The sequence below is a fragment of the Agromyces sp. NPDC058126 genome (genome assembly GCF_042884595.1).
Taxonomy (GTDB): Bacteria; Actinomycetota; Actinomycetes; order Actinomycetales; family Microbacteriaceae; genus Agromyces.
Genome location: NZ_JBHVTS010000003.1, coordinates 621593 through 678702, shown reverse-complemented (window position 1 = coordinate 678702; position 57110 = coordinate 621593). Strand labels below are relative to the sequence as shown.

The window sequence follows — 57110 nt, the reverse complement described above, 5'->3', positions numbered from 1 at the left end:
CGGCATCTTCGGGCCCGGCATCCTCGGCTACGAGGCGTACGACCCGTACCCCGCGAACGACGGCAAGGGCGACCCCGAGAAGGCCAAGCAGCTGCTCGCCAAAGCCGGCTTCCCCGACGGCATCACCCTCAAGCTGCCGTACCGCAACGTCGGCACGCAACCCGACATCGCGCAGACCGTGCAGGCCAGCCTCGAACGCGCCGGCATCACCGTCGAGCTCACGCCGGTGCCGCCGACCGACTACTACGCGAACTTCATGACCAACCCCGAGAACGCGACCTCGGGCGCCTGGGACATCGCGCTCGTCGGATGGTCGCCCGACTGGCAGGGCGGTGCCGCGCGCAGCGTCTTCCAGCCGCAGTTCGTGTTCGACGGCACGCCGCAGACCTACAACTACGTCGACTACGACAGTGACGCCGCGAACGCCCTCGCCGAGCAGGCGCTCGCCGCCGCCACCCCCGAGGAGGCCGGTGCCCTCTGGCACCAGGTCGACGAGGCCGTCATGGCCGACTCGCCGATGGTGAGCATCGCCTACCGGCTCAAGCCGAACTACCACTCGGCGCGCGTCGGCGGTTTCGTCGAGTACGCGCAGAGCCAGAACGGGGACTGGACCAACGTCTGGCTGAACGGCTGACGCAGGTCACGAGTCATCCATGAACCGTGGGGCGGCCGGCCGCGAGGCCGGTCGCCCGCTCGGAGGAAAGGACCACGCAATGGCGCTTCTCGAGGTCTCGAATCTCGTCGTCGACATCCCCACCGAGGACGGCACCGTGCATGCCGTGCAGGACGTCTCCTTCGCCGTGCACGAGGGCGAGTTCTTCGGCATCGTCGGCGAGTCGGGATCGGGCAAATCCGTGATGGTGCAGTCGATCATGGGGCTCGTCGCCGGTGCGCGCACGAGCGGCACGGTCGACTTCCGCGGCCGCGACCTGCTCGCCCTCGACGACGAGGCGATGCGCTCGGTGCGCGGCCGTGAGATCGGCATGATCTTCCAGGACCCGCTCTCGAGCCTGCATCCGCAGTACACCGTCGGCTGGCAGATCGTCGAGCAGATCCGCGCCCACGAGAAGATCTCGCACCAGGCCGCGAAGGCACGGGCGATCGAGCTGCTCGAACGCGTCCGCATCCCCGACGCCGCGGCGAGGTTCGACGCCTACCCCCACCAGTTCTCGGGCGGGATGCGCCAGCGCGTGATGATCGCGATGGCGCTCTCGCTGGGGCCCGCGCTCATCATCGCCGACGAGCCGACCACGGCGCTCGACTCCACCGTGCAGGCGCAGATCCTCGACCTGCTCGACGAGATGCGCCGCGAGTTCGGGGCGACGGTCGTGATGATCAGCCACGACCTCGGGGTGCTCGCCCGGGTCGCCGACCGGGTGATGGTGATGTACGCCGGCCGCCGCATGGAGCTCGGCCGGAGCGCGAGCGTGCTCGGCTCGCCTGCGCACCCATACACCGCCGGACTCCTCCGCTCCTCCTCGTTCAACCGCGAGCCGGGCACCCCGCTCGTGCCGATCGGCGGCCGGCCGCCGAGCCTGCTCGCGCCGCCCGCGGGCTGCGCGTTCGCCGCCCGATGCCCCGACGCGATGTCGATCTGCTCGGAGCGCCCGCCGCTCCGCCGCTACGACGACGGCACCGAGGTCGCGTGCTGGCTCGAGGGCGAACCCGGCGAACCGCCGGCGCCCGAACCGCCGCCCGCGGTCGAGGCCCGCTCCGACGACCCCGCCGCCGACGCCTCGATCGTCCGCGTCGAGTCGCTGCAGCTCGCGTTCCCCCAGCGCCGCGGCCCCGCCCGGGTCGTGCTCGACGACATCACGCTCGAGGTGCGTCGCGGCGAGACCCTCGGACTGGTGGGCGAGTCGGGCTGCGGCAAGACGACGCTCGCCCGCGCGATCGCGGGGCTCGTCGCGCCGACCTCGGGCAGCGTGACCTTCGACGGCCACGAGCTCTCGACGCTCGGCCGACGCGAGTGGCGCTCGCTCCGGCGCCGGGTGCAGGTGGTGTTCCAGGACCCGTTCGGCTCGCTCAACCCGCGACGCCGGGTCGGCTCGATCATCGGCGATCCGTTCCGGATCCACGGGCTCGCCTCCGGTGCCGAGCGCCGCGCCGAGGTGCAGGAGCTCATGGAGCTCGTCGGCCTCAATCCCGAGCACTACAACCGCTTCCCCTCGCAGTTCTCGGGCGGCCAGCGCCAGCGCATCGGCATCGCCCGGGCGATCGCGCTGAAGCCCGAGCTCGTGATCCTCGACGAGCCCGTCTCGGCGCTCGACGTCTCGATCCAGGCGCAGGTGCTGAACCTCCTCGACGAGCTGCAGCGCACCCTCGGACTCACCTACCTGTTCATCTCGCACGACCTGTCGGTCGTGCGCCATGTCTGCGACCGCATCGCGGTGATGGAAGGCGGACGCATCATCGAACTCGACGACGCGGATCGGCTCTACCGCGACCCGCAGCAGCCGTTCACGAAGCGCCTGCTCGCGGCGGCCGCGCCCGAGATCCCGCACACGCCGGCCCGGCGGAAGCTCGTGCGCGCCGCGCGGCCCAGGGAGGCCGGCCCCGCGCCGGTGCTCCTGCCGGAACCCGCGATCGGAGGGACCCGCCGATGAGCACCTCGACCTCCAAGCCTCCCGCCCCCCGGCTCGCGACGCCGAAGACCGCCGCGATCGCGGCGCGCAACGCCGCCGACGTGCAGCTGCGCGGCTCGTGGTCGCTGACGTTCGCGCGGCTGCGCCGCGACCCGGCGAGCATCGCCTCGATCGCGGTCATCCTGCTCATCGTCGCCTTCGCGCTCGGTGCGCCCCTCGTCGCCGCCTGGACGGGCCACGGCCCGACCGAGCAGTTCCGCGAGACCGGGCTCAGCCCCTCCGGCATCCCGGTCGGCCCGTCCGCCGAGTTCCTGTTCGGCGCCGACCAGCTCGGCCGCGACGTGCTCGTCCGGCTCGCGTACGGGGCGCAGGTGTCGCTGCTCGTCGGCGTCGTCGCCTCGATCGCCGCCTCGCTCATCGGGGTCGTGGTCGGCGTCGTCGCGGGCTTCTTCGGCGGCACCGTCGACACGGTCCTCAGCCGCATCACCGATCTCGTGATGAGCGTGCCGTTCCTGCTCTGCGCGATCGCGCTCGTCGCGGTGCTCGGGCCGAGCCTGCCGCTGTCGATCGCCGTGATCGTGTTCTTCAGCTGGACGGGTCTCGCACGGGTCATCCGGGGGCAGGTCATCGCGCTCCGCCACCGCGAGTTCGTCGAGGCGGCGCGCTCGCTCGGCGCCGGCCGCGTGTCGATCATGTTCCGCGACATCCTGCCGAACCTCGTCGTGCCGATCATCGTCTACACGACGCTCATGATCCCGTCGGCGATCGTGTTCGAGGCGACGCTCTCGTTCCTCGGCCTCGGCATCGTGCCGCCGACGCCGAGTTGGGGCAACATGCTCGCCGACGCGGCGAACGGGTCGCTCTACCTCATCGCGTGGTGGATGGTCGTGGTGCCCGGCGGCGCCCTGCTCGCCCTCACGCTCGCATTCAATCTGCTCGGCGACGGCCTGCGCGATGCGCTCGACCCCGCCGCATCGAAGGGGGGCAAGGGCGCATGACCCGCTTCATCCTCTCGCGCGTCGGCTTCGGCCTGCTCGTGCTGTTCCTGCTCAGCGTGTTCGTGTTCGTGCTCTTCTACGTCTCGCCGTCGGACCCCGCCCGCATCATCGCGGGCGACAAGGCGACCGAGGAGCTCATGGCGCAGATCCGCGTGAAGCTGGGGCTCGACCAGCCGATCTACGTCCAGTACCTGAACTTCATCGGCAACCTGCTCCGCGGCGACATCGGCTTCTCGTACCGCTCGGGCCTGCCGGTCTCCGACCTGCTGTACGCGCGCATTCCGGTCACGATGTCGCTCGTCTTCGGCGCGGTCGTGCTGTGGCTCGCGATCGGCATCCCGATCGGCATCGCCTCGGCGAAGCACCCGGGGAGCCTCCGCGACCGGCTCGGGCAGGGCTTCGCGATCGTCGGCATCAGCTTCCCGACGTTCGTGCTCGGCATGATGGCGCTGTTCCTGCTGTACTTCCTGCCGACGAAGGCCGGGGTCACCCTGTTCCCGCCCGGCGGGTACGTGCCGTTCGCGCAGGATCCGCTCGGCTGGGCGTGGCACCTCATCCTGCCGTGGACGACGCTCGCGCTCGTCGTCGCGGCGGTGTACGCCCGGCTCACGCGCGGCCAGATGCTCGAGGTGCTCGGCCAGGACTACATCCGAACGGCGCGGGCGAAGGGCCTCACGGAGCGCCGGATCACGTACACGCACGCGTTCCGCAGTGCGATGCCGCCGCTCGTCACGCAGCTCGGCATCGACATCGGCCTCATGCTCGGCGGTGTGATCGTCATCGAGCAGGTCTTCGGCCTGCTCGGGGTCGGCAGCCTGGCCGTGACGAGCGTCGCGATGCAGGACCGCCCCGTGGTGATCGCGATCGTGCTGCTCGGCGGCGTCTTCGTCGTCGTGGCGAACCTCGTCGTCGACCTGCTCTACGCCGTGCTCGACTCGCGCGTGCGGACGGCCGCACGATGAGCGGCGCCGGCTACCTCGTCGGTCGGGACGTCCTCGCCCGCGAGCTGTGGACCGACGTCCCGCTCGACTGGGACGACCCCGACGGCGAGACCATCCGGGTGTTCTCGCGGGAGCTCGTCGACGCCCGCCGGGCGCACGAGCGACTGCCGCTCCTCGTCTACCTGCAGGGCGGGCCGGGCGGCAAGTCGCCCCGGCCGACCGGTCGCGACGGCTTCCTCGCGGCCGCGCTCGAGCGGTTCCGTGTGGTGCTGCCCGACCAGCGGGGCACGGGGCGTTCCACGCCGCTCGAGGGCGAGGCCTTCGCCCTCCTCGACGCCGCCGAGCAGGCCCGCCGGCTCGCGCTGCACCGCGCCGACTCGATCGTGCGCGACCTCGAGGCCGTGCGGGCGACCCACTACGGCGGCGAGCGCTGGTGGACGCTCGGCCAGAGCTACGGCGGATTCCTGACGCTCCACTACCTCTCGGTCGCCCCGGAGGCGATCGTCGCCGCGGCGATCGCCGGGGGACTGCCGTCGCTCGACCCCTCGGCCGAGCAGGTCTACGCGCGCACCTTCCCGCGCGTGCGAGCGAAGAACGCGGCCTTCGACCGGCGCTTCCCGCACCTGGCCGAACGCATCGGCCGGGTCGCCGACCACCTCGAGGCCCACGATGTGCGCCTCCCCGACGGCGACCGGCTCACCGTGCGGCGCCTCCAGACGCTCGGCTTCGACTTCGGCATGGCGGTCGGGTTCGACCGCGTGCACTGGGTGTTCGACGAAGCCTGGGCGGATGCCTCGGAGACGCGCCTGTCGACGACCTTCCTCGCCGAGGTGCAGCGGCTCACCGGCTTCGAGCGCAACCCGCTGTTCATCGCGCTGCAGGAGAGCATCTACGGCGAGGGGCCGACCGCGTGGGCGGCGGAGCGCGCCCGGGCGGCCCATCCCGACTTCGATCCCGCCGCGCGGCCGCTGCGCTTCACCGGTGAGATGGTGTTCCAGTGGATGTTCGAGGAGATCCGGGCGCTGCGCGGCTTCCGCGCCGGCGTCGAGCGGCTCGCCGGGTCGCGGGTGCCGATCGCGCTCTACGACGCGCCGCGCCTCGCCGCGAACGAGGTGCCCGTCCAGGCGGCCGTCTACCACGACGACATGTACGTGGATGCCGGGCTCTCGCTCGAGACGACCGCACGCGTCGGCGCCCTCGAGACGTGGATCACCAATGAGTTCGAGCACGACGGCCTGCACCAGGGCGATGTCGCCGAGCGACTGTTCACCGCCCTCGAGGTCCGACTCGGCATGGCACCAGTACCGTATGGCCCGCGCACCGCGGGCCGGGAGGAGACCCGATGACCACCAATGACACCCCCGACGCCGTCGCCGAACTCGTCGCGCCCGCCGCGGTGGCGCCCGCGCGATCGATGCCGCAGGCGGCCGAGCCCGATCCCCGCATGCCGCGGCTCGCCGAGGCCCCCGGCTTCAGCGAATGGATGCTCCAGGGCTGGGGCGAGGCCGATCGCACGCCGGTCGTCCCGTCGGGCGCCGCCGAGGCCGGCGCGCGGCACCGGGGCCGGCTGGGGGAGGCGTTGCCGGGCCGCGTGCTCGCCGTCGCCGCGGGCCGGGCGCCCATGCGGGTGAACGACAACGCGTACGAGTTCCGCGCCGACAGCGACTTCCTCTGGCTCGTCGGCGCCGCGATCGAGGATGCGGTGCTCGTGCTCGCCCCGGTCGCCGGCGGCCACGAGGCGACGCTCTACCTGCCGGCACCCTTCCGTCCGGGCGACGCCGGATTCTTCGCGGATCCGCTCCGCGGCGAACTCTGGGTCGGCCCGATGCCCGGTCTCCGCGAGTACGCCGACGCGCTCGGCGTGCGCACCCGGCGCCTCGAGGAGCTCGAGCTGCCCGCCGACGCCCTGCTGGCCGGCACCCCCGCCGCATCGGGCCCGGCCGCCGCGCTCGGCACCCGCCCCCGCTCGTCCGAGCTCGACCGGGTGCTCGCCGAGCTCCGCATGATCAAGGACGAGTGGGAGCTCGCGGAGCTGCGCGCGGCCGTCGACACGACGGTCGACGGGTTCGCCGCGACCGCGCTCGAGATCCCGCAGGCGGTGCGCCGCGGGGGAGAGCGCTGGCTGCAGGGCACCTTCGACCGGCACGCGCGTACCTTCGGCGCCGGGGTGGGCTACGCCTCGATCGTCGGCTCCGGCGCGCACGCACCCGTCCTGCACTGGGTTCGTGCGGAGGGCGAGGTCGACCCCGAGGCCCTGCTCCTGCTCGACCTCGGCGTCGAGCGCCGCTCGGGCTACACCGCCGACGTCACGCGGACCCTGCCCGCGTCGGGACGCTTCTCGACGGCGCAGCGCGAGGTCCACGACCTCGTCGAGCGCTCGCACCGGGCGGGCCTCGCGGCCGTCGGGCCGGGTCGCGACTGGGCCGACTTCCACACCGCCTGCATGGCGGTGCTCGCGACGGGGCTCGCCGACTGGGGGCTCCTGCCGGTCTCGGTCGACGAGGCGCTCTCGCCCGGGGGGCAGCAGCATCGCCGCTACATCGTGTGCGGGGTCGGGCACCACCTCGGCATCGACGTGCACGACTGCTCGACGGCGAGCCACGCCGCCTACCAGGGGGCGAAGATGCGCCCCGGCATGGTCCTCACCGTCGAGCCCGGGCTCTACTTCCACGCGTTCGACGAGACGCTCCCGCCCGAGCTCCGCGGCCTCGGGGTGCGCCTCGAGGACGACCTGGTGGTCACCGGCGAGGGCAGCGAGGTGCTCTCGGCCGGGCTGCCCATCGACGCCGACGGCATCGAGCGCTGGATGGCGGGGCTGCGCTGACGCGCCGACGCGGCGCCGGTTCGCGGGAGACCGCCGAATCTGGCAGAATAGGGGGTTGGATCGCCGCCCGACCCTCTATCAGGCCGTGGTCCGACCATTTTCGAGCTTCCGCCGGGTGTGCACCCCACGCTCCAGGCGATCGGTTCAACCTTTCTACACATTCAGGAGAATCGTGGCTGTCAAGATCCGTCTCAAGCGTCTCGGCAAGATCCGTGCGCCGTACTACCGCATCGTCGTCGCCGACTCGCGCACCAAGCGCGACGGTCGTGTGATCGAGGAGATCGGCAAGTACCACCCCACCGAGCAGCCCTCGTTCATCGAGGTCGACTCGGAGCGTGCCCAGTACTGGCTTTCCGTCGGCGCACAGCCGACCGAGCAGGTCGCCGCCATCCTCAAGCTCACGGGCGACTGGGGCAAGTTCAAGGGCGACGCGAACGCCGTCTCGACCGTGCAGACGAAGGCCGCCAAGGTCGAGTTCGTCGCCGACGAGAAGAAGAAGCCGGTGCTGAAGCCCAAGGCCGAGAAGCCGGCACCCAAGGCCGAAGAGGCCCCCGCCGAGGCAGAGGCCGAGGCTGCGGAGACCGCGACGGACGAGGCGTAAGCCTTGCTCCAGTCCGCGCTCGAACACCTCGTCAAGGGGATCGTCGATCACCCTGACGACGTGAGGGTCGTCTCCGCGTCGAGCGCACGTGGCGAGGTCCTCGAGGTTCACGTGAACCCCGAGGACCTCGGTCGCGTCATCGGACGCGCCGGCCGCACGGCCAAGGCGCTCCGCACGCTCGTGACCGCGCTGGCCGATGGCCGCCGTGTGCGTGTCGACGTCGTCGACACCGACGACTGACGTGGCCGACGCACCGGGTACGCAGCTCCGGGTCGGGCGCCTGACGAAGGCGCACGGCCTGAAGGGCGCCATCAAGCTCGAGCTCTACACCGACGACCCCGAGCGTCGCTTCGTCCCCGGCGCCGTGTTCTCGCTGCAGGTCCCGAAGGACTCGCCGTGGCACGGCAAGCACCTGACGCTCCGCGAGGTGCGCTGGTACAACGGGCAGCCCGTCGGGTTCTTCGAGGGCGTCGACGACCGCACCGCGGCCGAGACGCTGCTGAAGGCCATCCTCTGGGTCGACCAGGTCGACGACGAGGATCCTGAAGACGACGCCTGGTACGACCACCAGCTCATCGGTCTCGCCGTGCTCCGCGAAGGTGAGCGGATCGGCGAGGTCGTGCACGTCGAGCATCTTCCCGCACAAGACCTGCTGATCGTCCGCGTCGACCAGGAGCGGCCCGGCGGTCGCGACGTCATGGTGCCGTTCGTCTCGGCGATCGTGCCCGAGGTCGACCTCGCCGCAGGCACCCTCACGGTCACCCCGCCGGCCGGGCTCTTCGAAGAGCTCGCCGAGAGCGGGTCGGCCGATGACGAGGCCTCGCCCGCCGGCGACGGCGACGCAGCCGCCGAATAGGCCGCCGATGCGCGTCGACATCGTCACGATCTTCCCCGAGTTCTTCTCGGTGCTCGACCTGTCGCTCCTCGGCAAGGCGCGCGAGTCCGGGCTCCTCGAGGTGACCGCGCACGACCTGCGCGACTTCACGCACGACCGGCACCGCACCGTCGACGACACGCCGTACGGCGGAGGTGCGGGCATGGTCATGAAGCCCGAGCCGTGGGGCGAGGCCCTCGACTCGATCGTCGGCGGCGAGGCATCCGATGCACTGCTCATCGTGCCCTCGCCCGCGGGCGAACCGTTCACGCAGGCCATCGCCCGCGAGCTCGCCGAGGAGCAGCACCTCGTCTTCGCCTGCGGGCGCTACGAGGGCATCGACCAGCGCGTCGTCGACCACTACTCGACACGCATGCGCGTGCGGCTCATCTCGCTCGGCGACTACGTGCTGAACGGCGGCGAGGTCGCCGTCATGGCGATGATCGAGGCGGCGGGGCGGCTCGTCCCCGGCGTCGTCGGCAACCCCGAGTCGCTCGTCGAGGAGTCGCACGAGAACGGTCTGCTCGAGTACCCGAGCTACACCAAGCCCGCCGAGTGGCGCGGCCTCGAGGTGCCTCCGGTGCTCCGCTCCGGCAACCACGGCGCGGTCGCCGCGTGGCGGCACGAGCAGCAGCTCGAGCGCACCCGTCGCGTGCGACCCGAGCTGCTCGCGGAGGGGCTCGACGGCACGAACGCGTGAGCCGTTCTTCACGCGCCCGAAACATCGGGCTCGCCGCCCCGTAACACCCGCTTCATACCGTCGAAGCGGCGGGCACCACCGATTCCCCGCCGGAGAGCGCGGGTCGGAGCATGGTCGTCACGAGTGCAGTGCCCGGCCCGCCCGATGGCGACCCGGCGGCCGCGCCGCTCCGTCTCGTCGCGGTGACGCACGGTGCGCCCTCCCGGGCCAACCGGGAGGCGATCATGCGCCTCGTCGACGGGGTCGCCTCGGCCAGGCCCGAGCTCGACGTCGCCATCAGCTTCGTCGACGCCCGCGACGGCGACCTCGCCGTCGACCTCGTGAGCGGTGACGGCCGGGCACCGGTGATCGTGCCGCTCGTGCTGTCGGCGGGCTTCCACGTGCGCACCGGGCTCTCCCTCGGGCTCGAGCGGATCGGGGCGGATGCCGGACTGGCCGAGGCGCTCGGTCCCGACGACCGCATCGTCGAGGTGCTCGCGGGCCGACTCGCGCGCGCGGGCCTCGAGCGCGACGACGCCGTCGTGCTCGCCGCCGCCGGGTCGAACGACCCGCGCGCCGTCCGGGAGTGCTTCGAGACCGCGCGGCGGCTCGGGCTCAAGCTGGGACGATCGGTCACGGTCGGGTTCATCGCCGCAGCGATCCCGCGCCTGCCCGACGCGATCGAGATGATCCGGGAGGTCCACCCGGGGGAGCGCATCGCGGTCGCCCCGTATCTGCTCGCGCCGGGTGCCTTCTCCGACGCGGCTGCCGCGTCGGGGGCCGAACTCGTGGCCGACCCGCTGCTCCTGCCCGGAGAGCCCGCTCCGGCCGAGCTCGTCGCGCTCGTGCTCGACCGTTACCGCGATGCCGAGGCCGAGCGCCGCGTCGCGGTGTAGACCCAGCGCGGCCGGCGCGTGCCGACCGTCGCGGCCGGCGCCGACCGTCGCGGCCGCGGTGGTCAGCCGGCGAGACTCGGCGCGTCGTCGGGTTCGTCCGCGGAGGCGGCGACGCCGGCTGCTGCGGCGACCCGCGCGAGCACCTCGCCGATCCGCCCCTTGCAGCCGCCGCAGCCGGTGCCGGCACGCGTGTCGCGGCCGACGCACTCGACCGTCGTGCTGCCGCACGCCGCCGAGGCCTCGATGCGTTCGACCGTGACGCCGTTGCACCAGCAGACCGTCGCGGCGGGAGCGAACGCATCGCCCGAGGCGGCGGGATCGTCGTCGGGTCCGTCGAAGCGGAGCAGGAGCGAGCGGTCGGCCGGGAGCTCGCCCCGGCGCTCGAAGAGCAGGGTCAGTTCGGCCGCGGTGCGGGGCATCCCGACGCTCGCGAACGCCGTGAGCACGCCGCCCTCGGTCACCATCTTCACGTAGCGGTGGTGCTCGGGGTCGGCCCACTGGGCCACCCGGCGCTGCGGGTGCCCGGGGTCCTCGTCCCACGGTTCGGCCCCGACGTCGCCGACGGCGACGACGTCGAGGTGTTCGGCCTTCAGCATGACGATCGGCTCGCGTTCGGCCGGCGGCGCAGCGCGTTCGTCGCGCGGCGCGCGGTCGGCGGCCCCGAGCATCGAATCGGTGGACGCCGCGTCGCGGGCCTCGGCCGCGAAGCTCGCTGCGAGCCAGTCGGCCTGCCGCCAGCCCGGTCCGATGAGGCCCGACGGTGCGCCCGGCAGAGTGCGCTCGTGCGCGTTCTCCTCGGTGCGCTCCACGATCTGCGCGCAGTCGCCGATGGCGAAGACGGCGGGGTCGCTCCAGGAGGCGAGCCAGGGGTGCACGACGATGCCGGCTGCCGTGCGGAGCCCGGCGAGCGTGGCGAGCTCGGTGCGGGCGCTGACGCCGCACGAGAGCACGAGCAGGTCGCCGCGGAGCTGCTTGCCGTCGGCCGTGACGAGCTGGTCGAAGCGCCGGGTGCCGTCGTCCTCGTCGCGGAAGCCGACCGCCTCGGCGCGCGAGTTCGCGACGACGGTGACGCCCGTGCGCCGGAGCGCGGCGCGGAGCACGTGCCCCGCACCGCGGTCGAGATTGCGGGGCATCGGGTGCGGGCCATGGTGCACGACGCAGACCTCCGCCCCGGCGTGCGCGGCCGCGAGCGCGAGTTCGAGTCCGAGCACCCCCGCGCCGAGCACGATGATCCTGTGGCGCGCCCGAATCGCGGTGAGCACCCGCTCGGCGTCGGTGAGGTCGCGCAGCGCGGTGATGCCCGTCGGCAGTTCGTCGTCGCGGCCGACGAGCGCGTCGGCGTACTTCTCGAGGGAGACGAGGTCGCGCCGATGGCGCTCGACGCCGTCGAGGGTCGGCACGTTCGCGCGGGCGCCCGTCGCGAGCACGAGACGGTCGTAGTCGAGGCGTTCACCCGTGTCGAGCTCGACGGTGCGGGCGTCGCGGTCGATCGCGCGGGCGGCGATGCCGAGCAGCATCCTGACGCCTGCGGCCTCCGCGGCCGCGCGATCGCCGACGAGCATCGACTCGAGCTCGGTGCCGCCGACGGCGTACTCGGCGACGAGCACGCGGTTGTACGCCTCGACGGGTTCGCCGCCGACGACGGTCAGCTCGAGCGAACCGTCGGCGACGGCCGGCAGCAGCTCCTCGACGAACCGGGCGCCGACGGGTCCGTAGCCGAGGAGGACGATGCGCTGCGGGGTGGTCATGTCGAGGCTCCGGCTTCTGCGAGACGGGCTGCGGGGCGCAGGCGCACGCGATTCGTCTTGAACTCGGGCATGGCCGACACGGGGTCGATGAGGTCGCTCGTGAGCAGGTTCGCCGCGCGGTCGTCGCCGAAGTGGAACGGCAGGAACACGGTCTCGACTCGCATCTCGGTCGTGAGTCGGGCGCGGCAGGTGACGCGCCCGCGACCGTTCGCGAGCTCGACGACCTCGCCGTCGGCGATGCCCAGGCGCTCGGCGGTCGCCGGGTGGATCGACGCCCGCAGCTCGGGCTGGGCGGCGAGCAGCTCGGGCACGAGCCTCGTCTGCGCCCCGCTCTGGTAGTGCTCGAGCAGGCGACCCGTCACGAGGGTGAGTTCGTCGGGCGCGGGGCCCTCGAGCGCGGCCGGCCGCACCGAGACCGCCACGAGCCGGGCGAGCCCGTCGGCGTGGGCGAAGCGCTCGGCGAAGAGGCGCGGCGTGCCGGCGCTGCCGCGCGGATACGGCCAGTACGCGACCTCGCCGCGGTCGAGCATCGCGTAGTCGATGCCCGAGTAGTCGGCGGGTCCGCCCTCCGACGCGAGCCGCAACTCCTCGAAGACGCGCTCGGGCTCGGTGTCGAAGGTCGCCGCGCAGCCGAGCCTCCGGGCGAGCTCGGCGAGCACCCAGAGTTCGTCGCGCGTGCCCTCAGGTGGGTCGATCGCCCGACGCCGCCGCAGCACGCGTCCCTCGAGCGAGGTCATCGTGCCCTCCTCCTCGGCCCACTGCCGCACCGGCAGCACGACGTCCGCGAGCGCCGCGGTCTCCGAGCGCACGAAGTCGCACACCACGAGGAGGTCGAGGGCGGCGATCCCCGCGCGCACCGCGGCGACGTTCGGCGAGGAGACGACGAGGTTCGAGCCGTGCACGAGGAGCGCCCGCACCCCGCCGTCGCGGCCGAGCGACTGCAGCAGCTCGACCGCGGGCAGCCCGGGGCCCGGGATCGCCTCGGGCTCCACGCCCCACACCCGGGCGACGTGAGCGCGTGCGGCCGGGTCGGTGATCTTGCGGTACCCGGGCAGCTGATCGCATTTCTGCCCGTGCTCGCGTCCCCCCTGGCCGTTGCCCTGACCCGTCAGTGTTCCGTAGCCGCTGCCGCGACGCCCCGGCAGGCCGAGCAGGAGGGCGAGGTTGATCGCGGCGGTCGCGGTGTCGGTGCCGTCGACGTGCTGCTCGACGCCCCGCCCGGTGAGGATGTAGGTGTTCCCGCCGGATGCGAGGCGCCGGGCGAGCCGGCGGATCGTGGCCGCGGGCACCCCGGTCACCGACTGCACGCGTTCGGGCCACCAGCTCGACACCGACCGTCGCAGCGCCACGAACCCGACCGTGCGCCGCTCGACGTAGTCGGCGTCGATGAGCTGCTCGGCGATGACCTGGTGGATGAGGCCGAGGAGGAGCACGAGGTCGGTGCCGGGCGCCGGCGCCAGGTGGAGGCCCTGCCCGTCGTCGGTCAGTCGTGCGGTCGCGGTGCGGCGCGGGTCGACGACCACGAGCCCGCCGGCGGACTGCGCGCCGGCGAGGTGTCCGATGAACGGGGGCATGGTGGCGGCGACGTTCGACCCGAGGAGGAGGATGGTGTCGGCCGCGTCCAGGTCCTCCACAGGGAACGGCAGCCCCCGATCGACGCCGAACGCCCGGTTGCCCGCGGCGGCGGCCGACGACATGCAGTAACGGCCGTTGTAGTCGATGCGGCTCGTGCCGAGCGCGAGCCTCGCGAACTTGCCGAGCAGGTAGGCCTTCTCGTTCGTGAGGCCGCCGCCGCCGAAGACGCCGACGGCGTCGGCGCCGTACTGCTCGCGGATGCCTCGGAGCCGACCCGCGATGAGCTCGAGGGCCTCGTCCCAGCTCGCCTCCGTGAGCTCCCCGTCCGCACCCCGCACGAGCGGCACCACGAGCCGCGCGGTGCTGCCGAGCAGTTCGGCCGAGGTCCACCCCTTCTTGCAGAGCCCACCGCGATTCGTCGGGAAGTCACGGGCGGCGACGCTCACCGGCGCCGTCGACGAGGGGGACGCCGTGGCATCCGGTTCGCCGAGCGTCATCGCGCACTGCAGCGCGCAGTACGGGCAGTGGGTGTCGGCTGAGGCTCGTGGCATCCGTGCTCGATTCAGATCTGCTGCGCGCGCGCCCGGCCGGGGCGGACGTAGACGAGGGCGGTCAGGGCGAGGAGCACGGCGTAGCCGGCGACGAAGCCGAGGAAGGCGCCCGCGTAGCCGCCGGTCGCCTGGAACGAGAGGTTCAGCGCCTGGGGGATGAGGAAGCCGCCGTACGCGCCGATCGCCGAGATGAGGCCGAGCGCCGCCGCAGCCTTGCGCTTGCGCGCCGTCTCGTCGCCCGAGGCGCGCAGCGCGAAGACGATGGGCACCATCCGATAGGTCGAGCCGTTTCCGACGCCCGCGGCGGCGAAGAGCAGCAGGAACAGGCCGAGGAAGCCCCAGAATCCGGTGACGGGCAGCGCGAGGACGACCGCGAGGGTGACCGCACTCATCGCCGCGAATGCGCACATCGTGATGCGCGCGCCGCCGAAGCGGTCGGCGAGACGCCCGCCGTAGGGGCGCGCCAGCGAGCCGACGAGCGCGCCGAGGAAGGCGAGCCCGATCGACGTGCCGCCGACCTCGAAGGCCCCGAACTCGGGGAACTGGTCGACGATGAGCTTCGGGAACACGCTCGCGAAGCCGATGAACGAGCCGAAGGTGCCGATGTAGAGCAGCGACAGCACCCAGAGGTGCGGCTCCCGGAGGGCCGCCGCCGATCCCGCGAGGTCGGCCTTCGCGTTCGAGAGGTTGTCCATGCGGCGCCATGCGCCGATCATCGCGACGAGGATGAATGGCACCCAGATCCAGCCGGCGAGCGGCAGATTGAGGGATGCCCCCGCACCGATCGTGATGACGATCGGGACGACGAACTGGGCGACGGCGGCACCGAGGTTGCCGCCCGCGGCGTTGAGCCCAAGCGCCCAGCCCTTCTCGCGCTGCGGGTAGAAGTACGTGATGTTCGACATCGAGCTCGCGAAGTTGCCGCCGCCGAATCCGGCGAGCGCCGCCGCCGCGAGGAGGACGCCGAAGGGGGTGTCCGGGTTACCGACGCAGACGGCGAGGGCGATCGCCGGTGCGAGGAGCAGTCCCGCCGAGATGATCGTCCAGTTGCGGCCGCCGAATCGGGGCACGAGGAACGAGTAGGGGATGCGAAGCGTCGCGCCCACGAGGCTCGGAATCGAGATCAGCCAGAAGATCTCACCCGTCGAGAGCTCGAATCCGGCGTCGGGCAGCGTCACCGCGACGATCGACCAGAGCTGCCAGATCACGAAGCCGAGGAACTCGGCGAAGATCGACCAGCGGAGGTTGCGGCGGGCGATCGTGCGCCCCTCGGTGCGCCACTGCTCGTCATCCTCCGGGTCCCAGTGATCGATCCAGCGACCGGGGCGCATCAGGAGCGCAGGCGCCGGTGCGGCGGTCGCGGCGGTGGTCGGTCGCTGCTGCTCGGTGCTGACGGTGTCGGTCATCGGTGCCTCCGGTGCGGTCGTTCGTGCGCGGAACTCGTGCGGCCGACGCTACGGAGCCGGTGTTTCCGCCGATCGAGCCGCCCGTGAACGACTGGTCTCGAGGTGCTCACCCGCGGCCGAGCAGCCTGTGAGGCGCGACTCAGACATCGATCCGGTACCCGCGCTTGACCACGGTGGCGATGAGGCCCGGCACCCCGATCGTCTGCCGCAGGCGGCTGAGCGCGACCTCGAGGGCGTGCAGGTCGCCCGTGCCCGGCAGGCCCGATGCGAGCCGGTCGCGGGCGACCACCGCGCCGTGCGCGAGCACGAGTGCGCGCAGCAGGGCGAGCGCGACGGGCGCGAGCGGCACCCGCCGGTCGTCGATCTCGAGCACCGACCCGCGGAGGGCGAGCTCGCCGTGGCGGGTGTCGAGCCGGAGCACGCGCGACTGCTCGAGGTGCTCGCACAGCAGGCGGATGAGCGCCCCCATCCGAAACCGCTCGGGCTGGATCGGCACGATCCCCGCGTCCAGGAGCGGCGCCGCCGTGACCGGGCCGACGGCCGCCGCGACGACGGGTCCGCACATCGCATCGACGAGCTCGTCGTACCGGCCGCGCGCCTCGGCGGCGCCGAACAGCGCGTGCACGGCAGGCGCGCTCGTGAAGGTGACGGCGTCGAGCCCGCCCGAGCAGGCGGCGTCGATCAGCCGGTCGACCCGGTCGTCGTCGGCGTCGGTCTCCACCCATCGGTACGGCTCGACGGTGAGCACCCGGGCGTGGACCTCGCGCAGGCGGTCGAGCTGGTGCGCCTGGAGGAATCCGTGCAGCTGCACCGCGATCGTGAGCCCGGGCGGGTACTGGTCGAGCACCTCGTCGATGAGCGACTCGGTCGTCTCCTCCGCGCTCATGCCGACGTCGTTCAAGCCGGCGGCGCGGATCCCGCCGCGCGCCTTCGGCCCGCGGACGAGGATCGCGGTCGCCTGCAACGCCTCGACGAGCTCTTCGCCGAGCCCGGCCGAGTCGGCGACCTCGAACCAGCGGCGCACACCGTAGGCGGTCGTCGCGAGCAGCACATCGGGGCGCGCGGCGATGATCGCCCGGGTGTCGGCGATGACGGGGTCGTCGCTCGCGGCGTTCGCCATCCGCAGCGTCGGGGCGTGCAGCACCTGGGCGCCGCGCCGGGCGAGGGCGTCGATGAGGTCGGCCGAGCGCCGATCGCTCGTGACGCCGATGCGGAACCCCGCCAACTGGTCGGGCCGGAAGCCCGGCGGGCACTCCGTGGCATCCGTCATGCGATCACCGCCCTCGCGGCCGCGCGGGCGATGAGCTCGGCGGCCGACGCCGAGCCGTCGTGCGCGAGGCGCACGACCTCGCCGACGACGATCACGGCGGGGGAGACGACGTGGGCTCGCGCGGCCGTCGCGACGATGTCGGCCAGCGTGCCGACGGTCGTGCGCTGCCCCGCGCTGAATCCGCGCTCGACGACGGCGACCGGATGCTCCGCCGGCAGGCCGTGCCGGGCGAGCCCGGCCGCGAGCGACGGCAGCGTGCCGACGCCCATGAGCACCACGATCGTGCCGCCGAGCCCCGCGAGGTGGGCGAGTTCGTCGTCGGTGAACGGGGCGTGCCCCGAGACCACCGTGACCATGCGGCTCACCTCGCGATGCGTGACCGGGATGCCGGCCGCGGCCGGCACGGCGATCGCGCTCGTCACGCCCGGAACCACCTCGACGGGGATGCCCGCAGCATGGCAGGCGAGCACCTCCTCGCCGCCGCGGCCGAACACGTACGGGTCGCCGCCCTTCAGGCGCACGACGTGGGCGCCGGATGCCGCGTACCGCACGAGCATCGCCTCGATCTCGTGCTGGGGCACGGCATGGTGACCCGGGGTCTTGCCGACGTCGACGATCTCGGCGCGCGGCGCCAGCGCGGCGAGCTCCTCGTGGGGCGCCAGGCGGTCGACGAGCACCACGTCGGCGTCGGCGAGGGCGCGCACGGCGCGCACGGTCAGCAGGTCGACGGCGCCCGGGCCGCCGCCCACGAGCGTGACGCGGCCGGTCATGCGAGCTCCTCCCGCATCGGGATGGTGGCGCCCGCGATGAGCACCGCGCGGCCGTCCGCGCGCTCCTCGGCCGTCGCGGGCCGGAATTGCTCGCGTTCGGCGACCCGGGCGATCGAGGGGTCGGGGGTGTGCGGGGCGTTCACGAAGGAGCGGAACCGGCGCAGCCGCTCGGGGTCGGCGAGCGTGGCCGCCCACTCGTCCTCGTAGTGCTCGACGTGGGTCGCGACGGCCGCCTCCAGCTCATCGGCGAGGCCGAGGCGATCGTCGACGACGACCTCGCGCACGTGGTCGAGGCCGCCCTCGAGGTCCTCCATCCACCGTGCCGTGCGCTGCAGCCGGTCGGCGGTGCGGATGTAGTACATCAGGTAGCGGTCGATGTAGCGGATCAGGGTCTCGTCGTCGAGGTCGCTCGCGAGCAGCTGCGCGTGAGCCGGCTGGAAGCCCCCGTTGCCGCCGACGTAGAGGTTCCACCCCTGATCGGTGGCGATGACGCCGACGTCCTTGCCGCGCGCCTCGGCGCACTCGCGGGCGCATCCCGAGACGCCGAACTTGAGCTTGTGCGGCGAGCGCAGCCCCCGGTAGCGGAGCTCGAGGCGGATCGCCATCGCCACCGAGTCCTGCACGCCGTAGCGGCACCACGTCGATCCGACGCAGCTCTTCACGTTGCGGAGCGCCTTGCCGTAGGCCTGGCCCGACTCGAAGCCCGCGTCGACGAGCTGCTTCCAGATGTCGGGCAGCTGGTCGAGCCGGGCGCCGAACAGGTCGATTCGCTGGCCGCCGGTGATCTTCGTGTAGAGCCCGAACTCCTGCGCGACCGCGGCGATCACTGCGAGCTTGTCGGGGGTGATCTCGCCGGCGGGGATGCGCGGCACCACCGAGTAGGTGCCGTCCTTCTGCATGTTCGCCATCGCTCGGTCGTTCGTGTCCTGCAGGCCGCCGCGGCCCCCGTCGAGGATGTACGAGCCGTGCTGGGTGGCGAGGATCGAGGCGATCACCGGCTTGCAGATGTCGCAGCCGCGCCCCGTGCCGAGCCGCTCGACGATCTCCTCGAAGGAGGTCAGCCCGATCACGCGCACCGACTCGAACAGCTCCTGGCGGGAGAGCTCGAAGTGCTCGCACAGCGCCTTCGAGAGGGCGACGCCCGACTTCTTCAGCTCGCCCTCGAGCAGCTTCTTCACGAGCGGCACGCACGAGCCGCACTGGGTGCCCGCGCGGGTACACGTCTTCAGCGCCCCGAGCTCGGTGCAGCCCTCGGCGTGCTCGTCGCCCGCGATCGCGTCGCGGATGCTGCCCGCCGTGACGTTGTTGCACGCGCAGACGAGCGCGGCTGCGGGGAGCTCGTCGCCCGCGGGCGGCTCGACGCCAGACGCCGAGAGGTACGCGGCCGGTTCGCTCGTCAGCTCGGTGCCGAGGAGCGGGCGCAGGCTCGAGTACGGGGAGGCGTCGCCGACGAAGATGCCGCCGAGGAGGGTCTTCGCGTCGCCCGTCATGACGAGCTTCTGGTAGAGCCCGCGCGCGGGGTCGGCGTAGACGATCTCGAGCGCGTGCGGGGTGCGGGCGAGCGCGTCGCCGAAGCTCGCCACGTCGACGCCCGAGAGCTTCAGCTTCGTCGCGTCGTCGACCGTCGTGAATTCGGCCCCGCCGCCGAGCAGACGGTCGGCGACCACCTCGGCCATCGCGTTCGCCGGTGCGACGAGCCCCGTGCAGCGCCCCTCGAAGCTCGCGACCTCGCCGATGGCCCGCACGTTCGGGAGGGAGGTCGCGCACGCCGAGTCGATCGCGACGCCGCCGCGGGGACCGAGCTCGAGACCGAGTTCGCGGGCGAGCTCGTCGCGCGGGCTGATCCCGATCGCGAAGACGACGAGGTCGCAGTCGATGCGCCGCCCGTTCGCGAGCTCGACGCCGACGACGACCTCCTCCTCGTCGACGAGCAGCGCCGTCGGCCGGACGCCGAGGTGCAGGCCGATGCCCTGGCCCGCGATGATGCGGCCGAGTGCGCGCCCCGCGCCCTCGTCGAGCTGGGCCGACATGAGCCAGCCGCCGGAATGGACGATCGCGGCGTCGGCACCGAGCGCGGCGAGGCCGCCGGCGGCCTCGAGGCCGAGCAGGCCGCCGCCCGCGACGACCACCCGGGCGGGTCGGCCGTGCTGAGCGGCGATCGCCGCGGTCTCGGCGACGAGCGCGTCGACGTCCTCGATCGTGCGGTAGACACGGGCGTGCTCGGAGCCCGGCAGCTCGGGCACCGGCGCGCTCGAACCGGTGGCGAGCACGAGCTCGTCCCAGCGGAACTGCCGTCCCGTCGAGGTCGTCGCCGTGTTCGCGACCGCATCGATCGCCACCACGCGCTCGCCGACGACGAGCTCGACGTGATCGGCGTCCCACATCGTGCTCGGCTGGAGGGCGAGGTCGATCGTGCCGTCGGCGAGGCGGGTGCTGAGGGCGACCCGGTCGTAGGGGGCGCGCGGCTCCTCGCCGACGACGGTGACGCGCAGGCTCCGCCCCGCATCGCGGGCGTGCAGGCTGTCGGCCAGCCGGTGGGCGGCGGGGCCGCCGCCGACGATGAGGACGTCGCGCACCCCGGCGCTGGGGCGGTGCTCGGTGGTGCTGCCGGTCATGCTGCCTCCCCGGATCGGATGAGGCGAGCGTAGGAGCGGGGCGTTTCGGGGCTGTTTCGGCGCGGTAACCGTGAAGCGCGTGCACCGCACGCCCGCCCGTGGCGGATGTGAGGCGGTCTTCACCGTGTCGAAACACCGCGACCGGCCGGCGGAAACGAACCGTGGCTAGCGTCGGCCGCAGGCACCGCCGGGCAGGAACGCCCGGCCCGACCCTGGAGGAGCCGCCATGACGCCGACCGCCGCCGCCACGAGGACCACCTGGCTCACGGCCTGCGAGATCGACGAACTCGAGCCCGGATGGGGCGAGGTCGCCCTGCACGGCGGCCGTCAGATCGCGCTCGTGCGCCTCCGCGCCGACGAGGTCTACGCGGTCGACCACCTCGATCCGCACACCGGGGCGCCGGTCATGGCGCGCGGCATCGTCGGGTCGCGCGGCGAACGCCCCACCATCGCCTCACCCCTGCACAAGGAGGTCTACGACCTCGGCACCGGCGAGTGCTTCACCGACGCGGCGCTCGCACTGCGCACTTATCGCACGCGGATCGTGGGCGGCATGATCGAGGTCGAGCTCGACGGCTGAGACGCCCGGCGGAGCGGGTCTGCCGGGCGCGGCAGCGGGGCGCACCTCGCCCCGCTGGGGCGGCGCCGGTCAGCCGCGCTGCGTGAGCACGATCGGGTCGCCGTCGGTGATGGCGATCGTGTGCTCGGAGTGCGCTCCGCGGGAGCCGTCGGCGCTTCGCAGCGTCCAGCCGTCGGGGTCGGTGAAGATCTCGTCGGTCGTCTGCAGGAACCACGGCTCGATCGCCACGACGAGGCCCGGCTTCAGCGGCAGCCCGCGACCAGGCCGTCCGTTGTTCGGGATGTGGGGATCGCCGTGCATGGTGCGACCGACGCCGTGGCCGCCGAAGTCGGTGTTGATCGAGTAGCCGGCGGCCTTCGCGACGTCGGCGATCGCGCGCGAGATGTCGCCGATACGGTTGCCAGGGCGTGCCGCGGCGATGCCCGCGTCGAGGGCGCGCTGCGTCGTGTCGATGAGGCGCAGGTCCTCGTCGCGCGGGGTGCCGACGACGATCGAGATCGCCGAGTCCGAGACCCAGCCGTTCAGCGAGGCGGCGAAGTCGAGGCTCAGCAGGTCGCCGTCGCGCAGCTTGTAGTCGCGGGGGAGGCCGTGCAGCACCGCGTCGTTCACCGAGGTGCAGATGACCTTGCCGAACGGGCTCGCGCCGAACGACGGGTGGTAGTCGATGTAGCAGCTCTCGGCGCCCGCCGTGCGGATCATCTCGTGCGCGAGCGCATCGAGCTCGAGCAGGTTGACGCCGACGGCCGCAGCCTTCGACGTCGCCTCGATCACGCTGGCCACGAAGCGGCCGGCGGGCCGCATCTCCTCGAGCTCGGCAGGGGTCCTCAGTTCGATCACGCTCATCCTCTCCGAGACCATTCTGTCGTCTCCGCCCTGAGTGAACACCCGGCGCGCTCGCAGCCCGACCGGATTACGCTGGCCACATGCTCATCCGGCGCCTCTTCTACCGCTGGCAGTTCATCGCGATCGTCGCACTGCCGGTGTGGCTGCTCGTGGGCTGGGCGATCTTCGGCTCAGGCGGCTGGGGCACCCTCGGCCTCGTGATCGTCGTGCCCGTCGCCTTCATCACGCTCGGCGTCGTCGCACTCCTCGTGAACGCGCGGCCGACGGTGCGGAGCGAACGCGCCGTCTCCTGGACCGACGTCGGCGTGATCGGCGCCTGGCACGCCGCCCTCATCGCCACCGGCTTCTACACCGATGGGTCGACCTTCTTCGGCGTCCTCGCGATCGTCGCGGCGATCGCCGCGTTCTGGGTCTCGCTCTGGCAGCTCGTGAAGGACGGCGCGAAGCGCATGAACGCCTCGATGGCCGAGTTCGAACGCCTCGCCGCCGAGCAGCAGGGCGGCACGCCGCGTCAGGATGCCCCGGGCACCCGCCGCCCGCCGTTCGACGACGGAGGCGACGACGTGATCATCATCCACGAGGTGCGCGACTGACGCGTGCGTCGTCGGCGACGCGGCATCCGCGAGCCCGGGTCGCCCGCTTTGCCTGCCGGGTACCCGGCATGGCACAATAGAGGATTGTGCCGCTGCGGGAGTCATCCCGCCGACGTCTCTGCCTCCGGGGAGCATGCGACGCACGGTTTCCGTGCGAGGCGGCGCCAGACACTTTCCATTCAAGATCCGCGTTCGACCGGTGGCGGGCGCAGAGAGCGAACATCATGCACATTCTCGACCATGTCGACGCCGCGAGCCTGCGGTCGGACATCCCCGACTTCCGCCCCGGCGACACCGTCAAGGTGCACGTGAACATCATCGAAGGCACCCGCTCGCGCATCCAGGTCTTCCAGGGCGTCGTCATCGGCCGCTCGGGCGAAGGCGTGCGCGAGACCTTCACGGTCCGCAAGGTCAGCTTCCAGGTCGGCGTCGAGCGCAAGTTCCCGGTGCACTCGCCGGTCATCGACCACATCGAGGTCGTCACCCGCGGTGACGTGCGTCGCGCGAAGCTCTACTACCTGCGCAAGCTCCGTGGCAAGAAGGCCAAGATCAAGGAGAAGCGCGACGCCTGATCGTCAGCGCGAATCGCGGTAGCCCGCGAACTCCGACCGAGCTCCCCACCAATACAATGGTGGGGAGCTCGGGCGGTTAAATGACAGAAGACACCACCATGCGCGAAGATCGCGCTGGTTCGGCATCGGCACGCGGCAGGCAGCGCGGGGTACTCCTCTTCCTGAGGGACCTGCTCGTCATCTTCGTGGTGGCGGTGCTCGTTTCGTTCCTCATCAAGACATTCCTCATCAGATCGTTCTTCATCCCGTCGCAGTCGATGGAGATGACGCTCGTGAAGGACGACCGCATCATCGTGAACCAGCTGGTTCCCGAGGTGACGCCGATCTCCCGCGGCGACGTCGTGGTCTTCAAGGACCCGGGCGGTTGGCTGCCCGCCCGCGTGAAGGAGCCGCAGCCGCCGCTCATCGCCGCGGTCGACTGGTTCATGGCCTTCGTCGGCCTCTCGGCCCCCGATTCGAACGATCACCTCGTCAAGCGCGTGATCGGGCTCCCCGGCGACCACGTCGTCTGCTGCAACGCGCTCGGTCAGATGAGCGTCAACGGCGTGCCGCTCGACGAGTCGGCGTACGTCGCGCTGCCGCCCGGCGAGACGAAGGTCTCGGAGGTCGACTTCGACGAGACGGTGCCCGAGGGCGCGCTCTGGGTGATGGGCGACAACCGGGGCAACTCGAAGGACTCCCGCTTCAACGGCGACACGCCGCTCAAGGGGTTCGTGCCGATCGACAACGTCGTCGGCCGCGCCTTCGTCGTCAGCTGGCCGATCTCGCACTGGGCGTGGCTCGACAACTATCCGACCGTCTTCGAGGGCGTCGACGAAGGCACGGGCTGATGGCCGGTCAGGCGATCCCCAACCTCCGCGTCGAGCGCGAGCTCTTCGACGAGGGGGCGCCGTTCGTGCTCGCCTGCGACGAGGTAGGCCGCGGGGCGCTCGCCGGCCCCGTGGCGGTCGGGCTCGTCGTCATCGACCCCGCCGTGCGACGGATGCCGGCCGGCCTCCGCGACTCGAAGCTCATGACCGAGCCGCGCCGCGACGCGATGGCGCCGCGTGCCGGCGCGTGGGTGCGTGCCTGGGCGGTGGGCGAGGCCTCCGCCGCCGAGATCGACGAGCTCGGCATCATGGCGTGCCTCGGGCTCGCAGGCGCCCGCGCCTTCGCCGCGCTCGCCCCGGGGTCGGAGCTCGCCGAGGAGGTGGCCGGCTCGCCGCTCATCCTCGACGGCAACCACGACTGGCTGAGCCCGGCGATCGCGCGTCGGGTGGCGGTGCGCACCCGCATCAAGGCCGACCGCGACTGCGCGTCGGTCGCGGCGGCCTCGGTGCTCGCGAAGGTGCATCGCGACGGCGGGATGCGTCGTGCCCACGCCGACACCCCGCTCTACTCGTGGGACGAGAACAAGGGCTACTCGAGCCGCGCGCACTTCGCCGCGATCGAGGAGCACGGACCGAGTGCCCTGCACCGACGCACCTGGCTGCACGAGCGTGCCCCCGAGGCGCCGGCGCTCTTCGACCTCGGCGTAGGATGAACGACGATGGATGAAGACGAGTTCGAAGACTACGACCGCGAGGTCGAGTTGGCCCTGTACCGCGAGTACCGAGACATCGTCTCGCAGTTCAAGTTCGTGGTCGAGACCGAGCGACGGTTCTACCTCGCCAACGAGGTCGAACTCGTGCGCCGGGACACCGAGCACGACTTCTACTTCGAGTTGACGATGAAGGACGTCTGGGTCTGGGACGTCTACCGCGCCGACCGCTTCGTGAAGGCCGTGCGCGTGCTGACGTTCAAGGACGTCAACGTCGAGGAGCTCGCGACTCGTGAGTTCGAGCTGCCGAAGGAGCTCGCGCTCGACGAGTAGTCGAGCGCCGGCGCATTCTCAGCGCCACCTCATCGGCGCCGCACCCGGCGCCGCCAGTCGCCGTCGAGATCGCGGGCGACGAGGTTGTCGACCTCGAGTTCGGCCAGCGTCGACATCACGAGCCCCGGCGCGAGACCGCTGCGGCGAGCGAGGTCGTCGACCGACCGGGCGCTCCTCGAGCTGAGGGCGTCGAGCAGGCGGACGGCCTCGGGCGACGGCTCCGCCGCCGCGGTCGTTCGATTCGCCGGACCCGCGTCGATCCCGACGCCCATGCCCGAGGCGAGCTCGGCCATCTGCGCCGCGTCAACGACGCACGTCGCGTCGCGTTCGCGCATCAGCCGGTGGCATCCGGCCGATGACGGACTCGTGACGGGGCCTGGGACGGCGCCGAGCGGTCGGCCGAGCTGCGCCGCGTGCGCGGCGGTGTTCAACGAGCCCGAGCGGAGCCCGGCCTCGATCACGACCGTCGCGGCGCCGGCCGCCGCGATGAGCCGGTTGCGTTGCAGGAATCGCCACTTCGAGGGCGCCGTGCCGCAGGCGACCTCCGAGAAGACGGCACCCGCCTGAACGATGCGGGTGAGCAGCGACTCGTGGCCCGAGGGATAGAAGCGATCGATGCCGCCGGCGAGGAACGCGACCGTCATGCCGTCGCTCGCGAGCGCCGCGCGGTGGGCGGTGCCGTCGATCCCGTAGGCGCCGCCCGAGACGATCAGGAACCCGCGATCGACGAGCCCCGCCGAAGCGTCCGCAGCCACGTGCTCGCCGTAGCCGCTCGCGGCGCGGGCTCCGACGAGTGCGATGGCCGGTTGCGCGCCGGCGAGTGCGTCGGCACGGCCGCGCACCCAGAGCGCGAGCGGGGCGTTGGCGCCGAGATCGTCGACGCCCACCGGCCATTCCGCATCGCCGGGCATGAGGAGACGCGCCCCGACGCGGGCGGCCTGCGCGAGGGAGCGCTCGAACGCCGCCGCGTCGATGCGGGGGCGCCAGCGCGAGAGCCCCTGCTCGATCGACGAGTCGGCGAGCGGCTCGCCCGGTCCGCCGAGCGCGGCCGCGAACTCGGCGGGCCCCGCGCCCGCGACGACGAGGTCGAGTACGGCGGTCGCGCCGACGGCGGCGACGAGGCGTCCGAGCACGCCGTCGCCGGGTTCGGAGAGGAATCCGAGCGCGGCCCGCGCGACGGCCTCGGCCCGACGCTCGTCGCCGTCGGAGGCGTGGCCGGCTCGCACGGAGGCGATCGACGCGGCGTACGCGGCGAGGGTGCGGAGGGTCGCGCTGCTCGTCGCGCTCATGAGGCGACTCCGGTCTTGAAGAACATGGCCCGGCCGACGTGCTCCGCGTCCGGCGCGGCGCTCCCGGCCAGGTCGGCGAGGGTCCATGCGACCTTCAGGATCCGGTCGTACCCGCGCATCGTGATGCCTCCGCGTTCGAGCAGCCGATCGAGCGTCTTGGTCGCACGGCTTCCGGGGTGCAGCCGGCCGGCTCCGCGGAGCCACGGACCCGGCATCTCGGCGTTCGTCCGCCAGGGCGTGCCGCGGAGGCGCTCGGCCGCGGCGGCACGGGCCGCCGAGACCATCGATCGTCCCTGCGCGGTGGAGACCCCGCTCCCGTCGGCCATGCGCATCGCCGCGACGGTGACCCTCGGCACGCGCAGCTGCAGGTCGACGCGGTCGAGCAGCGGCCCCGAGAGGCGAGCGAGGTAGCGGCGCTGCACGATCGGGGCGCACGTGCACTCGTCGGTGCCCAGGTTGCCGCACGGGCAGGGGTTCGCCGCGAGCACGAGCTGGAATCGGGCGGGGAAGGTCGCGACGGCGTTCGCCCGGTGGATGGAGATCGTGCCCGACTCGATCGGTTGGCGCAGCACGTCGAGGACCGCCCTCGGGAACTCGGGCGCCTCGTCGAGGAACAGCACGCCGTGCGTCGCCCGTGCCGCTGCACCCGGCCGGATCAGCCTGCTGCCTCCACCGACGATGGCGGCCGCGGTGGCCGTGTGGTGCGGGGCCTCGAACGGCGGCCTGAACGAGAGCTGCGCGCCGGGTCGGCGACCTGCGAGCGAATGGATGGAGGCGACCTCGAGCGCCTCGTCGGCGTCGAGGTCGGGAAGGAGCCCCGGGAGGCGCGAGGCGAGCATCGTCTTGCCGGCGCCGGGCGGCCCGAGCATGGAGACGTGGTGCCCGCCGGATGCGGCGACGAGCATCGCCTCGACCGCGTCGCTGTTGCCGGCGACCTCGGCGAGGTCGCCCGCGGGTTCGGGGGCGCCGTCGGCGAGCGGCTGACCGGGCACCGGCTCGCTGACCTGGGGCTCGAAGGCGCCGCCGTGCCAGATCGCGGCGTCGAGCAGCGACGCGACGCCGACGACCCGGGCGCCGGGGACGAGCGACGCCTCCTCGGCATTCGCCGACGGGACCATGACGAGGTCGTGCCCCGCCCGGACCGCCGCGAGCACGGCCGGCAGGATGCCGTCGATCGGGCGGAGACGGCCGTCGAGCCCCAGCTCACCGAGGTGGACCACGCGCGCGACCGACTCGGTCGAGAGCTCGCCCGATGCTGCGAGGCAGGCGATCGCGATCGCCAGGTCGAACCCCGAGCCGTGCTTGGGGAGGGCAGCCGGCGAGAGGTTCACGGTGAGCCGGCGGCTCGGAAGGGGACAGCCCGCGTTGCTCGCCGCCGAGCGCACCCGATCGCGCGCCTCGCCGAGCGCGGCGTCGGGCAGGCCGATGATGACGACGCCCGGCAACTGCGCGGAGAGATCGGCCTCGACCTCGACGATCGAACCGGTGAGGCCGAGCAGGGCGACCGAGGCCGTGCGCGCGACCGGCATCAGCTCACCCCTTCGAGGTGCTCGATGATCGCGGGCGCGTCGCGCGACACGGTGACCGCGATCGCGTCGATGCGGATCCGGGTCGGGTGCGCGCCGGACTGTTCGCACCAGGCGAGCGCGAGGCGTCGCATCCGCGCGAGCTTCAGGGGCGTGATCGCCTCGAACGGATGCCCGTAGCCGTGACCGGAGCGAGCCTTGACCTCGACGAACACGACCGACTCGCCGTCGCGGGCGATGAGGTCGATCTCGCCGAGCCGACATCGCCAGTTGCGCTCGATCACCGACATCCCGCGCGCCTCGAGGTGGTCGGCCGCGAGTTGTTCGCCGTGCCGACCGAGCTCCGTGTTGTGGGCCAATGCGACCACCTCCGCCTCGAGCGTCGCGCGCCGCCGGTGGCGCGACCGGTCCGGGCGTCCGCACGGTGGAGGGCCGGCGCATCCCATCGGCTGTGAGGGAGAAGTCGACGGGCCCGGCACGGTGCCCGGCGCCTGTCGGTGCCGGATCGTAGGCTGAGCCCGAAGGGTGGGGGAGATGGAACGACTCGGCAGGTATCCGGCGGCGACGACGGTCATCGCCCACGTCAGCGACACTCATCTGCTCTCAGGAGGCGAGCCGCTCGGCGGCGCGGCCGACACGGTCGCCGCGCTCGCCCAGACGGCGGCGCAGCTCGAGCGGCTCGGCGCCTCGCTCGACGCCGTCGTCGTCACGGGCGACGTGGCCGACCTCGGCGAGCCCGACGCCTATGTGCGCGCCCGCGCCGCACTCGACCCCCTCGCGCGGGCGACCGGAGCCGAGCTCGTCTGGGTCATGGGCAACCACGACGAGCGCGCGGCGTTCCGGCTCGGCCTGCTCGACGAGGCGTCCGGCGGCACCGCGCCCGAGGAGCCGGTGCACCGCGTCGTCGAGCTCGACGGACTCCGGATCATCGCGCTCGACACCACCGTGCCGGGCTATCACCACGGCGAACTCGACGCCCGGTCGCTCGACTGGCTGGCCGGCGTGCTCGCCGAGCCGGCTCCGCGCGGCACGATCGTCGCCATGCACCACGCGCCGATCGCGACGCCGCTCGCACTCATGGACGTGCTCGAGCTCCGCGGACAGGACGAACTGGCCGAGGTCGTGCGCGGCAGCGACGTCCGGCTCTTCCTCGGCGGGCACCTCCACTACGCGACGCACGGCGTGTTCGCCGGCATCCCCGTCTCCGTCGCCGGGGCGACCGCCTACACGATGGACCTCTCTGCGCCGCCGCGCGAGCTGGTCGGCATAGACGGCGGCCGATCCTTCTCGCTCGTCCACCTCTACGAGGACGCATTCGCGGCCTCGGTCGTGCCGGTCGGCCCGTACGAGGTCGTCACGAGCTTCGGCGAGGCGTACCTCGCGGAGCTCGAGGCGATGACTCCGGCCGAACGGCTCGAACGGTTCTCGCGCAAGCCGCCGCCATGACCGCGCCCCTCGACGTCGTCGTCGACGACTACCTGGCGCACGTCCGCACCGAGCGGGGCTACTCCGAGCACACGGTCGCGGCGTATCGCGCCGACCTCGCCGACCTCCTCCGCTTCGCAGAGGAGCAGGGGGTCGCCGAGGTGGGCGACATCGACCTCCCGATCCTGCGCGACTGGCTCTGGTCGGCGACCGAGCGGGGGCTCGCGCGGGCCACCATCGCACGTCGTGCGGCCTCTGCCCGCGGGTTCACGGCATGGATGACCCGCCGCGGACTCGTGCCGGTCGACCACGGTGCGCGTCTGCGCGCGCCGCGGGCCCAGCGCGCGCTGCCGCGCGTCGTCGCGGCGCCCGCCCTCGACGAGGCGCTCGCGCGGCTCGAAGCCCGGGCGGTCGAGACGAACGACCCGATCGACCTCCGGGACGTCGCGATCATCGAACTCCTCTACGCCTCGGCGCTGCGGGTCTCCGAGCTCGTCGGCGTCGACCTCGGCGACGTCGATCGGCGGCGTCGCACCGTGCGGGTCGTGGGCAAGGGGTCGAAGGAGCGGGTCGTGCCGTACGGCGCCCCGGCCGCACGGGCCCTCGACCGGTATCTCGAGGCCGGCCGGCCGGCGATCCTCGCGGCGGTGGAGGCGGCGGCCGCCAAGGAGGCGTCGACCGCGGCACCGCGATCGACGCGCCCGGCAGCGGAGCGCGACGCGTGCTTCCTCGGTGCGCGGGGCGCGCGGATGGGCCCCCGCAGCGTCTACGCGCTCGTCGCCCGGCTGCTCGCCGAGATCCCCGGGTCGGGGCCGAGCGGACCGCACACATTCCGCCACACCGCGGCGACGCACCTGCTCGACGGCGGCGCCGACCTCCGCGCGGTGCAGGAGTTCCTCGGCCACGCGAGCCTCGGCACGACGCAGATCTACACCCACGTCTCGGCCGAGCGGTTGAAGGAGAGCTACCGCACCGCCCACCCACGGGCGTGACGGGACGCGTCACCCCGAGGGCAGCAGCACCGCGCGCGGCAGGCCCCCCAGGAACAGGAACGGCGAGACGTACTCGCCGTCGACCCTGACCCCGAAGTGCACGCAGTCGCCCTCGCAGTGTCCGCCCCGCGAAGCGGTGCCGATCGCAGTGCCGGCGGCGATCGGGTCGCCTTCCTCCACCGACGGGTCGATCGGCTCGATCGCGCTCACGACGCCGTCGCCGTGATCGACGGCGACCACGCCGCGGCCCGCGACCATGCCGGCGAAGCTCACGACGCCCGACTCCGCGGCGACGAGCGGGGCGCCGGGCTCGACCTCGAGGTCGATGCCCCGGTGTCCGGAGGTGTACGGGGTCGGCGGGGCCCGGAATGGCGAGACGACCCGGATGGGCGCGGGCACCGGCCAGACCCACTGCACCGTCGCAACCCGGCGGGCCTCGACGCGCGGGGCGGCCGGCGCGATGCCGAGCGCGATCGCCGCCGGGGGCGAGACGGCGACGAGCGCGGCGAGCACCGCCGCCACGAGCGTCGTCGCCGCGAGGACGGAGACGAGAGTGCGTCGTCGTTGCGGGGCATCGGTGGGTCGGAGTCCGTTCATGCCTCGATCGTGGGCGGCCGCGAGGCATCCGACGCCGCCGGGCCGCCCCATGGGGACGGCGACCACAGCGGTGCGGTTGGGGAGGGGGAGTGCCGATGGTAGAGTGTCCAGAGCGCCTCGCGTGTCGAGGTGACTACGCGTGCCCATTCGGCGACCGACTCCATTCAGTCCGACCCCTGAGAATTCAGGGCGACGGCGGAGCCGTGCCGGGCACCAGGGCTCCCGGCCGCCGGCCGGTTGCGACAACTGAGAACAGAAGGAGAACGGCTCATGGCCGTCGTCACCATTCGCCAGCTGCTCGACAGCGGCGTGCACTTCGGGCACCAGACCCGCCGTTGGAACCCGAAGATGAAGCGCTTCATCTTCACCGAGCGTTCCGGCATCTACATCATCGACCTGCAGCAGTCGCTCGCCTTCATCGACAAGGCGTACGACTTCGTCCGCGAGACGGTCGCCCACGGCGGCACCATCCTCTTCGTCGGCACGAAGAAGCAGGCCCAGGAGTCCATCGCCGAGCAGGCGACCCGCGTCGGCCAGCCCTACGTCAACCAGCGTTGGCTCGGCGGCCTCCTCACCAACTTCCAGACGGTCTCCAAGCGCCTCGCGCGCATGAAGGAGCTCGAGGAGCTCGACTTCGAGGGCACCACGAGCGGCTTCACCAAGAAGGAGCTCCTCATCAAGAAGCGCGAGCTCGACAAGCTGCACAAGTCGCTCGGCGGCATCCGCAACCTGTCGAAGACGCCGTCGGCGCTCTGGGTGGTCGACACCAAGAAGGAGCACCTCGCGATCGACGAGGCCAAGAAGCTCGGCATCCCCGTCATCGGCATCCTCGACACCAACTGCGACCCCGACGAGGTCCAGTACCCGATCCCGGGCAACGACGACGCGATCCGCTCGGTGAGCCTGCTCACCCGCATCATCGCCGACGCCGCGGCCGAGGGCCTCATCGAGCGTCACCAGAAGCCCGAAGAGGCCGGCAACGTCTCGGCCGTCGAGCCGCTCGCCGAGTGGGAGCAGGAGCTCCTCCAGCAGAGCGCCGCGACCGAGAAGACCGCCGAGACCGAGGCCGAGGCCAAGGTCGAGGCCGCCGAGGTCGTCGACGAGGCTGCGACCGAGGTCGCCGCGACCGAGTCGGCCGCTGACGCAGAGGGCGCAGAGGCCGCCGAGGCCGACTCCGCCACCCCCGCCGAATAAGTCCCCGAAGGAGACAGCCAGACATGGCAATCAGCATCGCTGACATCAAGACCCTGCGCGAGCAGCTCGGCACGGGCATGGTCGACACCAAGAAGGCGCTCGAGGAGGCCGACGGCGACCTCGAGAAGGCCACCGAGATCCTGCGTCTCAAGGGTGCCAAGGGCAACGCCAAGCGCGCCGACCGCTCGACCACCGAGGGTCTCGTCGCGGCGAAGGAGTCGCCCGCCGGCTACACGATGATCCAGCTCGCCTGCGAGACGGACTTCGTCGCGAAGAACGACAAGTTCGTCGCGCTCGCCGACAAGGTGCTCGACGCGGTCGCCGCGGCCGGTGCCACCGACGTCGCGTCGGCGCTCGCCGCCCCCATCGACGGCAAGACCGTCGGCGAGGTCATCGACGAGCAGGCCGCGACCCTCGGCGAGAAGGTCGAGCTCGCGAAGGCCGTCACCCTCACGGGCGACGAGTTCGCGGTCTACCTGCACAAGACCTCGAAGGACCTGCCGCCGCAGATCGGCGTGGTCGTCGCCTACTCGGGCGCCGACGCCGAGACCGCTCGCGCGGTCGCGCAGCACATCGCGATGTTCGACCCGCAGTACCTCACTCGTGAGGACGTGCCGGCCGAGCTCGTCGAGAAGGAGCGCGACATCGTCACCGAGATCAGCCGCAACGAGGGCAAGCCCGAGGCGATGCTCGAGAAGATCGTCGACGGCCGACTCACCGGCTTCTTCAAGCAGATCGTGCTGCTCGAGCAGGGCTACGCCCGCGACGACAAGCAGCAGGTCAAGAAGGTGCTGGAGGACGCCGGTCTCACCGTGACCGGGTTCGCCCGCTTCAAGGCCACGGCGTAACGCCTTGGTGAGGGAGTCCGGATCGTTCAGTCGATCCGGACTCCCTTTTCCATGCGCGGATGCTTCCGCGCGGGTGTCCTTCGACGCCCGCGGGCCGCGCGCCGCGACCCCGGCACTGTGCCGGGACGCGGTGAAGCACTAGTTTTGACACGGGTACCGGAAGGACGGGCGGGATGACGGAACGCAAGCGCAGAGTGATGCTGAAGCTCTCAGGAGAGGCATTCGGCGGGGGAGCGCTCGGGGTCAATCCCGATGTGGTCAGCGCCCTCGCACGCGAGATCGCCGACGCGGCGAAGACCGTCGAGGTCGCCATCGTCGTCGGCGGCGGCAACTTCTTCCGCGGCGCCGAACTCAGCCAGCGCGGCATGGACCGCGGTCGTGCCGACTACATGGGCATGCTCGGCACCGTGATGAACTCGCTGGCGCTTCAGGACTTCCTCGAGCAGGCCGGTGCGGAGACCCGCGTGCAGTCGGCGATCTCGATGACGCAGGTCGCCGAGCCGTACATCCCGCGCCGCGCCGAGCGCCACCTCGAGAAGGGTCGCGTCGTCATCTTCGGCGCGGGCGCCGGTCTCCCGTACTTCTCCACCGACACGGTCGCCGCCCAGCGTGCGCTCGAGATCGACGCCGAGGTCGTGCTCGTCGCGAAGAACGGCGTCGACGGCGTGTACTCCGACGACCCGCGCACGAACCCCGACGCGACGAAGATCGACCGGATCAGCTACCAGGAGGCGCTGCAGCGCGGCCTCAAGGTCGTCGACTCCACCGCCTTCAGCCTCTGCATGGACAACGGCATGCCGATGCAGGTGTTCGGCATGACCCCCGCCGGAAATGTGACCGCTGCGATCCTGGGCGCCGACCTCGGCACCGTGGTGAGCAACGGTGTGGAGCCGACCAGTCGATAGACTGGGCCGAGTAGCGAACCGTAAGGAGTTCCCGTGATCGCGGATGTACTTTCCGATGCCACCACTCGCATGCAGAAGGCGGTCGAGGTCGCCAAGGACGACTTCGCGACCGTCCGGACGGGTCGGGCGAACCCCCAGCTCTTCCAGAAGATCATGGTGAGCTACTACGGTACGCCCACGCCGCTCGCGCAGCTCGCCTCGCTCCAGAACCCCGAGGCGCGCACGCTCGTCGTCACCCCGTACGACAAGGGCGCGATGAAGGACATCGAGCAGGCCATCCGTGACATGCCGAACCTCGGGGCGAACCCCTCGAACGACGGCAACCTCATCCGCGTCACGCTGCCCGAGCTCACCGAGGAGCGCCGCAAGGAGTTCGTCAAGATCGTCCGATCGAAGGGCGAGGACGCGAAGGTCTCCGTCCGCAACATCCGCCGCAAGGCGAAGGACGACCTCGACGCGCTGAAGGGCGAGGTCGGCGACGACGAGGTGGCGCGCGGAGAGAAGGAGCTCGAGCAGATCACCAAGTCGAACGTCGACGCGATCGACGAGGCGCTCAAGCGCAAGGAAGCCGAACTCCTCGAGGTCTGAGGGAGCGAGATGTCAGGCGTCCCAGAAGAGGGCCAGTCGGACGCCGGGGGGCATGAACGGACCACGCGTGGCGAGTTCCGCGCCCAGGTGAACGCACGCAAGGCCGACCTCGAGCGTCAGTTCGAGGCATCCAAGGCGCAGTTCGACGTGGCGCAGGAGAAGATCAACGCGCGCACCGGGCGCAACCTGCTCGTCGCCATCCTCATCGGGCTGGTGTTCGGCGGCGCCGTGCTGCTGAGCCTCCTCGTCGTCAAGGAGCTCTTCATGCTCCTCGCCGTCGTGATCGCCGGGTTCGCGAGCTACGAGCTCGCCCAGGCCCTGCGCAAGGCCGACTACCGCGTGCCGCGCATCCCGACCGTCGTCGTGGCGGTCGCGGCGGTGCCGGTCGCGTACTACGGCGGCGCCGGCGCGCAGTTGATCGCCGTGCTCGGCGGCATCGCGGTCGTCACGATCTGGCGCCTCGTCGAGCAGGGCCTGCCCGGCCGCACGACCGGGCGCGCGCTCGTGCGCGACCTCTCGGCCGGCGCATTCGTGCAGGGCTACGTGACGTTCCTCGCGACGTTCGCCGTGGTGCTCACCGCGGCCGACGGCGGCGAGCTGTGGACGCTCGCGTTCATCATGGCGGCCGTCGCCGCCGACACCGGCGCGTACGCCTTCGGGCTCATGTTCGGCAAGCACAAGATGGCGCCGGTGATCAGCCCGAAGAAGACCTGGGAGGGCTTCGCCGGGGGAGCGGCGACGAGTGTCGTCGCGGGGCTCCTGATCTCGCTGTTCCTGCTCGGCAACACGTGGTGGTTCGGGCTGCTGTTCGGCGCGGCGATCTTCCTCAGCGCGACGCTCGGCGATCTCGTCGAGTCCCTCATCAAGCGCGACATCGGCATCAAGGACATGAGCTCGTGGCTGCCGGGCCACGGCGGCTTCCTCGACCGGCTCGACTCGATCCTCCCGTCCGCGGCGGTCGCGTTCGTGGCGTTCCGGATCTTCGGGTGAGCGTGCGCGATACTGGTGCGGTGGATCCGACCTTTCCGCTCGCCCGTAAGCCCCGCCTCGGCTACAACACCGCCCAGGTCGAGGAGTTCCTCCAGCGCGCGCGCCGCGCGTACGACGGCGCCGCGCTGCCCGACGACGAGCCGCTGACCAGCGAGCAGATCCGCCTCACGGCGTTCGCGATGCAGAAGCGCGGCTATTCGACCGATCACGTCGATGCCGCGCTCGCCCGCCTCGAGGACGCCTTCGCCGCGCAGGAGCGCCAGGTGGCCGCCCGCCTCCACGGCGACGAGGCGTGGCTGCGCGAGGCGCGCATGACGGCGCAGGTCGTCTCCAACCGGCTCGCACGCCCCGAGGGCGAGCGGTTCGAGCGGATGAATCCGCTCGTGCTCGGGTACAGCGTGCGCGAGGTCGACCGCTTCACCGATCGGTTGACGCGCTACTTCCGCGACGGCTGGCCGATCTCCGTCGAGGACGTCCGCTCGGTGGTCTTCGCGACCCAGCGCGGCGGCTACCGCGAGTCCCAGGTCGACCTCGTGCTCGACGCTGTCGTCGACGTGATGCTCGCCGTCCGATGACCTGCCGCGTCGCGTTCGACGTGCTCGGCCGTGCTCCGATACACTCGACGAATCGTGGGTAGACACAATGGAGCAGACGCGGCCGCACAGCAGGCGCCGGTGACGAGGAGTCGACCCACCAGGGGTCCCGTCAAGCAGGCCGCCTCGGTGTTGTTCGCCTTCTTCGCCGCATCTGGTCTCGTGCTCGTCAACGTGGTCGACCCGTACTCTGGCGCGACCGCCTCCGCAGAGTTCGCGTTCGACGGCGACCGCTTCGACGGCGAGGCCGCGCAGTCGGTCGCCGCAGGCACCGGGTACGAGGTCACGCTCGGCGGCCACGAGAACTACGTCGTCGAGGAGAAGCCCGAGGTCGTGGTCGTCCCGGCCTCGTCGGGCGACGGCTGGGCACCGCCCGCGGTGACACCCGACCCCGGTTCCGCACAGGCGTACGCCGCCGGCGCGGTGGCCGCGCGCGGCTGGGGCACGGGCGAGTTCGACTGCCTCGTCGCGCTCTGGAACAAGGAATCGGGCTGGAACGTGAACGCCTACAACGCCGGCAGCGGTGCCTACGGCATCCCGCAGGCCCTCCCCGGCTCGAAGATGTCCTCCGCCGGCGCCGACTGGGAGACGAACGCGGGCACGCAGATCGAATGGGGTCTCGGGTACATCTCGGGCCGCTACGGCACCCCCTGCGGCGCCTGGGGCCACTCGGAGTCCGTCGGCTGGTACTGAGCGCATCGAGGGCGAAGCTGCCTCCCGCGTCACCCTAGACTTGACGACATGGCGCGTTCGAACCGATCCCGGGGTCGCGCTGCGCGTGCACGCGAAGGGCATCCCGACCTCGACATCGACCGTCTCACCGCCGGCTGGCGGCGCACCGAGGTGCATGCCGGCCGCGAGTGGAACGTCCAGCCCGTCTCCGAGGCGCAGGCCGTGAAGGCCTACCTCTGCCCAGGCTGCGGGCTCGAGGTCGCCCCGGGCGTCGCGCACCTCGTCGCCTGGCGCGCCGACGGCGTCCTCGGCGACGCCGCGGACCTCGCGGGCCGACGGCACTGGCACACGCACTGTTGGAGGTTGGGCGCACGGTGAGCGGAACAGACGAATCGATCGAGATCCGGGCCGGCGTCGAGCTCCCCGCCCGCCGGGAGGAGATCGAGCTGCGGACGAGCGACGGGCTGCGACTCGTCGGCGAGCTGGCCCTGCCGGCCGAACGCGAACCGGTGGCGACGCTCGTGACCCTCCACCCGCTGCCGACCGCCGGCGGATTCATGGACTCGCACATCCTCCGCAAGGCGGCGGCGAGGCTCCCGGCGCTCGCGGACCTCGCCGTGCTGCGCTTCAACACGCGCGGCACCGCATCGCCCCGCGGCACGAGCGAGGGCGCCTTCGGCGAAGGGCTCGCCGAACGCGCCGACGTCGCCGCGGCGATGGCGTTCGTCGCCGACCGCGGGCTGCCGCATCCCTGGCTCGTCGGCTGGTCGTTCGGCACCGAGCTCGCGCTGAAGTACGGGCTCGATCACGGCATCGACGGCGCGATCCTGCTCTCGCCTCCGCTCCACCGCACGAGCGACGGCGAGCTCGCCCGCTGGCGCGACGCGACGCCGGCGCTCGTCGCGCTCATTCCCGAGCACGACGACTACCTGAAGCCCGCCGAGGCCGCCGAACGATTCGCCGGGCTCCCGAGGTTGCGGCGCATCGACGTCGCCGGCGGGCGCCACCTCTGGGTGGGCGAGGCGCAGACCCGGCGGGTGCTCGATGAGATCGTGTCGGCGGTGAACCCGGCCGCGGCGCCGTTGCCGACCCACTGGCCGGCCGCGCACGGCGGTGCGGCGAGCGCCTAGCGTTCGTTCTGCCGGGGGATCACGACCTGCTTGATGATCAGCAGGAACGCGGCGGCGACCGGGATCGCGACGAGCGCGCCGAGGATGCCGCCGAGCGCGCCGCCCGCGAGCGCGGCGATGACGACGAGGGCGCCCGGGACCTTGACCGCACGGTTCATGATGCGCGGGCTCAGCACGTACGCCTCGACCTGCATGTAGATCACGTAGTAGATCGCCGCGGCGAGGGCGGTGAGCGGGGAGCCGATCGTGGGGATGAGGCACACGAGCACGATGATGATCGAGCCGGTGAGGGTGCCGACGAGCGGGATGAGCGAGAACAGGAACGCGACGAACGCGAGCACGGCGGTGAACGGGGCGCCGATGATCGACAGGTAGATGAAGCTCAGCACGCCGTTGACCGCTGCGAGCGAGACCTGGCCGAGCACGAAGCGACCGACCGACTGGGTGATCTGCTCGGTGAGGTCGGCGAAGCGGGCTCGCTTCGAGGCGGGCACCAGCTGGTACGTCGCGCGCTTCATCGTGTTGAGCGACGCCGTGAAGTAAAGCATCAGGATGAAGACGATGATGACCGCGAACACCCCGGTGCCGATCGCCACGGCGACCTGCAGCACGCCTCCGGCGAGTTCGGAGAGCTTGTCGGGGTTCGTGAAGAAGTCGGTGAGCGCCACGGTGACCTGGTCGGCGATCTCCTCGACCTTGAGCAGCGGGAACTGCTCCTGGAGGAACTCGAGCCAGTCCTGGGCCGTCACCTGCTCGACGATCCTCGGGATCTCGTCGATGAAGTCGCTCACCTGCTCGACGATCGTGGGCACGACCGCGAGGACGAGGGCGGCCGCGATGAGCCCGACACCGCTCATGACGATGAGGATCGCGGACCAACGCGGAAGCCCTCGGCGCTCGAGCCAGCTGATCGCCGGGTCGAGGCCGAGGGCCAGGAAGAGCGCTGCTCCGATGTAGGTGATGATCGCCGAGAGGCTGACGATCGAGGCCAGGATGAAGAGCCCGACGCCGACACCGAGGGTGCCGACGAGTCCGACTCGGAACGCGTTCTGGATCTTCACGGGATACGCGCTCCTTCCAGCCGGACTACTTCGTGTCGGCCGCGACCTGTTCTGCCTGCGTCAGCACGCCGCGCAGGCTCTCGAAGTAGCCGGCGACCGCGTCGCGCTCGATCCTAATCTGCGAGAGCCGGTCCTCCGCGTCCGCCACGAGGGCGCGGGTGCGCTCTTCGGCATCGGCGATGAGCTTGCGCGCCTGGTCGTGCGCTGCGGCGATGCGCTCGCGCGCCTCCTCGTCGGCCTTGTCGCGGACTCCGGCGATCTCCGCGCGGACCTCGGTCTCGAGGCGCTCGGCCTCGGTGCGGCTCGACGCCGTGCGGGCGACCGCCTCGGCGAGCTCGGCGTTGGCGTCGTCGAGGAACTGCTGGGTCTGGGCGACGGCCTCCTGGTGCGCGGTGAGGCGCTCCTGCTCGGACTCGTCGCGCTTCGCGGTGAGCTCGGATTCGAGGTCGAGGTGCGCCTTCTCGATCTCGCGGCGCATGCGGTTGACCTCGTGCGTCGTCTTCTTGCGCATCGCGGTGAGCTGGTTGTCGAGGTCGATCCGCGCCTGCTCGGACTCGGCGTCGAAGTCGGCACGGGCCTGCTCCTGCTCGAGGCCGAGGTCGGCGCGCATCTGGTCGAGGTCGGCGGCGTGCTTCGCGCGGATGCGCTCGAGCTCGTGCTGGAGCTTCAGGCGAGCGGCCTCGGCTTCGCGCTCGAGGTCGACCTTGGCCTGCTCGCGCTGCTGCACGAGCTCGGCCCGGCTGCCCTCGAGTTCGCGGTCGAGGTCGGCACGCGCCTGGTCGAGCTCGTGGACGAGTGCGGCGCGGCGCTCGGTGATCTCGGCGTCGATGTCGGCGCGGGCCTCGGTCGACTCGCGGGCGAGGTCGAGCTTCGACTGCTCGGACTCGCGGGCGAGGTCGATGCGGGCCTGCTCGGTCTCCTTCGCGAGCTCGGCGCGGGCGCGGTCGAGCTCGATCGCGACCTCGGCGCGCGTCTGCTCGGTCTCCTGCGTGAGGCCGGCCGCGGTCGCACGGGCTTCGCTCGCCTCGGTGTTCGCGGCGACGAGGATCTCGGACGACTTCCGCTCGGCCGCCGACACGAGGGCCGCCGACTCGCGCTTCGCGGTGGAGCGCAGCTCTGCGGTCTCGGTCGCGACGGCGCCGCGGATGGCGGCGGCGTCGCGCGCGGCGTCCTGACGGAGCTGCTCGCTCGTCTCGTGGGCGCGGGCGACCATGTCGTCGGCCTCGACGCGGGCGTTCTCGAGCACGCGGTTCGCCTGCGCGCGCGCCTCGGTGAGGGTGCGCTCGGCGAGTTCGTGCGCGTCGGAGCGCATGAGGTGCGACTCGTCCTCGGCGGCGCGGCGGAGCTTCTCGGCGTCGATGTCGGCCTGGGCGATGAGGCGGGTCGACTGCTCCTCGGCGACGCGCAGCGTGTTCTCGAGCTTGGTGCCGAGCCCCGAGAAGGTCGGGCTGCCGACCTCTTCGAGCTCGGCGGTGAGCTCTTCGATGCGCGCAAGGAGGCGCTTGTTCTCCTTCACCGAGTCGGACGACTGGTTGTTCGCGGTGATGATGTCACGACGAAGGCCGTTGATCGCCTTGTCGACCTCGTCCTTGTCGTATCCGCGGAACACCTGTGTGAACTCGGTCTCTTCGACGGCCATGCTTCCTCCGGGTCGTGTCCCGCGTTTGTGGGGGCTCATGCGGGAATCGTTCCGATTGTACGGGGGTTCTGGATGCCGCGTGGCGCGGCCGTTGCCAGCGTTCGGTGAGGCGACTCACAGACTCAGCCGGTAGTGTGGAATGTCTTTGTCGGATGCCGCGTCGTGCGGCTTTGGAGGTTGTTCGTGCGCTTCGCCCTCGCAATCGTGGCCTTCGTCGCCGCGGCCGTGATGATCGGGCTCGGCATCGCCCAACGCACCGTGTTCATGGAGGCCGATCGGGTCTCGATGTCGGCGGAGTCCGACGGTGAGACCGCATTCATGGTGATCGGTCCCGATGCGCTGGCCGCGAATCCCGGCAAGCAGGAGGTCTCCGTCTCGGGCGACGGCCCCATCTTCATCTCCTACGGCCGCACCACCGACATGGAGGCGTGGCTCGGTGAGATCCCGTACGAGTCGGTGCACTACGACGCCGAAGAGAAGACGCTCGTGACCGAGCTCGTGGAGGCCTCGCCGACCGACGAGCCCGCCGTGGAGACCCCGACGGAGACCCCGGCGCCGACCGAGACCCCGGCGCCTGCGACGCCCGCCGCGACGCCCGCGCCGACCGAGGCCGCGCCCGACCCCGAGGCGCTCGCCGCGGCGACGCCCATCGGTTCCGACCTCTGGCTCGACGAGTTCACGGGGGAGCGTTTCGTCACCACGACGCTCGACGTCCCCGAGGGGATCTCCGTGCTCGTCGCCTCCGACGGGCTCTCGCCGGCACCGGCGAAGGTCGAGCTCGACTGGCCGGTGGACACGGCGACGCCGTGGGTCGGTCCGTTGATCCTCGGCGGGGCGATCGTGTTCCTCGTCGGCCTCGCGCTGCTCGCGTCGGGGTTCATCCGCCACAAGCGGTCGCGCGGTCCGCGCCGCAACCTGCCGAAGGGCCCGCGCGGCCGCCTCCCGAGTGCACCGAAGCCCACACGCAACCAGGTCGGCGCCGGCGGCGGACGCCGCTCCATCGGACGGGCCAAGCGCATCGCGATCGTGCCGGCGCTGCTCGTTCCGGCCCTCGCGCTCTCGGCGTGCTCCGCCGACTACTGGCCGCGCTTCGACGGTGCGGCGGCGCCCGCGACGACGGCGCCGGCGACCCCGCTCGCCTCGGGCGAGCCTGAAGAGACGGCCGACCCCGAGGCTCCGACCGTCGAGCCGGCGGTCACGGTGCCCCAGATGGAGCGCATCATGCGGCGCCTCGCGGTCTTCACGAGCGAGGTCGACGAGTCCCGCGGGACCGCGGCTGCGGCGGAACGCTTCGTCGGTCCGCCCCTCGAGGCGCGCGCAGCCAACTACGCGATCCGCGGCACGCTCACTGATCACCCGCTTCCGCCCGCGATCCCGGCGGCGCCGGTGACGTTGACGCTGCCGCAGCAGTCCACGGGGTGGCCGCGCACGGTGCTCACGATCGCGAAGAACGCCGACGACGAGACGATCGCGCCGACGGCGCTCGTGCTCGTGCAGGAGACTCCGCGCGACAACTACCACGTGATCTCGCAGACCGCGCTCGTCCCCGACACCGACGTGCCGGAGGTCGCGCCGGCCTCGATCGGCGCCCCGCCGATCTCACCCGAGTACAAGGGGCTCGTGATGCCCACGGGCCAGGTCGCGGCGGCCTACGCCGACATCCTGCAGAACGGGGCCGAGAGCACCTTCGCCCCGATGTTCGCGCTCGACGACTCCGACCTCGACGAGGCGCTCAACGCGGCGAGTCGCAAGCAGGCGGCCGAGGCCGAGAACCCCACTGCGACGCTCACCGTGTCGACGACGGCGGGCCCGACGCCCCCGATCGCCTTCGGCACGATCGACGCCGGCGCGATCGTCGCGGTCGAGGTGCAGCGCGGCGAGAACAGTGTGCCCAACGACGGCGGCACCACCGGCTTCCAGGAGGGCGGCAGCGCCGCGGCGCTGTCGGGCTTCACCGCGCAGAGCGCCAAGGGCGTGTCGCGGGTGAGCGGCATCCAGCTGCTCTTCTACGTGCCCGGCGTCAGCGCCGGTGAGAACGCGCAGATCCAGCTCCTCGGCTGGTCCGAGAACCTCATCCGAGCAGCGGAGGTCAAGTGACGAACCCGATTCCTCCCTCAGGTGCGGCCCTTCGCGGCGCCGTCGACCTGTCGGCGCTGGTGCAGCGGCAGCAGGCGGCCGCTGCACCGGGCGGTGCCCACGCGCCGTCCTCGGCCGACCGGATCGTCGTCGAGACCGACGACGCCGGCTTCGGCGCCGTCCTCGAGCTCTCGCGCACGGTCCCCGTGGTCGTCGCCCTGTGGGCATCGTGGAGCGAGCCCTCGCAGGTGCTCCTCGGCGCGCTCGAGCGCCTGGTTCGCGCCCGTGACGGACGACTGGTCCTCGCCGCGGCCGACGCCGATCGCAGCCCGCAGCTCGTGCAGGCGTTCCAGGCCCAGGCGATCCCGACCGTCGTGGCGCTCGTCGCCGGGCAGCCGGTGCCGCTCTTCGCGGGCGAGCAGCCCGACGACGTGATCTCGCAGCTCTTCGACCAGCTGCTCGAGCTCGGCGCCCAGCACGGTGCGTCGGGTCGGGTCGAGCCGGGCGAGGGCGAGGCGGGGTCCGCCGCGCCCGAACCGGTCGAGGCGCCGCTGCCGCCGCTCCACCAGGAGGCCTACGACGCGATCGAGCGGCGCGACTACGACGCCGCCGCGACGGCGTACCGAACGGCCATCGCCCAGGACCCCCGCGACGCCCTCGCGGTCGCCGGGCTCGCCCAGGTGAATCTCCTCGGCCGGCTGGCGGGCAAGACGCTCGACGAGATCCGCCAGGCCGCCGCCGCGGCACCCGACGAGCTCGCCGCGCAGCTCGACGTCGTCGACCTCGACATCTCGGGCGGCCACGTCGACGACGGGTTCGACCGGCTCCTCACGATGTTCCCCTCGCTCGAGGCCGACGGGCAGAAGCTCGTGCGCGAACGACTCGTCGAGCTGTTCGAGGTCGTCGGCACGGAGGATCCCCGGGTCGCGACGGCCCGTCGCCGTCTCGCGAGCCTGCTCTACTGAGCCGTCGCTCCACGACGTCATGAAGGCGGTGCCGCACGGCACCGCCTTCTCGCGTCACCCCTCGAGCTCGAACCAGACCGCGCCGAGCGGCGGCAGCACGAAGCTCGCCGAGTCGGCCCGGCCGGCCCAGGGCACCGGTTGGGTCTCCACGCCGCCGAGGTTGCCGACGCCCGAACCGCCGAACTCCGCGGCATCCGAGTTCAGCACCTCGCGCCACCGGCCTGCGAACGGCAGGCCGAGCCGGAAGCCCTCGTGCGGGCGCCCGGCGAAGTTCACGATGCAGAGCAGCGGCCGCCGATCGCGATCGAAGCGGAGGAAGGCGAGCACGTTCTCGGCCGCGGCGCCACCCTCGACCCATTCGAAGCCCGCGGCGTCGTCGTCGAGCTGCCACAGGGCGGCCGTGTCGCGATAGCGCCGGTTCAGGGCGCCGACGAACTCGGCGAGCTGCCGGTGGCTCGGCTGGTCGAGGATCCACCAGTCGAGCCCGCGCTCCTCGCTCCACTCGCTGAGCTGGCCGAACTCCTGCCCCATGAACAGCAGCTGCTTGCCGGGGTGGGCCCACATGAACGCGAGGTAGGCCCGCACGTTGGCCAGCTGCTGCCAGTGGTCGCCGGGCATCTTGCGAACGAGCGAGCCCTTGCCGTGCACGACCTCGTCGTGCGAGATCGGCAGGATGAAGTGCTCGCTGAACGCGTAGAGGAACGAGAAGGTGACCTCGTGGTGGTGGTGCGAACGGTGCATCGGGTCGCGCCGGATGTACTCGAGCGAGTCGTGCATCCAGCCCATGTTCCACTTGTACCCGAAGCCGAGCCCGCCCGAACTCGTCGGCGAGGTGACCCCGGGCCACGACGTCGACTCCTCGGCGATCATGACGATGCCGGGGTTGCGCTTGTAGGCGGTCGCGGTCGCCTCCTGCAGGAACCCGATGGCCTCGAGGTGCTCGCGCCCGCCGTGCACGTTCGGCAGCCATTCCCCGTCCTCGCGCGAGTAGTCGAGGTAGAGCATGGATGCCACGGCATCGACCCGGAGCCCGTCGACGTGCATCTCCTCCAGCCAGAACAGGGCGTTCGCGACGAGGAAGTTGCGCACCCGGGGGTTGCCGTAGTCGAAGACGAGGGTGCCCCAGTCCTTCTGCTCGCCGCGCCGGGGGTCGGCGTGCTCGTAGAGCGGTTCGCCGTCGAAGCGCGCGAGCGCCCACTCGTCCTTCGGGAAGTGCCCGGGCACCCAGTCCATGATGACGCCGATGCCGGCCTGGTGCAGGCGGTCGACGAGGTGCTTGAGGTCGTCGGGGGAGCCGAACCTGCTGGTCACGGCGTAGTAGCCCGTCACCTGGTAGCCCCACGACCCGCCGAACGGATGCTCCGCCAGCGGCATGAACTCGACGTGCGTGTAGCCCAGCCAGTCGAGGTACTCGATGAGCTCGTCGGCGATCTCGCGGTACCCCTTGCCGGGCCGCCACGAGCCGAGGTGCAGTTCGTAGACCGACATGGGGCGCTCGTGGGCGTTCGTCGCGGCGCGGGCCGACATCCAGTCGCCGTCGTGCCACTCGTGCGTGCTCACGTCGACGATCGAGGCGGTCGCTGGCGCCTGCTCGGCGCGCCGGGCCATCGGGTCGGCCTTCATGATCCACTCGCCGCTGCCGGTGAGGATCTCGAACTTGTAGCGCGCTCCGGGCTCGAGTTCGGGCACGAAGAGCTCCCAGACGCCGCTCGCCCCCATGCTGCGCATCGCGTGCCCGGCGCCGTCCCAGCGGTTGAAGTCGCCCACGACGCGCACCGCTCGTGCACGCGGCGCCCAGACCGTGAACGCCGTGCCCGCGATCGCGCCCGAGACGCCCCAGTGCTCCTGGTGCCTTGCGCCGAGCGCCCGCCACAGCTCCTCGTGACGTCCCTCCCGGATGAGGTGGAGGTCGAGCTCCCCGATCGTCGGGGCGAAGCGGTAGGGGTCGTCGGCGAGCCATTCCCCGCCGTCGGCGTAGCGCGCACGCACCAGGTAGTCGCTCGGGCCGAACGCGCCCGCGCCCGCCCAGACGCCGTGGCCGACGTGCTCGAGCGTCAGCGTCGTGCCGTCGGCGAGGATCGCATCGACCGAGTCGGCGAGCGGTCGGCGGGTTCGGATCGCGGTGAACGGGCCGGGCTCGCCCCCGCGCGCGAAGCCGTGCTGCCCGAGGACGGAGTGCGGGTCGGCGTGGCGCCCCTCGGCGACGGCGGCGAGCACTTCGTCGGCGACGGCGGGTGCGGCGATCGGTTCAGGCATCCTGGGCCCTTCTCACGTGGAGGATGTGCGCGGGCCGGGTGAACGCGTCGAGCCGCACGTAGTTCGAGGCCCCCCACTCCCACCTCGTGCCGGTGACGAGGTCCTCGACCTCGAAGCGCGCGTCGTCGTCGAGCCCGATGGTCGCGAGCTCGAGGTGCACCGTCGTCTCGCGGACCGAGTGCGGATCGACGTTCGCGACGACGATGATCGTGTCGTCGACGCCGTCGGGCGTGAACCGGCCCTCGAGGTGCTTCGAGTACACGAGCACCGAGTCGTCGTCGCTCGCGTGGAAGCGGAGGTTCCGGAGCTGTGCGAGCGCGGGATGCTCGGCGCGCACCCGGTTGAGGATGCCGAGGTAGAGCGCGAGCGAGCGGCCGGCGGCCTCGGCCGCGGCGAAGTCGCGGGGCTTGTACTCGTACTTCTCGTTGTCGATCGCCTCCTCGGCGCCGGGGCGGGCGACGGACTCGAACAGCTCGAAGCCCGAGTAGACACCCCAGAGCGGTGCCGCGGTCGCGGCGATCGTGGCGCGCACGGTGAACGCGGCCGGCCCGCCGAACTGCAGGTACTCGGTGAGGATGTCGGGGGTGTTCACGAAGAGGTTCGGGCGCATGAAGTCGGCCGTCTCCTGCGAGACGGAGGTGAGGAACTCCTCGAGCTCCTCCTTCGTGTTGCGCCACGTGAAGTACGAGTACGACTGCTGGAAGCCGGCCATGGCGAGCGCCTGCATCATCGCCGGACGGGTGAACGCCTCGGCGAGGAACACGACGCGAGGATCCTCCGCGTTCACCGTGGCGATCAGCCGTTCCCAGAACACGAGCGGCTTCGTGTGGGGGTTGTCGACGCGGAAGATGCGCACGCCCTGCTTCATCCAGTGCCGCAGGATGCGCAGGACCTCGTCGAAGATGCCCTCGGGGTCGTCGTCGAAGTTCACCGGGTAGATGTCCTGGTACTTCTTCGGCGGGTTCTCCGCGTAGCGGATCGTGCCGTCGGGCAGCTGCGTGAACCAGTCGGGGTGCTCGGCGACCCACGGATGGTCGGGCGAGGCCTGGAGGGCGAGGTCGAGCGCGATCTCGAGCCCCAGCGCGTTCGCCCGGCGCACGAAGGCCCGGAAGTCGGCGAGCGTGCCGAGGTCGGGGTGCACGGCGTCGTGCCCGCCCGCGCTGCCGTCCTTCATGGGGCCGCCGATCGCCCACGGCGAGCCGGGGTCGTGGGGCCCGGGCGTCAGCGTGTTGTTCGGGCCCTTGCGGTTCGTCACGCCGATGGGGTGGATCGGCGGCAGGTAGACGACGTCGAAGCCCATCGCGGCGACCGCGTCCAGGCGCTTCTGCGCAGAGCGGAACGTCCCCGACTTCCAGGAGCCGTCCTTCAGCTTCCTCGCGCCCTCCGAGCGGGGGAAGAACTCGTACCAGGCGCCGACGCCGGCGCGTCGACGCTCGACCAGGATCGTGTGCTCGGGCGAGTCGCTCGTGAGCCGCGCGAGCGGGCGGGCGTCGAACTCGTCGAAGAGCGGGTCGTCGACGAGGGGCCGGCGGTCGGCGATGGATGCCCCGGGGTCGCGCAGCCGGGCGGCGAGTCCCGCGAGCCGGGTGCGCACGGCCTTCGGCCGGGCGGGTTCGGCGGCGGCGCGATCGAGGAGGCGCGCCCCGATCTCGAACATGAGGAGCGCGTCGACGCCCGCGTCGACCTTCACGGCCGCGTCGTGGCGCCAGGTCGCGATCTCGTCGTCGAAGCCGATGACGTGCCAGTGCCAGTCGCCGAGCTCGTCGAGCCGCACGAGCGCCTCCCAGCGGTCGGTGCCGGGCGCCATGGGCGCCATGCGCTCGCGGCGGACGTCGCCCGACGGCGCGGTGATGACGAGCATCGCGCCGACCCGGTCGTGGCCCTCGCGGAACACCGTCGCCCGGAACGGCACCACCTCGCCCTCGAACGCCTTGGGGTGCCAGCGGGGGTCGGGCACGGCCGGCGTGATCCGCGTCACGGGGATGCGGCCGGCCAGGGGAGAAGCGATGCTCACGTTCCGACCGTAGCGCCTCGCCCGCCGATTGAACCGCGCAGCGCGCTGTTCACATGTTCGACACGCTCGCCTCGTACCCTGAGGGAGTGAAGTCGATCCGGAAGTTCACCGTCCGTGCCGTCGTCCCCGCCCGCCTCGGCGCCCTCGAGGAGCTCGCGGCGAATCTCCGCTGGGCCTGGCACGAGCCGACGAGGCGGCTCTTCGCGCACATCGACCCCGAGGCGTGGGCGCGCTCCGAGCGCGACCCCGTGACCTTCCTCGGCGAGGTCGATCCCGCCCGGCTCGCCGCCCTCGCGGGCGACGACGAGTACGTCGCGTGGGCGGATCGCGAACGCGACGGTCTGCGCGCCTACCTCGCCGAGCCGCGCTGGTACCAGGAGCTCGACGGCGAGACGCCGGGCCTCGTGGCCTACTTCTCGCCCGAGTACGGCATCGCCGCCGCACTGCCGCAGTACTCGGGCGGACTCGGCATCCTCGCCGGCGACCACCTGAAGGCGGCCTCCGACCTCGGCGTGCCGATCGTGGCGGTCGGGCTCTTCTACAAGGCCGGCTACTTCTCCCAGTCGATCTCGTCCGACGGGTGGCAGCAGGAGCGGTACCCCGTGCAGGATCCCGACGGCCTGCCGCTCAGCGTGCTCCGGCGCCCCGACGGCAGCGCGGTGCAGATCTCGATCGCACTGCCCGGCGGAGCGACGCTCGCCGCGCGGGTCTGGAAGGCCGCGGTCGGCCGGGTGACGCTGCTCCTCCTCGACACCGACGTGCCCGCGAACGCCGATGAGCTGCGTGGCGTCACCGACCGGCTCTACGGCGGCGGCAGCGAGCACCGGCTGCTCCAGGAGCTGCTGCTCGGCATCGGCGGCGTGCGGGCGATCCGCGCGTGGTCGGAGCTCACCGGTGCGCCGGCGCCCGAGGTGTTCCACATGAACGAGGGGCACGCCGGGTTCCTCGGCCTGGAGCGCATCTCGAGCTACATCGGCGAGGGGCTCGGATTCGCCGAGGCGCTCCAGCTCGTGCGCTCGGGCACGGTGTTCACGACGCACACCCCGGTGCCCGCAGGCATCGACCGGTTCGACCGCGCGCTCGTCGAGCGCTACGTGACGGCGGAACTGCTGCCGGGCGTCGAGCCCGCCGACGCGCTCGCGCTCGGCGTCGAGCCCGGCGCCGACCCGGCGACGAGCGCCTTCAACATGGCCATGATGGGGCTTCGTCTCGCCGGGCACGCGAACGGCGTCTCCGAGCTGCACGGCCGCGTGAGCCGGCGCATGTTCGGTGCCCTGTGGCCGGGCTTCGATCCCGAGGACGTGCCGATCACGTCCATCACGAACGGCGTGCACGCGCCGACCTGGATCGACCCGGCGCTCACCGCGCTCGCCGAGCGCGCGCTCGGCACCGACGACAGCGAGCACGCGGACTGGCTGAGCCCCGCGGTCGGCGACGCCGAGCTGTGGGCGGTCAAGCACCGGATGCGCGCACGACTCGTCGACGACGCCCGTCGACGGCTCTCGGCGGCCTTCGTCGAGCAGCACCCCGGGGCATCCGCGCCCGATTGGATCGCCCGCGCCCTCGACCCCGACGTGCTCACGGTGGGCTTCGCCCGGCGCGTGCCGACCTACAAGCGGCTGACGCTCATGCTGCAGGACCCCGAACGCCTGACGGCGATCCTCACCGACCCCGAGCGCCCGGTGCAGTTCGTGATCGCGGGCAAGTCGCATCCCGCCGACGACGAGGGCAAGCGGCTCATCCAGCGGCTCGTGCAGTTCGCGGCGCAGCCCGAGATGCGCGAGCGCATCGTGTTCCTGCCCGACTACGACATGGCGATGGCCGAGACCCTCTACCCCGGCTGCGACGTCTGGCTCAACAACCCGCTGCGCCCGCTCGAGGCGTGCGGCACCTCGGGCATGAAGGCGGCGATGAACGCGGCGCTCAACCTGTCGATCCTCGACGGGTGGTGGGCCGAGTACGCGGGCGACGACTACGGCTGGGTGATCCCTTCGGCCGATTCCGCCGGCGACGCCGCCGAACGCGACGCACGCGAGGCGGCGGCGCTCTACGACCTCCTCGAGCATCGCATCGTGCCCGCCTTCTACGACCGGCCGGCGGCCGCCGACCCGGCGCAGACCGGCTACTTCGAGCGCGACGCCGACCGGGTTCCGGCCGAGTGGGTGCGGATGCTGCGCACCACCCTGACCCGCCTGGCCCCCGAGCTCGGGGCCGATCGCATGGTGCGCGAGTACGTCGAGCGCCTGTACCGGCCGGCGGCGTCGCGGTTCGGCGGCATGCGCGCCGACGACGCCCGGGCGGCGCGCGGCTTCGCGGCGTGGGCGGCGAAGGTGCGGGCGGCGTGGCCGCAGGTGGCGGTGCTGCACGTGGAGTCGGGCGGCCTCGACCAACCCGCGGTCGGCGACGAGCTGCACGTGCGCGCGGAGGTCTCGCTCGGCGGGCTCGACGCCGCCGATGTCGCCGTCGAACTCGTCTCGGGCCGCAGCACGGCCGCCGACGACCTCACGGACGCCGAGCGCACGCCGCTCGCCGCCGCCGGCGGAGGCAGCTGGGAGGGGACCGTGACCCTCGACCGGGCCGGCTCGTTCGGCTACACGGTGCGCGTGGTGCCCGCGCATCCGCTGCTCGCGAACCCGGCGGAGCTCGGACTCATCGCGGTCGCGGGGTGAGCCGCGCCGGCGGGCGACGCAGCGCGGGGAGACGCGGCCTCAGCGGTCGCGGGCGATCGCGGCGTAGCGGCCGGCGGTGACCGCGAGGAGGTCGTCGGGCGCGAGTTCGAGGTCGAGGCCGCGCCGGCCGCCCGAGACGTAGATCGTCTCGCAGAGGATCGCCGACTCGTCGAGCACGGTCGGCAGCGCCGTCTTCTGGCCGATGGGGCTGATGCCGCCGACGACGTAGCCGGTCTTGCGCTCGGCGAGGCGCGGGTCGGCCATCTCGGCGCGCTTGCCGCCGAGCGAGGCCGCGAGCGCCTTGAAGTCGAGCTGGCAGTCGACCGGCACGATGCCGACGGCGAGCTCGCGGTCGAGCTGGGCGAGCAGCGTCTTGAAGACCCGCGCGGGGTCGAGCCCGAGTTTCTCGGCGGCTTCGAGGCCGTACGCCTGGGCCCGGGGGTCGTGCTCGTAGGCGAGGGCGGTGAATGGGATGCCGGCTCGTGCGAGGGCCAGCGTGGCGGGCGTGCCGGCCGCCGAGGCATCCGTGCGTCTGGCCATCAGCCGTCGCCCTCGGCGCGGAACAGCCGCATCGAGGGACCGGCGATCGTCATGCGCTCGCCGGGGGAGAGGGACGCTCGCTCGTCGGCGCCCGGGAGGGCCGACGGCGATTCCTCGGCCGAGTCCCAGAGCAGCGCGTAGCCGGTGACGCCCGCCGCCGCAGGCAGCACCACCTCGGTCTCGGTCTCGCGCGCGTGCACGACGAGGAGGATTCGGTTGACCGCCTCGGTCTCGGGGGTCGACGCGGCGAGGTACTGGAGCGTCCGCTCTGCGGGCGAGTTCCAGTCGTCGGCGTCCATGGTGTCGCCGTCAGCGTTGAACCAGTCCATCTGCGACGCGCTCGGGATGCGCTCGCCGATGCGGCCGAACCGGATCGGGCGGAGCGCCGGGTTCTCGGCGCGCAGGCGCAGCAGGTGCCTCGTCGTCGCGATCAGCTCGTCTCCGTAGCGGGGACGCTCGTCGGCGGCCCACGCGAGCCAGCTGAGCGGCGAGTCGTGGCAGTACGCGTTGTTGTTGCCCCGCTGCGTGCGGCCGAATTCGTCACCTGCGGTGAGCATCGGCACGCCGGCCGAGAGCAGCAGGGTGCCCAGGAGGTTCCGGATGCTGCGCCGCCGCGCCGCACGGATCGCCGGGTCCTGCGCCTCGCCCTCGACGCCGTGGTTGTAGGAGTTGTTGTTGTCGGTGCCGTCGCGGTTCTGCTCACCGTTGCCGAGGTTGTGCTTGACGTCGAAGGCCGTCAGGTCGGCGAGGGTGAACCCGTCGTGGGCGGTCACGAAGTTGAGGCTCGCGAGAGGCCCCCGCTCGGGTGAGAACGTGTTCGACGAACCGGCGAGGCGGGTCGCGAACCGGCCGATGCCGCTGCCGGCCGAGCCCGTCTCGCGTTCGCGACGCAGGTCGCCGAGCCAGAAGTCGCGCATGCGGTCGCGGTAGCGGTCGTTCCACTCGCTGAACCCCGCCGGGAAGTTGCCGGTCTGCCAGCCGCCGGGGCCGACGTCCCACGGTTCGGCGATGAGCTTCGCCGAGCCCAGCACGGGGTCGGCGAGCATGCGTTGCAGCAGCGGGTGCTCGGGGGAGTAGCCGCCGTGGTCGTCGCGGCCCAGGGTCACGGCGAGGTCGAGGCGGAACCCGTCGACCTGCAGTTCCTCGGCGAAGTAGCGCATCGAGTCGAGAGCGAGCCGAACGGGCGCCTCGCGCCCGAAGTCCAGGGTGTTGCCGCAGCCGGTCGTGTCGACGTAGCGGCCGTGCGCGTCGTGCCGGTAGTAGCTCGCGTTGTCGATGCCGCGGAAGCTGTACGTCGGCCCTTGCCGTCCCTCCTCCGCGGTGTGGTTGTACACCACGTCAAGCACGACCTCGAGTCCCGCCTCGTGCAGACGCCGCACCATGCCCGCGAACTCGCGTCGCACCGCGTGCGCGCCCTCCGCCTGCGCCGCGGCGCTCGCATAGGGGGCGTGGGCGGCGAAGAACGCGAGCGTGTTGTAGCCCCAGGAGTTCACCCGCCCCTGGCGCACGAGGCGCTGCTCGGAGACGAAGGCGTGCACCGGCAGCAGCTCGACCGTCGTCACCCCGAGCCCGGTCAGGTACTCGAGCGAGGCGTCGTGCGCGAGGCCCGCGTACGTGCCGCGCAGCGGCTCGGGCACAGCCTCGTTGAGCTTCGAGAAGCCGCGCACGTGGGCCTCGTAGATCACCGTCCGGTCGAGGGGCACGCGCGGCTTCGACACCCCGCCCCACTCGAAGCCCGACTCCTCGAGGCCGGCGACCACGACGCCGCGCCACGACCCGTCGTCGGCGCGGGCGAGCCCGCGCGCGTACGGGTCGAGCAGCGTGTGCACGGGGTTGAAGGCGTGGTCGAAGTCGGCCGGCCCGTCGACCCGCAGGCCGTAGTGCGCGCCCGGGACGAGCCGCACGGACGCGCCCGACCAGACGCCGTGCCCGTCGCGCTCGAGCGGCGTGCGCTCGACCGCCCAGTCGAGGTCGTCGGGGTCGAACACGACGAGGTCGATCGCGCTCGCGTGCTCGGACCACACGCGGATCCGCCCGCCGTCGCCGTCGGCGCGGACGCCCAGGGCGTCGAGGGCATCGGGCGCTGGCATGCGTTCTACAGTAGTTCTTGCGGGCGATCGGCCTGCAAGCGCGTGCAGGCGGCGCGCCGGAGCATCCCCGCCTGATCGTCGAAGCTCTCGGGAGGGTGCATGGTCTACCTCGACCACGCGGCGACCACGCCGATGCTGCCCGAGGCGATCGAGGCGTTGACGTCCGCGCTCGCCGTGGTCGGCAACCCGGCGTCGATCCACAGCGCGGGCCAGCAGGCGAAGCGGCTGCTCGAGGAGTCGCGCGAGCAGATCGCCGCGACGCTCGGCGCCGACGGCATCGAGATCGTCTTCACGGGCAACGGCACCGAGGCCGTGAACCTCGCGATCAAGGGCCTCTGGTGGCAGCGTCGCACTGATTCCGTCACAGGTGCCGCGCGCCCCCGCATCCTCGTGCCCGCCGGCGAGCACCACGCCACGATCGACGCGGTCGAGTGGCTCGCCGTGCACGAGGGGGCCGAGATCGTCGAGCTTCCGATCGACGAGGTGGGCCGTCTCCGGCTCGACGTGCTCGCCGACGAGCTGGCGCGCGACGCGGCATCCGTCGCCCTCGTCACGATGCTCTGGGCGAACAACGAGGTCGGCACGATCCAGCCCGTCGAGGAGGTCGCACGCCTGACCGCGCGGGCCGGGGTGCCGCTGCACATCGACGCGATCGCCGCCTACGGGCAGGTGCCCATCGCTTTCCATGCCGTCCGCCGGGCGACCGACGCGCCGCGCGGCGCGGGGCTCGTGGCCCTCAGCGTCTCGGCGCACAAGATCGGCGGGCCCGCCGGCATCGGCGCCCTCGTCCTCGACCGCACCGCGGCGGTCGAGCCGCTCATCCACGGGGGCGGTCAACAGCGCAAGGTGCGCTCGGGCACGCAGGACGTCGCGGCCGCGGCCTCGTTCGCGGCGGCGGCCAGGGTGGCCGCCTCGCGACTCGGCGACGATACGGCGAGGATGTCCGCGCTCCGCGACCGACTCGTCGCGGGCGTCGCGGCGGCCGTGCCGGCGGCGCGCCTGTCGGGCGACGTCGGCCCCGGGGCATCCGTCCGGCTGCCGGGCAACGCGCACTTCTCCTTCCCCGGCTGCGAGGGCGACTCGCTGCTCTTCCTCCTCGATGCCGCCGGCGTCGCCGTCTCGACCGGCTCGGCCTGCCAGGCGGGCGTGCCCGAACCCTCGCACGTGCTCATCGCGATGGGGCGCAGCGAGGCCGACGCCCGCGGAGCGCTCCGCATCACCATCGGGCACACCTCGACCGACGCCGACGTCGACGCGTTCCTCGCGGCGCTGCCGGCGGCGCACGCGCAGGCCGCGAGGGCCGGGCTCGCGGCCCGGGCCACCTCGTTCGACCGCTGAATCGCCCTCGTGCCCGTCTGAACCGTCTCGCCGCCGCGTCGGCCCGCATCGAATCACACTGATCGCGTGATGGACACGCCGTGGTGCCCGCCATAGGCTGCGGCCAACAGTCGCACGCAGTCCAGTCGGCATCGAGGCCGCTGGCGAGAACGGGGGTCGTGAAATGGCTGATCAGCAGGTTGCGGCGATCGCAGCGCAGTACGACGACGAGGCCACGGCGAAGACCGACTTCGCCGAGGTCGCGGCGCACTTCAAGGACTCCGACCACAAGCACGAGTCGTTCGATGCGGCGCTCATCCGACGTGGGCTGGGCGGCGAGCTCACCGTGGTCGAACGCGAGCTCAGCGGCCACCACAGCGCCCGGACGGGCCTCGGGGTCGGGCTCGCGACGGGACTCGCCGTGGCGCTCTTCCCCGCCGTCGCGCTCGGCGGTGCGCTCGTGGTCGCCGGCGGCTCCGGAGCCGGCATCGGCGCGATCGCCGGGCACCTCGCCCGTAAGTCGCCGTCGAAGGACCTCGAGGCGATCAGCGAGACCCTCGACGCCGGCAGCGCCGGAATCGTGGTGGTCGTCGATCCCGCCGATGCCGACGAGGTCGCGGCGCTGCTGTCGAAGGCGGCGAGGGTGACGACGAAGGACCTCGCCGTCGACCGCGACGAGCTCGACGACGAGGTCGACGAAGCCTACGAGTGAGCCCCTCGCGGGGCATTCGCTCAGCCGGGCTGCCTACACTGGTCGGGTGAAGGTTCTCGCAGCGATGAGCGGCGGCGTCGACAGCGCCGTGGCCGCTGCGCGCGCCGTCGAGGCGGGCCACGAGGTCGTCGGGGTGCATCTCGCGCTCAGCCGCATGCCGGGCACGCTCCGCACCGGCAGCCGCGGCTGCTGCACCATCGAGGACTCGATGGACGCGCAGCGTGCCGCGAACGTCCTCGGCATCCCGTACTACGTGTGGGACTTCTCCGAGCGGTTCAAGGCCGACGTCGTCGACGACTTCATCGCCGAGTACTCGGCGGGGCGCACCCCGAACCCCTGCATGCGCTGCAACGAGCGCATCAAGTTCGCCGCCCTCCTCGAGAAGGCGCTCGCGCTCGGCTTCGACGCCGTCGCCACCGGCCACTACGCCAAGGTCGTAACGGGCGCCTCGGGCGCGCTCGAGCTGCACCGCGCGAACGCGGAGTCGAAGGACCAGTCGTACGTGCTCGGCGTGCTCACCGCCGAGCAGCTCGCCCACGCCTACTTCCCGCTCGGCGACACCGCCTCGAAGCAGCTCGTTCGCGCCGAGGCGGCCGAGCGCGGGCTCAGCGTCGCGCAGAAGCCCGACTCCTACGACATCTGCTTCATCCCCGACGGCGACACGAAGGGCTGGCTCGCCGAGCGCGTCGGCACCGAGACGGGCGACATCGTCGACCGCTCGGGCGCGGTCGTCGGCTCGCACGAGGGCGCCCACGCGTTCACCGTCGGCCAGCGCCGCGGCATGCGCCTCGGCACGCCCGCGGCTGACGGCAAGCCCCGATTCGTGCTCGAGGTGCGCCCGAAGGAGAACACGGTCGTCGTCGGCCCGAAGGAGGCGCTCGCGATCGGGCTCATCGCCGGGTCGCGGTACTCCTGGGCGGGCCTCGGCCCTGTGGCCTCCGGTCTCGTGGCCGCCGACGGCGACGCGTTCGACTGCGAGGTGCAGATCAGGGCGCACGCCGATCCGGTGCCGGCGTTGGCCGTGCTCGAGGGCGGCGAGCTCGTCGTCACCCCGGTGCAGCCGCTCGACGGCGTCGCGCCGGGCCAGACCGCCGTGATCTACGTCGGCACGCGCGTGCTGGGCCAGTTCACGATCGACCGCACGGTCAGCGCGGTGCCGGTCGAGGCGTAGCGCCCGTCGCCCGTCGCTCGAACCGCTGTCGGGGGCGCCTCATATGATGGCGGGGTGAGCGAGACCCCCGCCGAGAACGACCTTCCGACCGATTTCGCCGCGGCCCGCGCCGAAGCCGACGCGCTCACGGCGCGCATCGAGGGCGCCCGCCTCGCCTACTACGGCGACGGCGACTCGCCCCTCTCCGACGCCGAGTACGACCTCGCGTTCCACCGGCTCGAGGCGCTCGAACGGGCGTTCCCCGAGCTCGCGGGCCAAGACAGCCCCACCCAGCAGGTGGGCGCGGCGGTGGCTTCGGCCGGGTTCCCCGAGCACGAGCACGCCGAGCGCATGCTGAGCCTCGACAACGTCTTCTCCATCGACGAGTTCCGCGAGTGGGCGGCGAAGGCGCAGTCCTCGGCCGGGCGACCGGTGCACTGGCTCTCCGAGTTGAAGATCGACGGCCTCGCGATCAGCCTCGCCTACCGCGACGGCGTGCTCGAGACCGCGACGACCCGGGGCGACGGCCGGGTCGGCGAAGACATCACCGAGAACATCGACCTCATCCCCGTGATCCCGCGCCGGCTCGAGGGCTCGGGCTACCCCGCGTTCTTCGAGGTGCGCGGCGAGGTGTTCCTGCGCACCGTCGACTTCGAGGCGCTGAACGAGCGCCAGCACGCGCTGCAGGCCGCGTTCGAGGCCGACTGGCTCGCGAAGGGCCGGCCGGCCGACGCCGTGCCGACGCGGTATCCCGAGTTCGCGAACGCCCGCAACACCGCGGCGGGCAGCATTCGCCAGCGACGCGAGAAGAAGAGCGAGTTCGAGCTCTCGCTCATGCGCGAACGGCTCGGCCGGCTCTCGCTCTACCTGCACGGCATCGGGGCCTGGGCCGACCCGTCGGTGCGGGCGCAGTCCGAGATCTACGGGCTGCTCGCCTCGTGGGGGCTCCCCGTGTCGCCGCACTCGCGGGTGTTCTCCTCGGTCGACGAGGTCGCCGACTACATCGTCGATCGCGGCGAGCACCGCCACGACGTCGAGCACGAGATCGACGGCATCGTCGTGAAGATCGACGAGCTCGAACTCCACGCCGAGCTCGGCG

Annotated in this window: 52 protein-coding genes (2 of these 52 running past the window's edge); 35 read left to right on the top strand and 17 right to left on the bottom strand. The window is 72.2% G+C overall.

Annotation, left to right across the window (positions count from 1 at the left end; translation table 11 throughout):
• The 11 genes from ACFVTR_RS12245 to ACFVTR_RS12195 all read left to right on the top strand — a co-directional run.
• Window positions 1-634, top strand: partial view of an ABC transporter substrate-binding protein gene (locus ACFVTR_RS12245; protein WP_387037613.1) — the 3' end only. The gene continues 1130 nt to the left of window position 1, outside the view; the window shows 634 of its 1764 coding nt (coding positions 1131-1764); its start codon lies off the left edge, out of view; its stop codon occupies window positions 632-634.
• A gap of 19 nt (window positions 635-653) precedes the next feature.
• Complete coding sequence (locus ACFVTR_RS12240) at window positions 654-2606, top strand: dipeptide ABC transporter ATP-binding protein (protein WP_387037611.1); 1953 nt, start codon at window positions 654-656, stop codon at window positions 2604-2606.
• Window positions 2603-3583: an ABC transporter permease gene (locus ACFVTR_RS12235; RefSeq protein WP_387037609.1), complete on the top strand. Its 981-nt coding sequence runs from the start codon at window positions 2603-2605 to the stop codon at window positions 3581-3583. Before ACFVTR_RS12240 ends, ACFVTR_RS12235 begins: the two co-directional genes overlap by 4 nt.
• Entirely contained in the window at window positions 3580-4545 is a 966-nt protein-coding gene (locus tag ACFVTR_RS12230; protein ID WP_376945754.1) for an ABC transporter permease, read from the top strand. The genes ACFVTR_RS12235 and ACFVTR_RS12230 overlap by 4 nt, the downstream gene beginning before the upstream one ends.
• Complete coding sequence (locus ACFVTR_RS12225; RefSeq protein ID WP_387037606.1) at window positions 4542-5870, top strand: alpha/beta fold hydrolase; 1329 nt, start codon at window positions 4542-4544, stop codon at window positions 5868-5870. Before ACFVTR_RS12230 ends, ACFVTR_RS12225 begins: the two co-directional genes overlap by 4 nt.
• The gene (locus tag ACFVTR_RS12220; protein ID WP_387037604.1) at window positions 5867-7348 is read left to right on the top strand and encodes an aminopeptidase P family protein; all 1482 of its coding nucleotides are present in this window, start codon (window positions 5867-5869) and stop codon (window positions 7346-7348) included. Before ACFVTR_RS12225 ends, ACFVTR_RS12220 begins: the two co-directional genes overlap by 4 nt.
• Before the next feature lie 172 nt (window positions 7349-7520).
• The gene (gene rpsP / locus ACFVTR_RS12215; protein ID WP_376945748.1) at window positions 7521-7949 is read left to right on the top strand and encodes a 30S ribosomal protein S16; all 429 of its coding nucleotides are present in this window, start codon (window positions 7521-7523) and stop codon (window positions 7947-7949) included.
• 3 nt (window positions 7950-7952) lie between these two features.
• On the top strand, window positions 7953-8189 hold the full coding sequence (locus tag ACFVTR_RS12210) for an RNA-binding protein (protein ID WP_121475435.1): 237 nt from the start codon (window positions 7953-7955) through the stop codon (window positions 8187-8189).
• Window positions 8146-8805, top strand: coding sequence for a ribosome maturation factor RimM (gene rimM / locus ACFVTR_RS12205; protein ID WP_387037601.1), 660 nt, complete (start codon window positions 8146-8148; stop codon window positions 8803-8805). The genes ACFVTR_RS12210 and rimM overlap by 44 nt, the downstream gene beginning before the upstream one ends.
• Window positions 8806-8812: 7 nt before the next feature.
• Window positions 8813-9523, top strand: a complete 711-nt coding sequence (gene trmD, locus ACFVTR_RS12200; protein ID WP_387037599.1) for a tRNA (guanosine(37)-N1)-methyltransferase TrmD — start codon at window positions 8813-8815, stop codon at window positions 9521-9523.
• Window positions 9524-9633: 110 nt separating this feature from the next.
• Entirely contained in the window at window positions 9634-10398 is a 765-nt protein-coding gene (locus ACFVTR_RS12195; protein ID WP_387037597.1) for a sirohydrochlorin chelatase, read from the top strand.
• A gap of 62 nt (window positions 10399-10460) precedes the next feature.
• Here the strand turns inward: ACFVTR_RS12195 and ACFVTR_RS12190 are convergent, their stop codons facing one another.
• The 6 genes from ACFVTR_RS12190 to nirB form a co-directional block, all read right to left on the bottom strand.
• Complete coding sequence (locus tag ACFVTR_RS12190; RefSeq protein ID WP_387037595.1) at window positions 10461-12146, bottom strand: FAD-dependent oxidoreductase; 1686 nt, start codon at window positions 12144-12146, stop codon at window positions 10461-10463.
• The gene (locus ACFVTR_RS12185) at window positions 12143-14272 is read right to left on the bottom strand and encodes a molybdopterin oxidoreductase family protein (protein WP_387037592.1); all 2130 of its coding nucleotides are present in this window, start codon (window positions 14270-14272) and stop codon (window positions 12143-12145) included. The genes ACFVTR_RS12190 and ACFVTR_RS12185 overlap by 4 nt, the downstream gene beginning before the upstream one ends.
• An 11-nt stretch (window positions 14273-14283) precedes the next feature.
• Window positions 14284-15678, bottom strand: a complete 1395-nt coding sequence (locus ACFVTR_RS12180; RefSeq protein WP_387037590.1) for an MFS transporter — start codon at window positions 15676-15678, stop codon at window positions 14284-14286.
• Between the two features lie 139 nt (window positions 15679-15817).
• Entirely contained in the window at window positions 15818-16948 is a 1131-nt protein-coding gene (locus ACFVTR_RS12175; protein WP_387037588.1) for a uroporphyrinogen-III synthase, read from the bottom strand.
• Window positions 16945-17718 carry a uroporphyrinogen-III C-methyltransferase gene (cobA, locus tag ACFVTR_RS12170; protein WP_387037586.1) on the bottom strand — a complete coding sequence of 258 codons (774 nt, stop codon included), beginning with the start codon at window positions 17716-17718 and terminating at the stop codon, window positions 16945-16947. The genes ACFVTR_RS12175 and cobA overlap by 4 nt, the downstream gene beginning before the upstream one ends.
• Window positions 17715-20333: a nitrite reductase large subunit NirB gene (gene nirB, locus ACFVTR_RS12165; protein ID WP_387037584.1), complete on the bottom strand. Its 2619-nt coding sequence runs from the start codon at window positions 20331-20333 to the stop codon at window positions 17715-17717. Before nirB ends, cobA begins: the two co-directional genes overlap by 4 nt.
• Before the next feature lie 226 nt (window positions 20334-20559).
• Here nirB and nirD point away from each other — a divergent pair, with 226 nt between their 5' ends.
• Entirely contained in the window at window positions 20560-20913 is a 354-nt protein-coding gene (gene nirD / locus ACFVTR_RS12160) for a nitrite reductase small subunit NirD (RefSeq protein ID WP_387037582.1), read from the top strand.
• A gap of 69 nt (window positions 20914-20982) precedes the next feature.
• Here nirD and map read toward each other — a convergent pair whose 3' ends face one another.
• Window positions 20983-21750, bottom strand: coding sequence for a type I methionyl aminopeptidase (map, locus tag ACFVTR_RS12155; protein WP_387037581.1), 768 nt, complete (start codon window positions 21748-21750; stop codon window positions 20983-20985).
• Window positions 21751-21836: 86 nt separating this feature from the next.
• Here map and ACFVTR_RS12150 point away from each other — a divergent pair, with 86 nt between their 5' ends.
• The 5 genes from ACFVTR_RS12150 (at window position 21837) to ACFVTR_RS12130 (ending at window position 24773) form a co-directional block, all read left to right on the top strand.
• Entirely contained in the window at window positions 21837-22349 is a 513-nt protein-coding gene (locus ACFVTR_RS12150; RefSeq protein ID WP_387037579.1) for a hypothetical protein, read from the top strand.
• 224 nt (window positions 22350-22573) lie between these two features.
• Complete coding sequence (gene rplS / locus ACFVTR_RS12145; RefSeq protein ID WP_022887850.1) at window positions 22574-22921, top strand: 50S ribosomal protein L19; 348 nt, start codon at window positions 22574-22576, stop codon at window positions 22919-22921.
• Between the two features lie 80 nt (window positions 22922-23001).
• Window positions 23002-23751 (top strand): signal peptidase I, encoded by a 750-nt coding sequence (gene lepB / locus ACFVTR_RS12140; RefSeq protein ID WP_387037576.1) that lies wholly within the window; start codon window positions 23002-23004, stop codon window positions 23749-23751.
• Entirely contained in the window at window positions 23751-24443 is a 693-nt protein-coding gene (locus tag ACFVTR_RS12135) for a ribonuclease HII (RefSeq protein WP_387037575.1), read from the top strand. Before lepB ends, ACFVTR_RS12135 begins: the two co-directional genes overlap by 1 nt.
• Window positions 24444-24449: 6 nt before the next feature.
• Window positions 24450-24773, top strand: coding sequence for a DUF2469 family protein (locus ACFVTR_RS12130; protein WP_157424026.1), 324 nt, complete (start codon window positions 24450-24452; stop codon window positions 24771-24773).
• A gap of 29 nt (window positions 24774-24802) precedes the next feature.
• Here the strand turns inward: ACFVTR_RS12130 and dprA are convergent, their stop codons facing one another.
• From dprA to ACFVTR_RS12115, 3 genes are read right to left on the bottom strand one after another with little or no spacing between them, the layout of a single operon-like run.
• Window positions 24803-26062 carry a DNA-processing protein DprA gene (dprA, locus tag ACFVTR_RS12125; protein ID WP_387037574.1) on the bottom strand — a complete coding sequence of 420 codons (1260 nt, stop codon included), beginning with the start codon at window positions 26060-26062 and terminating at the stop codon, window positions 24803-24805.
• The gene (locus ACFVTR_RS12120; RefSeq protein ID WP_387037572.1) at window positions 26059-27591 is read right to left on the bottom strand and encodes a YifB family Mg chelatase-like AAA ATPase; all 1533 of its coding nucleotides are present in this window, start codon (window positions 27589-27591) and stop codon (window positions 26059-26061) included. The genes dprA and ACFVTR_RS12120 overlap by 4 nt, the downstream gene beginning before the upstream one ends.
• Complete coding sequence (locus ACFVTR_RS12115; RefSeq protein ID WP_387037570.1) at window positions 27591-27947, bottom strand: YraN family protein; 357 nt, start codon at window positions 27945-27947, stop codon at window positions 27591-27593. Before ACFVTR_RS12115 ends, ACFVTR_RS12120 begins: the two co-directional genes overlap by 1 nt.
• A gap of 175 nt (window positions 27948-28122) precedes the next feature.
• On the opposite strand from ACFVTR_RS12115, the gene ACFVTR_RS12110 reads away from it, so the two are divergent.
• Window positions 28123-29034, top strand: coding sequence for a metallophosphoesterase (locus ACFVTR_RS12110; protein ID WP_387037568.1), 912 nt, complete (start codon window positions 28123-28125; stop codon window positions 29032-29034).
• On the top strand, window positions 29031-30005 hold the full coding sequence (locus tag ACFVTR_RS12105) for a tyrosine-type recombinase/integrase (RefSeq protein WP_387037566.1): 975 nt from the start codon (window positions 29031-29033) through the stop codon (window positions 30003-30005). Before ACFVTR_RS12110 ends, ACFVTR_RS12105 begins: the two co-directional genes overlap by 4 nt.
• A 9-nt stretch (window positions 30006-30014) precedes the next feature.
• Here the strand turns inward: ACFVTR_RS12105 and ACFVTR_RS12100 are convergent, their stop codons facing one another.
• Window positions 30015-30602, bottom strand: a complete 588-nt coding sequence (locus ACFVTR_RS12100; protein ID WP_387037564.1) for a murein hydrolase activator EnvC family protein — start codon at window positions 30600-30602, stop codon at window positions 30015-30017.
• Window positions 30603-30872: 270 nt separating this feature from the next.
• Between ACFVTR_RS12100 and rpsB the strand changes: the two genes are divergently transcribed.
• From rpsB to ACFVTR_RS12055, 9 genes are all read left to right on the top strand, one after another.
• Complete coding sequence (rpsB, locus tag ACFVTR_RS12095) at window positions 30873-31796, top strand: 30S ribosomal protein S2 (RefSeq protein ID WP_387037563.1); 924 nt, start codon at window positions 30873-30875, stop codon at window positions 31794-31796.
• Between the two features lie 23 nt (window positions 31797-31819).
• Complete coding sequence (tsf, locus tag ACFVTR_RS12090; protein WP_387037561.1) at window positions 31820-32644, top strand: translation elongation factor Ts; 825 nt, start codon at window positions 31820-31822, stop codon at window positions 32642-32644.
• A gap of 173 nt (window positions 32645-32817) precedes the next feature.
• Window positions 32818-33549 (top strand): UMP kinase, encoded by a 732-nt coding sequence (pyrH, locus tag ACFVTR_RS12085; protein WP_376945702.1) that lies wholly within the window; start codon window positions 32818-32820, stop codon window positions 33547-33549.
• Window positions 33550-33582: 33 nt separating this feature from the next.
• A complete protein-coding gene (gene frr, locus ACFVTR_RS12080; RefSeq protein ID WP_157424035.1) occupies window positions 33583-34137 on the top strand; it encodes a ribosome recycling factor in 555 nt (184 codons plus the stop codon).
• 9 nt (window positions 34138-34146) lie between these two features.
• Window positions 34147-35127, top strand: coding sequence for a phosphatidate cytidylyltransferase (locus ACFVTR_RS12075; protein ID WP_387037559.1), 981 nt, complete (start codon window positions 34147-34149; stop codon window positions 35125-35127).
• 20 nt (window positions 35128-35147) lie between these two features.
• Window positions 35148-35702, top strand: a complete 555-nt coding sequence (locus ACFVTR_RS12070; RefSeq protein ID WP_376945698.1) for a DivIVA domain-containing protein — start codon at window positions 35148-35150, stop codon at window positions 35700-35702.
• Between the two features lie 54 nt (window positions 35703-35756).
• A complete protein-coding gene (locus tag ACFVTR_RS12065; RefSeq protein ID WP_376945696.1) occupies window positions 35757-36413 on the top strand; it encodes a lytic transglycosylase domain-containing protein in 657 nt (218 codons plus the stop codon).
• Between the two features lie 48 nt (window positions 36414-36461).
• Window positions 36462-36770 (top strand): hypothetical protein, encoded by a 309-nt coding sequence (locus ACFVTR_RS12060; RefSeq protein WP_212277303.1) that lies wholly within the window; start codon window positions 36462-36464, stop codon window positions 36768-36770.
• A gap of 17 nt (window positions 36771-36787) precedes the next feature.
• Window positions 36788-37522 carry an alpha/beta hydrolase gene (locus ACFVTR_RS12055; RefSeq protein ID WP_387037764.1) on the top strand — a complete coding sequence of 245 codons (735 nt, stop codon included), beginning with the start codon at window positions 36788-36790 and terminating at the stop codon, window positions 37520-37522.
• Here ACFVTR_RS12055 and ACFVTR_RS12050 read toward each other — a convergent pair.
• Window positions 37519-38583, bottom strand: a complete 1065-nt coding sequence (locus ACFVTR_RS12050; protein ID WP_387037556.1) for an AI-2E family transporter — start codon at window positions 38581-38583, stop codon at window positions 37519-37521. The genes ACFVTR_RS12055 and ACFVTR_RS12050 overlap by 4 nt on opposite strands.
• Before the next feature lie 25 nt (window positions 38584-38608).
• A complete protein-coding gene (locus ACFVTR_RS12045) occupies window positions 38609-40222 on the bottom strand; it encodes a DivIVA domain-containing protein (RefSeq protein WP_387037554.1) in 1614 nt (537 codons plus the stop codon).
• A 183-nt stretch (window positions 40223-40405) separates the two neighbouring features.
• Here ACFVTR_RS12045 and ACFVTR_RS12040 point away from each other — a divergent pair, with 183 nt between their 5' ends.
• Window positions 40406-42319, top strand: coding sequence for a hypothetical protein (locus ACFVTR_RS12040; RefSeq protein WP_387037552.1), 1914 nt, complete (start codon window positions 40406-40408; stop codon window positions 42317-42319).
• The gene (locus tag ACFVTR_RS12035) at window positions 42316-43263 is read left to right on the top strand and encodes a tetratricopeptide repeat protein (RefSeq protein WP_387037551.1); all 948 of its coding nucleotides are present in this window, start codon (window positions 42316-42318) and stop codon (window positions 43261-43263) included. The genes ACFVTR_RS12040 and ACFVTR_RS12035 overlap by 4 nt, the downstream gene beginning before the upstream one ends.
• Before the next feature lie 54 nt (window positions 43264-43317).
• Here ACFVTR_RS12035 and glgB read toward each other — a convergent pair whose 3' ends face one another.
• Entirely contained in the window at window positions 43318-45519 is a 2202-nt protein-coding gene (gene glgB, locus ACFVTR_RS12030; protein WP_387037549.1) for a 1,4-alpha-glucan branching protein GlgB, read from the bottom strand.
• A complete protein-coding gene (locus ACFVTR_RS12025; protein WP_387037548.1) occupies window positions 45512-47533 on the bottom strand; it encodes an alpha-1,4-glucan--maltose-1-phosphate maltosyltransferase in 2022 nt (673 codons plus the stop codon). Before ACFVTR_RS12025 ends, glgB begins: the two co-directional genes overlap by 8 nt.
• 86 nt (window positions 47534-47619) lie before the next feature.
• On the opposite strand from ACFVTR_RS12025, the gene glgP reads away from it, so the two are divergent.
• Complete coding sequence (gene glgP / locus ACFVTR_RS12020) at window positions 47620-50202, top strand: alpha-glucan family phosphorylase (protein WP_387037545.1); 2583 nt, start codon at window positions 47620-47622, stop codon at window positions 50200-50202.
• Window positions 50203-50241: 39 nt separating this feature from the next.
• Here glgP and ybaK read toward each other — a convergent pair whose 3' ends face one another.
• Window positions 50242-50742 (bottom strand): Cys-tRNA(Pro) deacylase, encoded by a 501-nt coding sequence (ybaK, locus tag ACFVTR_RS12015; protein ID WP_387037543.1) that lies wholly within the window; start codon window positions 50740-50742, stop codon window positions 50242-50244.
• Window positions 50742-52832 (bottom strand): glycogen debranching protein GlgX, encoded by a 2091-nt coding sequence (glgX, locus tag ACFVTR_RS12010; protein WP_387037541.1) that lies wholly within the window; start codon window positions 52830-52832, stop codon window positions 50742-50744. Before glgX ends, ybaK begins: the two co-directional genes overlap by 1 nt.
• 99 nt (window positions 52833-52931) lie before the next feature.
• On the opposite strand from glgX, the gene ACFVTR_RS12005 reads away from it, so the two are divergent.
• From ACFVTR_RS12005 to ligA, 4 genes are all read left to right on the top strand, one after another.
• Window positions 52932-54170 (top strand): cysteine desulfurase family protein, encoded by a 1239-nt coding sequence (locus ACFVTR_RS12005; RefSeq protein ID WP_387037540.1) that lies wholly within the window; start codon window positions 52932-52934, stop codon window positions 54168-54170.
• Between the two features lie 163 nt (window positions 54171-54333).
• A complete protein-coding gene (locus ACFVTR_RS12000; protein WP_387037538.1) occupies window positions 54334-54861 on the top strand; it encodes a DUF1269 domain-containing protein in 528 nt (175 codons plus the stop codon).
• Window positions 54862-54907: 46 nt separating this feature from the next.
• The gene (gene mnmA, locus ACFVTR_RS11995; RefSeq protein WP_387037536.1) at window positions 54908-56032 is read left to right on the top strand and encodes a tRNA 2-thiouridine(34) synthase MnmA; all 1125 of its coding nucleotides are present in this window, start codon (window positions 54908-54910) and stop codon (window positions 56030-56032) included.
• Window positions 56033-56086: 54 nt separating this feature from the next.
• Window positions 56087-57110, top strand: partial view of an NAD-dependent DNA ligase LigA gene (gene ligA, locus ACFVTR_RS11990; protein WP_387037534.1) — the beginning only. 1328 nt of this gene lie beyond the right edge of the window; the window shows 1024 of its 2352 coding nt (coding positions 1-1024); the start codon lies at window positions 56087-56089; its stop codon lies off the right edge, out of view.

Coding starts and splice junctions, on each gene's coding strand:
- rplS (WP_022887850.1), top strand. CDS start 22,574: ATGCACATTCTCGACCATGTCGACGCCGCGAGCCTGCGGTCGGACATC.
- lepB (WP_387037576.1), top strand. CDS start 23,002: ATGACAGAAGACACCACCATGCGCGAAGATCGCGCTGGTTCGGCATCG.
- glgB (WP_387037549.1), bottom strand. CDS start 45,519: ATGCCTGAACCGATCGCCGCACCCGCCGTCGCCGACGAAGTGCTCGCC.
- ACFVTR_RS12135 (WP_387037575.1), top strand. CDS start 23,751: ATGGCCGGTCAGGCGATCCCCAACCTCCGCGTCGAGCGCGAGCTCTTC.
- ACFVTR_RS12150 (WP_387037579.1), top strand. CDS start 21,837: ATGCTCATCCGGCGCCTCTTCTACCGCTGGCAGTTCATCGCGATCGTC.
- nirD (WP_387037582.1), top strand. CDS start 20,560: ATGACGCCGACCGCCGCCGCCACGAGGACCACCTGGCTCACGGCCTGC.
- nirB (WP_387037584.1), bottom strand. CDS start 20,333: ATGACCGGCAGCACCACCGAGCACCGCCCCAGCGCCGGGGTGCGCGAC.
- ACFVTR_RS12105 (WP_387037566.1), top strand. CDS start 29,031: ATGACCGCGCCCCTCGACGTCGTCGTCGACGACTACCTGGCGCACGTC.
- ACFVTR_RS12180 (WP_387037590.1), bottom strand. CDS start 15,678: ATGACCGACACCGTCAGCACCGAGCAGCAGCGACCGACCACCGCCGCG.
- ACFVTR_RS12235 (WP_387037609.1), top strand. CDS start 2,603: ATGAGCACCTCGACCTCCAAGCCTCCCGCCCCCCGGCTCGCGACGCCG.
- ACFVTR_RS12190 (WP_387037595.1), bottom strand. CDS start 12,146: ATGACCACCCCGCAGCGCATCGTCCTCCTCGGCTACGGACCCGTCGGC.
- dprA (WP_387037574.1), bottom strand. CDS start 26,062: ATGAGCGCGACGAGCAGCGCGACCCTCCGCACCCTCGCCGCGTACGCC.
- pyrH (WP_376945702.1), top strand. CDS start 32,818: ATGACGGAACGCAAGCGCAGAGTGATGCTGAAGCTCTCAGGAGAGGCA.
- ybaK (WP_387037543.1), bottom strand. CDS start 50,742: ATGGCCAGACGCACGGATGCCTCGGCGGCCGGCACGCCCGCCACGCTG.
- trmD (WP_387037599.1), top strand. CDS start 8,813: ATGCGCGTCGACATCGTCACGATCTTCCCCGAGTTCTTCTCGGTGCTC.
- ACFVTR_RS12120 (WP_387037572.1), bottom strand. CDS start 27,591: ATGCCGGTCGCGCGCACGGCCTCGGTCGCCCTGCTCGGCCTCACCGGT.
- tsf (WP_387037561.1), top strand. CDS start 31,820: ATGGCAATCAGCATCGCTGACATCAAGACCCTGCGCGAGCAGCTCGGC.
- ACFVTR_RS12225 (WP_387037606.1), top strand. CDS start 4,542: ATGAGCGGCGCCGGCTACCTCGTCGGTCGGGACGTCCTCGCCCGCGAG.
- ACFVTR_RS12220 (WP_387037604.1), top strand. CDS start 5,867: ATGACCACCAATGACACCCCCGACGCCGTCGCCGAACTCGTCGCGCCC.
- ACFVTR_RS12005 (WP_387037540.1), top strand. CDS start 52,932: ATGGTCTACCTCGACCACGCGGCGACCACGCCGATGCTGCCCGAGGCG.
- cobA (WP_387037586.1), bottom strand. CDS start 17,718: ATGACCGGCCGCGTCACGCTCGTGGGCGGCGGCCCGGGCGCCGTCGAC.
- ACFVTR_RS12185 (WP_387037592.1), bottom strand. CDS start 14,272: ATGCCACGAGCCTCAGCCGACACCCACTGCCCGTACTGCGCGCTGCAG.
- ACFVTR_RS12230 (WP_376945754.1), top strand. CDS start 3,580: ATGACCCGCTTCATCCTCTCGCGCGTCGGCTTCGGCCTGCTCGTGCTG.
- glgX (WP_387037541.1), bottom strand. CDS start 52,832: ATGCCAGCGCCCGATGCCCTCGACGCCCTGGGCGTCCGCGCCGACGGC.
- ACFVTR_RS12175 (WP_387037588.1), bottom strand. CDS start 16,948: ATGACGGATGCCACGGAGTGCCCGCCGGGCTTCCGGCCCGACCAGTTG.
- ACFVTR_RS12100 (WP_387037564.1), bottom strand. CDS start 30,602: ATGAACGGACTCCGACCCACCGATGCCCCGCAACGACGACGCACTCTC.
- ACFVTR_RS12045 (WP_387037554.1), bottom strand. CDS start 40,222: ATGGCCGTCGAAGAGACCGAGTTCACACAGGTGTTCCGCGGATACGAC.
- ACFVTR_RS12075 (WP_387037559.1), top strand. CDS start 34,147: ATGTCAGGCGTCCCAGAAGAGGGCCAGTCGGACGCCGGGGGGCATGAA.
- ACFVTR_RS12060 (WP_212277303.1), top strand. CDS start 36,462: ATGGCGCGTTCGAACCGATCCCGGGGTCGCGCTGCGCGTGCACGCGAA.
- ACFVTR_RS12110 (WP_387037568.1), top strand. CDS start 28,123: ATGGAACGACTCGGCAGGTATCCGGCGGCGACGACGGTCATCGCCCAC.
- ACFVTR_RS12130 (WP_157424026.1), top strand. CDS start 24,450: ATGGATGAAGACGAGTTCGAAGACTACGACCGCGAGGTCGAGTTGGCC.
- ACFVTR_RS12000 (WP_387037538.1), top strand. CDS start 54,334: ATGGCTGATCAGCAGGTTGCGGCGATCGCAGCGCAGTACGACGACGAG.
- ACFVTR_RS12195 (WP_387037597.1), top strand. CDS start 9,634: ATGGTCGTCACGAGTGCAGTGCCCGGCCCGCCCGATGGCGACCCGGCG.
- ACFVTR_RS12240 (WP_387037611.1), top strand. CDS start 654: ATGAACCGTGGGGCGGCCGGCCGCGAGGCCGGTCGCCCGCTCGGAGGA.
- rimM (WP_387037601.1), top strand. CDS start 8,146: ATGGCCGCCGTGTGCGTGTCGACGTCGTCGACACCGACGACTGACGTG.
- rpsB (WP_387037563.1), top strand. CDS start 30,873: ATGGCCGTCGTCACCATTCGCCAGCTGCTCGACAGCGGCGTGCACTTC.